Source organism: Bacillus haynesii, assembly GCF_001969855.1.
Lineage (GTDB): Bacteria > Bacillota > Bacilli > Bacillales > Bacillaceae > Bacillus > Bacillus haynesii.
The window spans coordinates 114379-172049 of sequence record NZ_MRBL01000017.1 but is presented as its reverse complement, the minus strand read 5'-3'; the positions used below and the strand labels follow the sequence as shown (position 1 = coordinate 172049).

Genomic DNA, 57671 nt, shown 5'->3' with positions numbered 1-57671 from the left:
AAAACTGCCCGATGCCATCAGCGGGCCGATCATCCTGATGAAAAAATTTGAACAATTAGTGATTGAAGCTGCAGTCACCGGCGATTACAATACGGCATACTCAGCGATGATCACCAATCCATTGGTATCTTCTGATCACAAAGCTCAAAAGGTACTGGACGAAATGCTCGAGGCTCATAAACGTTATCTCCCGCAATTTTTTGAGGAGGTCCGTGCACATGAAACAAAATAAAATGATGGCATTCATCGAATCAAACATCATGCCGATCGCCGGAAGGATCGGTTCCCAAAGGCACCTGATTGCAATACGCGACGGATTCATCGCCATTATGCCTCTTATCATCATCGGTTCCCTCGCCATCCTGGTCAATAATTTTCCAATACCGGCGTTTCAACATTTTATGACCGGTCTTTTCGGCGAGGGATGGACGGCTGTCGGCGGAGCGATATGGAATGGCTCTTTTGCTCTGTTGAGCCTTTTAGCCGTTGCGGCAGTCAGCTTCAAGCTGGCCGAGTCATATCACACAGATGGTCTGTCTGCCGCATTAATCGGGATTGGCGCATTTGCTGTGCTTACGCCGACCACTGAAGACTTTGGCTTCTCAATGACTTGGCTGGGAGCCCAAGGCCTGTTCGTCGGCTTAATCGTGGCTTTGCTGTCAACAGAAGTCTTCCGGCTGTTTTCCCAAAATGAGAAATTGAAAATCAAAATGCCTGAAGGAGTGCCTGACGGCGTCACAAAATCCTTGAATGCTCTATTGCCGGCTGCCGTCATCTTATCCTCTGCCGGGCTATGTAATGCTCTGATCGTTCACTTTTCGGGGCAAAGCATCCATGAGCTTGTTTTCAGCACGATTCAAGAGCCGCTTCAAGGCCTTTCCAACACGGTTGGGTCAGCCTTAATTTTTACTTTCTTGAATCATTTACTCTGGTTCTTTGGATTGCATGGAACAAACATCCTGGGGCCGATCATGGAATCCGTCTACCTCCCGCTCATTCAGGAAAATCAACACTTATTCTCGCAAGGAATGAGCGCTTTTGAAGTGCCGTATATTGTGACAAAGCCTTTCTTTGATTCTTACGTATTTATGGGGGGATCTGGAACAACATTGGCCCTGCTTGCCGGCATTTTAATTGCCGTGAAATCGAAGCACTACAAAACGATAGGAAAGGTGTCTCTCGCACCCGGCCTTTTTAACATCAATGAACCCGTTCTGTTCGGCCTTCCTATTGTATTAAATCCGATCATGTTCATTCCGTTTATCTTAATTCCATTAATTTTGACGATTACGTCATATATCGCTTTGGCTTCCGGTCTCGTCCCAAAAACTGTGGCGATCCTTCCGTGGACGACGCCGCCGATTGTCAGCGGATATCTCGTCACCGGGGGATCAGTCCGGGGGGTCTTTCTGCAAATCTTCAACCTGGTGTTGGCCACCCTTCTCTACCTCCCGTTTATAAAAGCGGCAGAACGTTCCGCCTTGCACCAGACAGAAAACGAATAAATAAGGAGTGAATGTTATGGCAGATACACTTCAATTGGAACAGGTCTCATTTGAAATCATCCTTCACGCCGGAAATGCGCGTTCTTCTGCAATGGAAGCGTTACAGCTTGTGAAACATCACGAATGCGAAAAAGGGTATCAAAAGATACAAGAAGCAGAATCGGAGCTGAGCCAAGCGCATCAGGCACAAACCCGCCTCCTGCAAAAAGAAGCACAAGGCGAAGGCCTTTCACCCAATCTATTATTAATCCATGCGCAGGACCATTTAATGACAGCCATGACAGTAAAAGATTTGGCGAAAGAAATGATTCATTTATATCAAGAGCTTGGGAAAGGAAGAGGAGAATGAAGATCGCACTTGTATGTTCAGCCGGAATGTCTACGAGTATATTGGTGAAAAAAATAAGGGAAGAAGCGAAAAGCCGTTCATTGAAGGCCGAAATTAATGCGTATGCGGAGGCAGATTTACCAAGCCATCTGGATGAAATTGATGTGATACTGATTGGTCCGCAGGTCAGGTATTTAAAAGGGCAAATGACAGAGCGTGCCGAGCCGTATCATACGCCCGTGGCCGTCATTGACCAAATGGCCTATGGAATGATGGATGGAGCAAAAGTGCTGAATCAAGCAATCAGCCTTGCAACCTGATCCTCTTGCAAAGAACCGCGTTTTCTTTGAAAACGGGTTCTTTTTTATTTTGGAAGTTTAAAAGAATGATTTTTTGAAAGCGTTTGTTTTTGTATAATAATTGGTAAAGGATGTGATCATACATGATTTCCTCACAAGTGAGATCCCAGCTGATTGAGATTGTCGGCTCTGCCAATTATGACGATTCGAACGCCGGACGGCTCGTTTATTCCTATGATGCGACACCCCAGTTTCAATCAATGCCTGACGCGGTCATTGCCCCGCGCAGCAAAGAAGAAGTATCGCAAATCGTGAAAATCTGCAACACGCACCGCATTCCGATTGTGCCGAGAGGTTCAGGTACTAACCTTTGTGCCGGCACATGCCCGACTGAAGGGGGAATTGTCCTCCTGTTTAAGCATATGAATCAAATTTTAGAAATCGATGAAGAAAATTTAACGATAACCGTTCAGCCTGGCGTGATCACGCTTGATTTAATTCACGCCGCTGAAGAAAAGGGATTATTTTATCCGCCCGATCCGAGCTCAATGAAGATCTCGACAATTGGCGGAAATATCAACGAAAACTCAGGCGGCCTCCGCGGTTTGAAATACGGAGTGACCCGCGATTATGTCATGGCGCTGGAAATCGTTCTAGCAAACGGGGACATCATCCGCACCGGCGGCAAGCTCGCCAAAGACGTTGCCGGCTATGATTTGACGCGTCTGTTCGTCGGTTCTGAAGGAACGCTCGGCATCATCACTGAAGCAACATTAAAACTCATCCCGGCACCCGAAACAAAAAAAACCGTCCTCGCTCTCTTTCAAGATATCGACTCTGCAGCCCAAACTGTTTCAAATATCATCGCACACAAAATCATTCCGGCGACGCTCGAATTTCTCGATCAACCCACAATTCAGGTGATCGAGGACTTTGCGAAAATCGGCCTTCCCGTCCATGCCAAAGCGGTTCTCCTGATCGAACAGGACGGCACCGAAGAAGCAGTCCGCCGTGACATTGCCGTGATTGAAGAAATATGCAAAAAAGGAAATGCTGTGTCCGTTCAAACTGCACAAACAGAATCTGAAGCAGAAAACCTTCGGGAAGCCCGCCGCACCGCACTTTCAGCTTTAGCCCGTTTAAAGCCGACGACCATTCTGGAGGATGCCACGGTACCGCGCTCAGAAATTGCCGAAATGGTAAAAGCGATTAATACGATCGCCGAAAAGCACCAAATATCGATTTGTACATTCGGGCACGCAGGCGACGGCAACCTTCATCCGACATGTACGACAGATGTCAGAAACAGTGAAGAAATGAAACGGGTCGAACAGGCTTTTGAAGACATCTTTAAAAAAGCGGTTGAACTGGGAGGAACAATCACCGGAGAACATGGGGTCGGCGAAATGAAAGCCCCCTATTTGGAACTGAAGCTGGGCAAAGCGGGAATCGCCGCCATGAAGGCGGTAAAACAGGCGCTGGATCCAAACAGCATCATGAATCCCGGGAAGATATTTGCGAAGGACTCCCGCAAGCGGGTGGTGGTGACAAAATGACGACAGCTAACGAAAGAAAGGTCATTGAACAGCAGTTTAAACAACGAATGAATGAGGAAGAGCTGCTGAATTGCATGCGCTGCGGCTTTTGTCTGCCGTCATGCCCCACCTACATCGAATCCGGTTTTCAAGAAAGCCATTCACCGCGCGGACGCATCGCGCTCATGAAAGCGGTCGTCGACGGGACGATCGAGCCTGATGAGGATGTCGAACGGTCACTGGAGCTTTGCCTCGGCTGCCGCGCGTGTGAACCTGTATGTCCGTCAGGCGTAAACTACGGACGTTTGCTTGAAGAAGCGAGGGATATTATTCAGCAGAACAAAAAGCACGCCTTTCCGGTTAAAGTGCTTCGCCGCGCAGTATTCAAAGGGCTTTTCCCCCACCAAAACAGAATCAGGGCGCTGACCGGAATGCTCGGCGTTTATCAGCGTTCCGGCATGCAAAACGTGATTCGCAAATCGGGCTTGCTTCGGCTTTTGCCGGACCATCTCGCGAAAATGGAGGCGGTTTTGCCGAAAGTTCCCGATATGAAGCAGCTGAAAAAACGGCCGCACCTGCTCCCTGCGATCGGGGAGAGAAAAAAACGGGCCGCCTTTTTCTCAGGCTGCCTCATGGATACGTTGTTTTTAGATACGAATACGGCAACCATCGAGCTGTTGCGGCTGGCCGGCTGCGAGATCATCATTCCCGAACAGCAGACCTGCTGCGGCGCCCTCCACGGACACAGCGGCGAAAAGTCTGAGGCCATCCTGCTCGCAAAGCGAAATATTCAGGCATTCGAGGATTCAAACGCGGACTTTATTGTGACAAATGCAGGCGGATGCGGAGCATTTTTAAAGGAATATGATCATCTCCTGAAAGATGACTCTGAATGGCGGGAACGGGCAGCATCTTTCACACGGAAACTAAAAGACTTTTCTTCCGTCCTGTTGGAACTGAACTTTGATCAGCAATCCCTTGAATTGCCGCAGCAAATCGTCACCTACCAAGATTCGTGCCATTTGCGAAATGTCATGAAAACGTCTGCTGAGCCGAGACGCCTTATTCGCAGCATCAAGGGCATTGAATTCAAGGAAATGAAAAATGCCGAAAGCTGCTGTGGATCAGCTGGCATTTATAACATTGTCGAATCCGAAATGTCGATGAAAATTCTCGATACTAAAATGGAAGCAGCAGCAGCGACCCGGGCCGCTACGATCGTTACGGCTAATCCCGGATGTCTGCTGCAAATGAAGCTCGGCATTGAACGAGCAGGGCTTACAGACCGAGTGAGAGCCGTTCATCTGGCGGATTTATTGCTGGAAGCCATCCAGGAGTGACTAGGCTGGCTCACACCTGTATATTTCTCGGGAAATAAATCGAAATATGTCTTCTGCTGCTATTTCCGGACAGCAGGAAATTCTCCATTCGGCTGGATGAAGCGCAAACCTGTTACCTGTCCGGAATCGCCAGCTTCAAATCGGACGCTGAAACCCGGCAGATTTTTGATTTGAAATGTCAACTCAAGGTAAGGTTCAAGTTCGTAATCAGGCTGACCGGGCAATGAAACCCAGAGCGTCCGGTTGTTTCTGAGAGACACAACGACATCTGTTCCATCTTCCAATGCATATTCCCCTGTTAAAGAAGCAAGAAATTCAGGGTCGTACAATTGCTGATCCGGCTTCCTGACAAATTCGATTTTTCCAGCGCCTTCCGCCATTTCAAACGGTACGGAAAGGCGGCTGATATGTCCGTGTATATCAGTGTCGAAGGATGCGAGCATCGCCATCTCCGTGAGCGGCATTTTCATCTCGAATATATTGTAATGATAATGCTTCAAAGGCATCACAAACGAATTGAAGAGCGCCTGTAACACGCCGTCTTTCAGCTCTATTTTGATTTCGCCGTAGCCGGGATGCTCGTATACACCTGTGTAGTCCTTCAGGGCATGAGAAGGAGTCGTTCCTTCAATTTTGGTAAGATCCGCGGTTCGATCCACTCCTAAAGCGGCTTTCATTATTTTTTCCGCTTCGCCTTTCAGCCGACCGCTCCAATCGATCTCTTCCAATCCAAGCAAGCGGTCAAAAATATTAAACGCCAGAACATTTGGGAGAAAGCTGCCGTTCATATTTGTTAAAATGACAATCCCGATTTTTTCATAAGGCATGAAAGCGACAAGCGATGAAAAACCGTCAATATTTCCCCCATGATGAATCATATGGCTGCCCCGGTACGGTTCAACAAACCAGCCGAGCCCATAGCTGCAGACCGGAAGTTCCTTCGCTTTAATAATAGAGTCGCAGGAAATGCAAGGCGTATGCAGTTCATGAAGGCTTCCCTCTGATAAAATCCCGCTGAATTTGCCGCTGCCAAGCTGAAGCAGCACCCAATTTGCCATATCCACAGCATTGGAATTGATCGATCCAGCCGGCCCGATCACATCGATATTGCGAAAAGAAATTTTTTCAATCGTTCCGTTTTTCTCTTGATATGGAAAGGCAAAATCGGAAAGCTTTTGCATATCTTCGACCGAAAAGCTGCTGGATGTCATATGCAAAGGTTTGAAAAGCCGCTCATAAACAAGATCCTCCCATGTCGTCCCCGCTATTCTTCCCGCAAGATAACCGGCCGTCATATACATCAGATTCTGATACTGCCATTTTGATCGAAAATCCAAATTCGGCTCAAGGTAGCGGACCCGTCTGAAAAGCTCTTCCCTTGAAAAAGAGGAATTGTACCACATCATTTCGTGTCTTGGAAGGCCCGAACGATGGCACGCCAGATCACGGGGAGTCATCCGTTCAGTTGCCACCGGATCATGCATCTTAAACTCAGGAAGATACTCTCTTACCGGCTTGTCCCATTCCATTTTCCCTTCATCAGCCAAAACTGCCATCGCCGCCGTTGTAAATGACTTGGAGGCGGAACCGATCGCAAATACCGTTTCCGGGTTTACCTTTAATTTCCGCTCTTTATCCCTGAATCCAAACCCTTCCGCCATGATGATCTCGTCTTCCTTAATGACTGCAACAGCGGCTCCGGGAACGTTCCACTCCTTCATTTTTTCCAGGGCAAATGCCCGAAAGCCTTTTAATTCCTTTATAGGCTGTCTCATTTTACTCTCCTCTCTTGATTTAAGCGTCTTATGCCTGTTCTAGGTGTCCGTATTCCATACGTTTGTTCGCCCGAATGGTTTCATTTAGAGAAAATTTGTATATTTATTCACGAATTCCAAAAGATAGGTATAAGGCTGAAAATGTCTAAAAAACAAGGAGGTTTTGTTCAATGTTTGGATTTATTTGGTCATTGATCATCGGCGGAATTTTAGGCTGGCTGGCCGGCCTCATTATCAGGCGTGATGTACCCGGAGGAATCATTGGAAATATTATTGCGGGATTTATCGGTTCATGGCTCGGCTCCATGATTTTGGGACGCTGGGGTCCGACGATCGGCGGGTTTAATATCATACCGGCCCTGATCGGGGCGATCATTTTGATCTTCATCGTCAGCCTCGTCATGAGAAGCATGGGCGGACGAAACCGCAATGCTTAATAAGCGGACGATTTGCGACGGTTTCTTCAGAAGCCGTCGTTTTTTATTTCATTCTGCTGCCGTCTTTTATATAATTAATTAGAAACACGAAATACTTTCAAGGGGAGGCTGTACATTGGAAAAAGTGGCAGAAAAAAGACCGAAGCGCTCTGAGGTGCCGCAGGAACTGACTTGGAATCTTACTGATTTATTTTCTTCTTATGAAGCTTGGGAAGACGCACTTGTAAAAATTGAGGAAGATCTCGTATTGATCGGCTCTTTTAAAGGAAGGCTTCACGAAGGAGCTGACGTGTTGCTCGATTGTTTAATGCTCCAGGAAAAACTGCTAGAGCGTCTAATCCGGACCGTCGCCTATACTCACCTCAGAAAGTCCGAAGATTTGACAAACCCCGTCAACCAAGCCGATGCTTCAAGGATGGCCGCACTGCAAGCTAAACTAAACGCCGGGCTTTCATTTATCCAATCGGAAATTCTCGAATTCCCCGAACATCAAGTGGAGACGTACATAAAAAGCGAGAAAGGACTGGAGCCTTTCAGCAAAATGCTGATGGAGATAATGGAGCGCAAGCCGTATAAACTTGCTCCCGAAACAGAGGAAGCGTTAGCCATATTAGGTGAAGTACATGATGCACCGTACAAAATTTTCGGGATGGCGAAGCTTGCGGATATGCAATTTTCCCCGATTCAGGACCGGAACGGCAATGAGCTGGCTAATTCGTTCGCGTTATATGAAGGAAAATACATGTTCTCTCCTGATACGCATATTCGCAGAACCGCATTTGACTCCTTTACAAATACCCTGCAAACATACAAAAACACCATCGCCGCCATCTATGAAACAGAAGTCAAAAAACAGGTCGGCATGTCAAGGCTGCGCGGATATGAATCCGTCACCCATATGCTTCTTCAGCCGCAAAGCGTCACGCTCGAAATGTACCACAACCAGCTTGATGTGATTAAAAACGAACTTGCACCTCATATGCGCAAGTATGCCGCCTTGAAAAAACGCGTATTAGACCTTGACGAGATGCGCTTCTGCGATTTGCAGGCTCCGCTCGATCACGACTTCAGTCCAAAGACGACTTACGAACAGGCCGGCCGCATGATCCTGGACGCTTTACAAGTGATGGGACCGGAGTACGCGGAAGTCATGGAAACCGCCTTGACTGAGCGGTGGGTTGATCTCGCTGACAACATCGGCAAATCTACGGGCGCGTTTTGTTCAAGCCCGTACGGGGTGCATCCTTTCATTTTGATGACATGGACGGATACGATGCGGGATGCCTTTACACTTGCCCATGAACTCGGTCATGCCGGCCATTTCTACTTCGCAAACCGCAAGCAGCGCATCATGAACGTCAGACCGTCTCTATATTTTATTGAAGCGCCTTCTACAATGAACGAAATGCTTCTCGCCCAGCATTTGTTTTCCAAAACAAATGACCCGAAAATGAAGCGCTGGGTCATCAACCAGCTGATGGGCACGTATTACCATAATTTCGTCACCCATCTGCTTGAAGGGGAATATCAGCGGAGAGTCTACGAACTCGCCGAACAGGGGTGCGCACTTACAGCCTCCGTACTGTCTGAACAAACCAACGCCGTGCTGTCCGAATTCTGGGGCAGCGGAGTAAAGCTTGATGAAGGAGCAGGCTTAACGTGGATGCGTCAGCCACACTATTACATGGGGTTATATCCTTACACCTATTCAGCCGGGCTGACAGCATCGACGATCGTCTCTCAGCAAATCAAAGAAGAAGGCCGCCCTGCCGTCGACAGATGGCTGAACGTTTTAAAAGCAGGCGGTACAATGAAGCCGCTGGACTTGTTGAAACACACCGGTGTTGACATGTCGACGGATCAACCGGTCCGCCGGGCTGTGGCGTATGTCGGAACATTGGTTGACGAGCTTGAAAAACTGTACGATACAAAAGAAGACCGGCCTGATTAACGGCCGGTCTTCTTTTATGCGGTTATAGACTGCCGAACATTGGATTGCCTTTCATTCCGATCCATAAGTCTGATTGCTCTAATAAATGGGCGGTGCGAAGCAGCCAGTGTTCCTTTCCTTTCGGAGCCGTCACTTGAACGCCGAGCGGCAAACCTTCATTTGTCAGGTGGACCGGGACGCTCATTGCAGGCTGTCCGGTTAAGTTGGCAAGCTGTGTGAATGGTGTATATGTTAAGCTTTTCAAAAACATTTGATAAATCAGCGACTGCTGCTCGCTTTTTTCCAGCTCACTCACTTTCAGGAGCGCTTCGGCTTCTTTTTCGGTATGGGTAAGCTCGCCGACCTTTGGAGCGGGGTAAGCCGTTGCCGGGGTCACATACAGATCATAGGTCTCATGAAACGCCGCCATTTGTGCAGCTGCTTGATCCCAGGAAGCAAGGCTTGCCGTAAATTCGGCTGCCGACACTTTTTTGCCCGCTTCATTCAACACCCATGTGACAATTTCAACGTCCTGAACAGTGATCGCTCTTCCAAGCGTTTTTTCCATTCCCAGGATCATCGCGGAAATTTCGCCGCTGTTCATTAAGTAGTAGTTCTCCATTAACCGGAGTCCGTCAACCCCGTTTGTCTGCTCTTCGACATGGTGTCCCTGCGCTTCCAGCCATCGAACGGTACGGCGGACTGCTTGTTTGGCTTCATCACTGACAGGCGTTCCGACGGGTGATTCTACAGAAAATGCGATTTTCAAAGGGCGCTCCAGCCCTTTGTTCATATCCTCTTCATAATGGCCTGGAAATAAAGGCGTTTGAAAAGCAGCTTCAGGCTGAACGGTTTGCAAAATATCTAGGAGCGCAGCGCTGTCTCTGACCGTACGTGACAGCACAAAATCAATCGATGCCCCCTGCCACTGCCGCCCGGCGCCCGGCCCTACAGGCGTTCTGCCCCGGGTCGGCTTCAGACCGAATAGCCCGGTAAAGGAAGCGGGGATCCGGATGGAGCCTCCCCCGTCGCTAGCCCCTGCAAGGGGAACGATTCCGGCCGCCACCGCAGCAGCAGAACCGCCGCTTGAACCACCTGGTGAATAATCGGTGTTCCAGGGATTTCGCGACGGCCCATATAATTCAGGCTCAGAAATATTTTTCAATCCGTATTCGGGCGTATTCGTTTGACCGAGAAATAAAAAACCGGCGCCGCGCAATTTAGCGACGAAATTCGAATCGCGCTTTGGTTGATAAGCTGAAAGCAGCTTGGCTCCGGCTGTAAGAGGCTCCCCTTTCAACGCTTGGGAGATATCCTTTAAAAGGATCGGCACCCCGGCAAACGGCTGCTGTCTGATATCAAGCTGTTTGCATTCATGTTTGACTTGCTCTTTTCTCGTCCGAATGACCGCATTCAGTTCTGGATTAACTTCTTCAAGACGGGAAAAAGCAGCGTCAATTAATTCATTCACCGTTACTTCCCCATGTTTGATAAGCTTAGATAAAGCAACTGCGTCATGCTTCATATAGTCAGATCTATTCATATCAGTACCTCACTTTACTGTTCGCTTGTGTTTACTATTGTGCATGAGCCTTTTGGGGATTTCAATGTTTTCAGTTTAGATCAAAAGGAGATGAGTGAAATGAATATTCAGAGGTTATATCCGGAACATGAGCCACCGCTTGATTTACTGTTGACGGCAGACCCTTCCGAAAAACTGGTTAACGATTATCTCAAACGGGGACAGTGCTTTACAGCCGAAATCGACCGCCGGATTGCTGGTGTCTATGTACTGCTGCCGACGAGACCTGAAACGGCAGAGCTCGTCAATATCGCCGTCAAAGAGGAGCTGCAGGGAAAAGGAATCGGCAGACAATTGGTTATGCATGCGATTGAAACGGCAAAATCTCAAGGATTTAAGACAATTGAAATCGGAACCGGGAATTCAAGCATCGGCCAGCTGGCGCTCTATCAAAAATGCGGATTTAGAATCACCGGCATCGACCGCGACTTTTTCCTGAGACATTACGAGAATCCGATATACGAAAACGGCATGCGCTGCATCGATATGGTCCGCTTAGCGCTCGACCTGTAAAAATCCCAAAACGACTTTTAGTTTTGGGATTTTGTCATCTTTTCAGCGTGACCCGCAACCCTTGCAGTCTAGGAAGGCCGAGCATCGGAGCAGACTATCACAGGATGTGATGATGGCGGCGTTCAGGCAGGACGTCTGGTTGGTTAGCCGCCGGTCCTTCTCCTATTCGTAGGCACTGACTCACCAGGCCTGACAACGAATGCGAGGGTTTGGACACGCTGAAACCGCCGGGCTCCCGGCGGCTTCCCGTCAATATTCATCAAAATAGGACTGGATCTTTTTCGGATCATCTGTTTTGGTCAGCGCCAGCAGCAGCAAAATCCGGGCTTTTTGCGGGTTCAAAGAGTTGGAAGCCAATATGTTTCCTTTTCAAGATCAGGGTTGGGCGTGACGATCCCCTCTTCTGACCTTCTATTGTTTTAAAAGGTTGAATTCTTCCTTTATTTTTTTCAGCAGCTCTTCATTGGTGAGTACATCATATGCGGTGAATGCCATAGATTTTGCGCCGAGCATCAACCCTTCGAACCCTTGGCTGCTCATGGCCGCCTCCCGAAACTCGGGTGTGTGGCACGCGTACGGCTCATCGCAAATTTGTACATAAGGATGAATGGAAGGTGCGATCTGGCTGACATTCCCCATATCAACCGAACCCCCTCCGTCCGCTTTTTCATGAATCGATTCGGGGTCGACGCCCAACTCGATCATGTTTTGTGTAAAAGCGTCTGACAGCGTTTCATTTGTCTTCAAATCATCGTAAGACAGCTCATAAAAAGAGCTCTCAAGCCGGGCTCCAGTCGCAAGCGCGGCTGCTTTTGCACAATTTTTCACTTTATCGAGCAGTTCATTGACATAAGCACGTTCCGTTCCTCTGACATAAAACTGGGCAACCGCATAATCCGGCACAACGTTTGCCGCTTTCCCTCCCTCCGGAATAATCCCGTGAATCCGGGCATCCGGGAGAATGTGCTGTCTGAGCGCATTAATGCCGTTGAATGTCTGAATGACGGCATCTAGCGCATTGATTCCTTCGTGAGGTGCTCCCGCTGCATGCGAGGCCTTGCCAAAGAATTCGAATTGGATCGCATCCATCGCCAGCGATGTCCCGCTTTTTTCGTGCCTGCAATATGGATGAACCATCATAGCGGCGTCCAAGTGATCAAAAACCCCTTGTTCGGCCATGGTTACTTTTCCGCCTTTCGTCTCTTCCGCAGGCGTTCCGTAAACGTACACTTTCCCTCCGCACGATGCAATGACTTTGCTGATGCCGATTGCGGCGCCGACCGCCATCGTGCCGATCAAATTGTGCCCGCAGGCATGGCCGAGGTCAGGTAATGCATCGTATTCAGCCATAAACCCTATGGAAGGGCCGGGACGGCCGCTGTCAAACTCGGCCGTAAACGCCGTCGCAAGGCTGCATGTTCCTAATTCCACCTGAAAATCGTGTTTTTTCAGCTCCTCGGACAGAATCTTTGAAGCTTTGAATTCTTCGTGCCCCAGTTCAGGATGATTGCCTATATACTGGCTGATATGCAGCAGCTCTTCACGGATATTTTCAATCTCCTTCTCAATTTGTTTTTTCATAACGGTTCTCCCTTCTCCATTACCGAAAGTTCTTTTCCAGGGTTGACAAAGTAAAGCTCATATCCTCAAAATGTTTAAATATATAATTCTATGAATATTAATACATTATAAAGGAAACGAACGGAATGAGCAATGGCACCCCCCAGAAAACAAAACTGCATTTCCCTCATACTTATGCTTTGATTTTTTTCATTATCATTTTAGCTGCACTGGCTTCATACTTCATTCCATCAGGGGAATTTGAGCGGGTTGAAGAAGACGGCCGAACGGTTATCGTACAAGGGAGCTACAAGCAGACTGACGCCGGTCCGGTCGGTTTTTTCGAAATATTTAAAGCCATACCGGAAGGCATGATTCAATCGGCGGATATTATTTTTTACATCTTTTTAATAGGCGGAGCTTTCGGCATCATCCATCAGACCGGCATGATTCGCGCCGGTGTCCATGTGCTCGTGCAGCGTTTGAAGAAACGCGGCTTCCTTCTGATTCCCGTCACCATGTTCGTCTTTTCCATCGGAGGCGCAACAATCGGTTTGTCTGAAGAGACGATTATTTTTATTCCGATCGGAATCGCTGTTGCAAGAGCGCTTGGCTATGATTCTATGACCGGGCTGGCGATGATTTCCCTAGGCGCGGCTGCAGGATTCACCGGCGGCATGTTGAACCCGTTCACAGTCGGAATCGCACAGACAATTGCGGAAGTCCCTGTGTTTAGCGCCTTCGGTTATAGACTGGCCGTTTATGTTGCCATGCTCGGTTTCTCCATTTTTTATGTGATGCGGTACGCCCAAAAAGTCAAAGCGCACCCAAATACCGGTTTGATGTATGGAAGCGAAACAGAGATGAATAAAGAGACTGCCGCAGGACATGCTGATCTTTCCTTTACCGGAAGACACGGTCTCGTCCTGTTGATCACAGCATTGGGCTTCGGCATCAATATGTTCGGTGTATTTCAATGGGGGTGGTTTTTAAGTGAGCTGTCGGCCGGGTTTCTCATCATCGGCTTTGCCGCCGGCCTTGCGGGAGGACTCGGCATCAACAACACCTTCCATTCATTTGTCGAAGGTATGAAACAGGTTGTATACGGAGCGCTGATCGTCGGCTTCGCCCGTGCCATCGTCATCGTATTGGAAAACGGACATATTATTGATACGATCATCAACAGCCTTGCTTCAGCCATCAGCTCGCTTCCGAACGAAATCAGCGCCATCGGCATGTTTGCCGTGCAAATCGTGATTAACACATTTATTCCATCCGGAAGCGGACAGGCAGCCACAACGATGCCGCTTATGGCTCCGCTGGCCGATTTATTGGGATTCGAACGCCAGATTGCCGTATTCGCGTATCAGTACGGAGACGGAATCACCAACTCAATCATCCCGACCTCCGGTGTATTGATGGCTTCGCTGTCAATCGCAGGCGTCTCTTATGAACGCTGGGTCAAGTTTGTCTGGAAGCTTGTCGCAGGCTGGATCATTATCGGTGCCGCCGCGATTGTGATCGCCATGATAATCGGTATTAAGTAAAAATCCGGAGCTCCAATATGCAGCCGGAGCCCCGGCTGTATTCCCCATATATGCCTCCATCTCCCTGACCATAGAAAAGCCTTAAACCATCAAAACCGGCGTTTCTGCGACGATTGATCTACTAAATTTTAAGCTTAGGTTAAGGAAACCCGAAAACGGGACTTTTTATCTACTGTGGTCCAATTTCAAAATTCACCAACAAAAGAGCGGCTTCTAAACAAAATACTTATATTTTTAACCTGATCCGACTTGTCTTGACCAAAGTAAAAAATGGATAAACCTCAATTAAATGCACCGAAGTGTATGTCATTAGTTTTAGTCTCTTCATACTATCCAAAGTTTGAAAACATGCCTAATCTTGCAAATCATTGCCCAAAATTAGTATTTAACACCTATTTATTAATGATTCTTCAAACCTTAAAATGAGTGATGTTGTTTCTGTTTTTTTAAAGAAACTAAGGAAAAAGGAAGAATTATAATCAAATTTTCACTGTTAGATAAATGAAATGACCGGGACTTGAGTAAGGTTTGTCCCGATGAAGGGCCTTTATACCCTGACCATCTCATTCTTTTCATTTACATAACATTGAAAAAAACAATAAAAAAGGAGACAGACCATGCGAAGTAAAAAGTTTTTTCTAATGATGCTTTTGATGATTGTAGCAGTCGTGTCAACAGCCTGCGGGGGCAGCAAAAGTGCGAGTGAAGAGAAAGAAGATACGAAAAAAGCAGATAATGCAGAAGTTAAAATCCTAAGCTCCGAATATACGCTTCCGGATGATTCATCAACAAACCTGCACGAAAATGAACTTATACTAAAGATCAATGTTTCCGTGAAAAATACAGGAAAAGAACCATTGATGGTTGATAAAAGCCAATTCAGCCTTTACGAAGGCGACTCAAAAATGTCGGACGTCAGCGTCTATGATGAAAGAAACAAGAGGCTTCGCTCTTCTACGCTGAATTCTGACAAAGAAGTCGACGGAAATATCTATTACATCGTTGAAAAGGGCAAAAAGTTTCAGCTTGAATACACACCTGACATGTATGGTGAAAATAAAGCCGATCCTGTCAAATTCGAGATCGACGGCGGCAGCGACGATTTGCTGAAAACAGCCAAAAAACTTGAAGATCCGGCAAAAGCTTTGCTGGCTTACACAGATGTAACGATTTTCGGCAAAGATAATGATAACTTTGATAAACTGGTCGACGAAAACAAGCGTGAAGTCGTTACCGATTACCTTGAAGGCGCTCAAAAATCAATCGTTCGCTCTTTAGGATATTATGATGAAGAAGATGTCGATAAAAAGAAATTGAATAAACTAATCAGCGCCATCCAAAACGCTTATCAAGAAAAATCACAAGTCAAAGCAGTTACAAAATCAATTTCAGGCGATGAAGCAACTGTTGAGGCAACCGTTACGCCAATCGATAATACAGATGTCCAAAAGAAAGTGAAGAAAAGACTTGAAGACTATGTGAAAGACAGCGGCAAAAACTTCATGTCCAGAGATGAATTGATCAATCCTGCGATTGACATCATGAGTGAAGAAATCAAAAAAGCAGAGGCGACTTCAAGTGAGAAAACCGTTGAAGTCAAACTTGAAAAATCAAAAAATGACAAATGGAAAATGGATGCTGATAATTACAAGACCGAACAATACTTCTCAAGCTTCCTTAAAAGCAACAACTAAAAAAAAGCACCCTAGAGGTGCTTTTTTTCAATTACAATAAAACAAGTGCTGTCCGGCAGCGGCACACGGCGGCCGAGCCGGTCTGTCAGCTCGATTTTAGGGTAAAGGTGTTCTTCATACCCTTCCTGCACATAGTGTTCAAACACAAGAATGTTCGCACGTTCCCCTAATTCTTTCTCGATACAGCGGCGGAATTCAGACGGCGTAAAATAGCCGAATTGCTCCTGCACTTCGTGCGGATAGGCTTCTTCTCCCCAAGTATATGTATAGAGGAATTCCATCGCATCATTCACAAACAGTACGGCCGTATCCTTTTCATCCTCAAGAATTTGCACCTTTCTCCCTTTAAAATCATGGACATACCGTTTCAAGAAATCCATTCCATCCGGGTCTTTAAAACGAATCCGCCGCGTTTCCTCTTTGTTTTCGGTCATGATTCCGTCCCTGATGATGATTCTGCCTCCCGGCTTCAGAATATCAAAGGAGCTTTTTAACGCTTGGGCAATAACGAGATGATTAAATTGTTTTCCTTCATACGGAATGTATGAAAACAATTCGTGCAATATCGATGAAAAAACGATGGTGTCGACGCTTTCCTGTTCGAAGTACTCAGGCAGATCCAATGCATCAGCCTGTTTCACATGCCACGGCTTATGTTCGCGCACTTTTCTTTTTTGGAGCTCATCAATGACATTGACGGAAAGGTCGATTCCGATGACCTCTGCTTCAGGATGCTGGTCTGTCAGCAAATCAAGCATGACGCCGCCTCCGGCTCCGATGTCGAGCATTCTTTCTCCAACAGCATAATCGGCAATCTTCTTTTTATAATCTTCGGCACCGTTCATGTCAGACAGATAAGCCGCTTCATTTTGCAGCCGGTCAAACGAATCCTTGCGAAACTCAAAAAAATCATAAAGCAGCACGATCGCCCGTTCATATAAAGGCGATTTCTCCGCTTCCTGGCAAAATTCAATCAGCTTCAGTCCGGCCTGCGAAAATGAAAACGTGACGCCGACAATCTCGGACGCTTGATCAAACGGCTGAACAGCAAGCGAAACGTGTTCATTTACAGGCACCTCGCCGTAAAGCAAATCGCTGATCGACATCTCTTTTAAGCACGCTTCGATAATCCGTTTTTTATAAACATTGATATGCCGCACACCCTGGTAATCACGGTACATGTCCTTCATCAGCGGCTCAAAGCTGATGTGCCTGACTGATAAAGGGTTGACAGAACGAAGCACGAGCAGAAAGATTTTGACAAACTCTTCAAAACTGAACGAAGACAAGGCGGATTCCACATACCATAAATCAATCCGCTGAAAGAAGCGTCTCAACGTATCTTCCGCCGAATGTTCCCTCAAAAACCGCTCGTACCGGCTGCTGTCTTCTCCGGAATCAAGCGCCTGTCCGCGCAGTTTTCTGATCCTTTCCGCAAACGGCCAGTCTTTGTTTCTTTCTCCTGTGCAGATTTGGCCGATTACCCGGTTTACGTCTCGTTCAATTGATTCCCAAAGCGCCGGCGAAACCCCTTCAATGATGCATTTGTTCAGAACGTACAGAACCCGCCTGATGTCGATGTGCTGAAGTTCGGATGCTTCAATCCAATCGATAAGAGGAGTGAATTGGCGATACCTTGTTTCCCCGCGGATATACTGTCCGACGAGTCCATGCGTCAAAATCAAAATATAAATGAGTTCCTCAATAGCCTGCCGTTCCGGCATGTACGCCTGTCTTCGATCAGCATAAATCTGTGCTGACCCAATATTATGGATCGCAAGCTGAAAGCCGCTCTCACGCCATTCCTTTCTTTTATGAGGCAGGCCGCATTTAGCCGCTTCACTCCATATGAGAACCTCTTCAATGATTTCTTTTTCCAGCTCAGGAATGTCAGCTTTCTCCAAGATGGAGAGCGTCTGTTCAACATAAAGAAAAACGGGATTCTGAGGCATGTTCTCCAGCGAAGATATCCGCTCCAGATTGACATTTTGTTCTTCAGTTAAAACGAGATACTTGAGCCATTCGGCATCCCGCAAAACGTGATAGTCCCCGCTTTTTACTTTTTCAATGGCTTCTAACGATTGTAAACGCCTCATACGTTCTTCCCTCTTTTTTCTATTTCGATATGATTTATCATAAGGTAAATGGTTTCATATAGAAATAGGATAATAGGCTTATAATCGCTATAATGTTTGACCACAGTCCGCCGTTAAGATTTGGCCTGTAACTGTTTCTTGTTCGAGCAGCGCACAAATGAGCAAGGCGATATCTTCCGGTTCTGCTATCCGCTCAAGCGGGAGCTTTTGGCTGAGCCGTTTCATTTTCTCTTCGTTCCCCTCCCACCATCTTGTCGATACCGCGCCCGGTGCCACACAGCTTACCCTAATATCAGGAGCAAGCGCATGCGCCAATGATTTCGTCAGACCGTGGACTGCCGCTTTTGATACGGCATAGGGTAACGAAGAACCTGAACCGGTAAGCCCGGCGATACTGCCGACATTTACGATGGCGCCTTGTTTATTTTGCTTCATAAAAGGTGCCGCCGCTCTCGCACAATAAAACATTCCTTTGACATTTACCGCATACAGTTCATCCCAGACTTCTTCAGAAGCCCCCTCCAAGTCATCAAGCTCGATATGCCTGGTGATGCTTGCATTGTTGACGAGCAAATCGACGGTACCGAATTCGCGCACCGCCCGATCAAACATGTCTTGAACTTCACTGATCTTAGAAACATCGGCTTTAACCGCGAGCGCGCGGCCGCCTTGACTTTCAATCATCCCAACCGTCTCTTCAGCCTCCGCTTTGGAACGCGAATAGTTGACAACAACCGCTGCGCCCCGGTTTGCCAAAGCGAGCGATACCGCTCTGCCGACCCCTGTGCCGCCTCCTGTGACAAGGGCTGTTTTATCTTTTATTTCCATTTCCCAACGCTCCTTTTTCAACTGATGCAAGCTGTGCTGTACCATTCCCAAACGACCAATTCTCTTTTACGTTTTCAGCTGCAATGATCATGACGTCCTCTTGGCGGATGCCGGCGTTTTTTTGTAAACACTCTGCAACTCGTTGATACAAAGCCTGCTTTTTTTCGATCGGTCTCTCTTTCATTGTGATGTGAATATAGATTAAATCCTTCGTCCGTTTGATGTTCATATAGCCGGGATCGAAAAAGAACTCTTCCTCATCGTGCTGGGTGATGACCTGAAAATAATCGTCTTCCGGAACATCGATCGTCTCCGTCATCGCTTGGTGAACCGATCTGCTGATCCGGCGAAGCTCTTCTTTGGATCTTCCTTTTAAAAGATCCATCCTGACAAATGGCATATATTCATTCCTCCTTTGTATTGTTTAATAGTGTATAACGGTTATATCATTTTGTATAATTGAATCATTTGAAGGATTCATTCAATTTTATTGAACTTGAGGTGATAGGATGGATTTCAAAACGTTAAAGACGTTTCATAAAATCGTGGCTTGCGGGAGCTTTAACCGTGCGGCTGAAGAACTGAATTATGCGCAGTCCACGGTCACAATGCAAATCAAAAAGCTCGAAGAAGACCTCGGCATTCGTTTGCTTGAGCGGGGGAAAACATTCCGTCTGACTGAAGCCGGCAGGCTCTTTTTTGAAGAAAGCAGACATATTGTTAAGGACATGGATCACCTTCAACATCATATGGCCGACTTATTGCTTGGCGAAGCGGGAAATATCCGTCTGGGAGCGGTCGAACCGATCGCGAGCTGTGAATTACCGCGGATTTTGGGGAGATTTTTAGCGGATTATCCAAAGATCCGGGTTTCCGTAGATATCGCCAACTCGTCGGCATTGGGAGAACGGCTGGTTCAAGGCACCCTGGATCTTGCCGTCTGTTCGACTCCGGCTATGGGAACTGATCTTTATTTTGAACCGCTTTATGCTGAAGAGCTTGTAGTGCTGCTCCCTGAAGGACACCCCGCCGGAAACAATGAACGCATCCATCTGAAGGATATCAGGGAACACCGCCTGCTGATCACGGCCAACAATTGCACCTACCGGAAGAAAGTCGAAATCGCGTTTCAGGAACTACCGGGGAGCCAAATGAACACGATGGAGATCGGAAGCATGACCGCCTTGAAAAACTATGTTGCCGCAGGACTCGGCGTGGCCCTGATTCCGAAAAGCATCGTTTCCCCTCCTCCTCCGGGAACGATTGTCCGGTTCATCGGCGATGACCCGATCAGCGTAACCTTCGGCATCCTTTGCAAAACCGCGGCGTTCCCGCTGAAACAGGCGGGTGCAAAGCTGTATCAATATTTGAAACAGGAACTGGGAGAACCGTAAAAAACCTTCCGGCTGATGTCGGAAGGTTTGGGATGATGACATGATGGGATATGGAATGATGATGATCTGGCCTCAGAGCGGGATGGTCACTTGCACCTGTCCGCCTCCTGATTCACCGTTTTTAATCGCTAAATCACCTTGATGAAGCTTGACAACACGAAGCGCAAAGGTAAGTCCCATACCGTAATGTCCATTCGATGTCCGGCTTTTATCTTCCATATAGAAAAGCTCGGCAGCTTTCTGCAGGCCTTCTTGAGAAAACCCTTTTCCGCTGTCAGTGATTGTGAAAATCAATTGATCCGCCGTACACACAGCTTCAAAATCGATTCTCCCGCCTTCTGGTGTATGATCTGCGGCGTTCGTCATGATGTTCATCAACGCTCGATGAAGCAGCTGTTTGTCAAACATTGCTTTTTTCCCTTCAAGGTTTTGTTCTTTCAACACAATGTCAATCGATTTGTTCCCTATGTAAGCTTCAGTGTCATTAAGAACACTTTCGACTAACGGTTTCACAGCACCTTCTCTGTATTCGGTATGTAATGCTTCCTCCGTTTTTGACAAATGGATTAATTGGTCAATGTACTGATCGATTTTTTGCCCCGCATCAAGGATGTATCTGATATATTCCGACTGCTCTTGATTTTGCGGTGATAAGCTCAGCAACTCCGCATTACCTTTAATAATGGTCATTGGAATTTTAATGTCATGAGCCAATGCGCCGATCTGTTCTTTTTTCGTTTTCTCTAAATGCCACTGCGCCCGGAGGGAGGCTTGGAGGGCATTTCTCATGTCCATCAGGGAACTGATCACATGATCAAATTCCTTAATATTCGAGAACTCCGGAGTGAAATTTAAATTCTGTTTTTTTATTTGCTCAGCGATGGTGTTTAATGTTTGAAAATGATCTTTTAACCTGTTTGCAAATCGGGTTGTCACCGTAAAAACGACCGTAATTAAAAGAAGAATGATGATGCAAATGCTTGTCAGCTCATAGTTCGGGAGAAGCCGTCTCAGCAGGGGAGACCGAAACTCAGCGCGCAAAGGATACTCCAATACACAATACTCGTCTTTGCGTTCGATGATCATATAGCCTTTTTGACTCAAAGTGACATATGGCCTGCTTTCTATTTTTTTCCGTACAATCGAAAGATTCGTTTCTTCCATGTTTCCCGCTGTCTTTTGTTTCGATTTTTTATCCAGTATGGCGTACAGCATCGTATCGGGTATCATGTCTTCCGTTATCCGTTCAGCCGATTGAAGCCCGGGCTTAAGCTTTTCAGCTTCGATTTCATTGTAGTTGGCAGGATAAAACAGCCCTGCATTCATTCCTATCATATTGATCAAAACATATAAACCTGTGATCGCGATCAGGCAGAGACTCAAAGTAAGCATATATTTGATCAGTTCTCTGCGCAGCGTCTTTTTTTTACGGATTATTCCCATCTGTATCCTACGCCCCATACCGTTTTGATCGGATCTCTATTGTGTTCTTTGCATTTTTTTCGAATCGTGCGGATAAATTCGGTTATCGTTGAGTATAAAGCATTGCCTTCCAGCCCGTATACATGATCATAAATTTCTTCTCTTGTAAAGGTTCGTCCTTTATGCTGAGCCAAGAGCTCACATATTTTAAATTCATTTTTTGTTAAATTCAGCTTTTGATCATGAATAAATACTTCTTTGCTGTCAAAGTGAAATAAAAAACCGGAAATCACCCGTTTAGTCTCGTGTTTCTCTCTTCTTTCCCTTCTCAAGTGTGCATTTACTCTTGCACTGAGCTCAAGAACGCCGAAGGGTTTTGAAATATAGTCGTCTCCTCCAGTCAAGAGGCCTTTAACGATGGCCTCTTCCTCCGTCTTAGCGGTGAGAAACAGAATCGGACAATCTACCAGCGGCCGGATTTTCTCGCATAATTCAAACCCGTCCACCCCCGGCATCATCACATCAAGCAAAATTAAATCATACCCTGAAAACACGTCGAGAGATTCGGTGTTAACTTGACTTAGCGTATGAACTTGATGCTGATCGCGGCGCAAAATATTTTGTATGAGTACAAGAATATCTTTCTCATCATCTACTGCCAAAATTTTCGCCACTTGCTGACCACCCTTTTTTCATTATTCATAAGCTTTTCTTCCTTCCCAGCGGGTAAACCAAATGATGCTTAGAGCGAATACAGCTATTATAGCAAATACCAAGATGAAAGCCCCCTGCTTGATTTCCCCGTATAGAACAGAACGCAGGGACGGATCAATTTGGACAAATCGGTCAATTCCCTTATACCCTGCCAGCCTGATTCCCCATGCCCAAGGATTATATTTCCAAATAACATCGCCCAATCCGGTATTCATCAGGGCTGTCATCAAAAGGCCTGCCCCGCCTATTAAAACCGAAGCCCCCATTCCGAATATACAGCTGATCAAAAAATAAATGAAATAAAGTGTGACACTTCCAGCTGCCAGCCATGCCCCAGCCTCTAAAAAAAGGGCGCTTGGCAGGTTCGGTACATGAAAAAGAACTTTGAGCCCCAATAAGTAGAGTCCAATAGCCAAGAATAACGCACAAATGTTCATGATCAGAAGCAGCGTGACTTTGCTTAAATAAGCCGTTAATTTAGGCGCCGTACTGCCCAACAGCACTTGAAAATGACCTGCCCGCTCCTCTAATGAAGCCGTCATTCCGCACACAATTCCAATCAGAAGCGGCAGCGCAATCGCAATTGCTTCAATATACGTGCGATATAATTGATACGGATCCTGTTCTCTGTTATAGAAATAAAGCAGAAAGACACCCGCACAGATAACCGGAACGGTCAAGTGAAGCCAAATAAAAGATGTACGCTTTGTTTTTTGAAAATCAGTCGCCAGGCATCTGAAAAATAACAACAAATCAAACCGCCTCCCGTTTTATCGATTTGCGATCAACGGCAGGGGAAAAAGACCGCCTGGTGAGACGAGCCAAAATAGCAAATAAAACAACAGATAGAACCGCAGCCGGAGGAACGACTGCCCAGCTCGTTAAAGGATCACCGTTTTCAAGAGGCACACCGTTTGGATGGATACCAATGGTCGGGCACATGACCCTGATCGGCCAGCTCCAAGGATTCAGCCACCAGAAAGGGCTTGATGCCGACATGATGCCCAACACGATACTGCCCAGCATATTGAACAAAACGGCAGATATAAACCCGAACTTTCGCGCTATCCATAAACAGATGGGGATCTCCCATAGTGTCGTGAGCCAAAGCAGCAGATTCGCGGCAATGACTGTCAAATGAATACTCGAAAATTGAGGAATGACAAACTGCATCACAACCATGAATCCTAAAAAAACAGCTTGAGATGCTAAAGAATAGAGCGCAATGACGCTTATTTTTGCATACCAGACCATATGTAACTGTACAGGAGAAGAAAAAATGCCGTTATAATTCGACGCTTTCTTTTCTTTCTGGTGTGATAGTGCACAAAGCAATGCGATCATAACCGGCATGAAGATGATAGACCACCAATTATATGTACCTGCTACAAAAAATCCCGGATTCATTAAAAAGGCGAAGCAAATATTAATCAAAGGCACAATGAAGATCATTTTTCTCGAAAATGTTCTTTTAAACTTCAAGTTTTCCGCTTTTACATAATATCCGATCATTGTTCTCCGCCTTCTTTCTCCCGCGTTGATTTGACAACATCCATAAAAAGCCGCTCAAGATCGTCTCCCTTATTGATTCTCCCCTGATATCCGAGGTACCCTCCGCTGATAATCCCGATATGGTCTGCGATCTGCTCGACTTCCGACAAAATGTGGCTTGATAATATGACCGTCATCCCTTGCTTGGGAAATGACCTGATCAGTTCCCTCAACTCTTGTATACCGATCGGGTCAAGACCGTTAGTGGGCTCATCAAGTATGAGTAGTTTAGGGCGATTTAAAAGGGCGATGGCGATCCCCAGCCTCTGCCTCATCCCCATAGAGAACTGCCCCGCCTTTTTCTTTCCGGCATGATGCATATCAACAGTTTTAAGCACCTCTGTAATTCTCGCATCCGGAAGACCCAATAATGTGGCATGCACTTTGGCATTCTCGTAGGCTGTTAAATTATCATACAGAGGCGGGGATTCTATTAAAGAACCGATGTCTTTTAATACGGACCTTTTCCATTTCCGTCCCTCAAACAAAATGTCCCCGGCAGTCGGATTTAAGATTCCGGTTAAAAGTTTTAAAGTCGTTGATTTTCCAGCTCCATTCGGTCCAAGCAATCCGTAAATACTGTTCTTTTTAACTGACAATGAGACGTCTGAGACCGCTGGCGACCTTCCAAACTTTTTTTGAAGATGCCTTGTTTCCAGTAGAATTGTACTCATCATAATCTCTCCTTGTTTGATCTGATCGGTACCGATATCTTAAAATATCTTTCTCAAGATTTAATCAGAATCAAACGCAAAAAACCCTCCGGTTCCCCGGAAGGTTTAGCAGTTGTGTGAGCTTTTTAAGAAGGCATAAGCTCAAGATGATGGTCAAGTTCATCCTGCAGAACGGCTTCAATATCTTTAAAACGATTCGATACGGTCGAAGCACTGACGCCGTATTTTTTTGCAAGCTTTGCCTGGGATATCGATTTTTCCGATTTGGAGATCGAATTGATAAAATACTCCAAAGCAGCTGCAAAGGCTTCTGTTTTTTTAATGACCGGTGCTTTTTTGGCACAATACGATTTCCAAAGGCCGACCGCCCAGGACACAAATGATTCAGAATGTCCTTCGTCAAGCATACCTTTCTCAAAAACGAGCGCTGTTTCTTTTTCCATCTCATTGGCCCATTCGATGTCTTCCGACCCTTGTTCAGACGGTGCATTCTCTTCCTGCCGGCAAAGATGCATTAACACATGATGAAAATCCTCTCTCATCAGCTGTTCTTTCGTCCCGCCTTTTTCTGTAAAACGTTTTAAAGCCTCGCTTAGCCTGTTTTTGAGAACATCCGCCATTTTTGCAGGATAGATGGTGAATTGTAAGAAGAACTCGGTATGGCTTCCGATCTTGATCGGAAAGCCGAGCACGTACTCGCCTACAAAAGGCCCTTCCCGTTTCACATTCATCCTCACGGTTAGCTCTTCATTTGTTACAGCATCCTCAAAGCGAATGCCGCCATCTGTTATATGTTTCACACGCAGCAATGCGGGTGAGAGGTCTTTCCACGATTGAACGGCTTCCTTTGTCTGCGATCTGAGAATCGAAGATCCTTTTTTCTGCAAAAAGTCTTCAAAAATCGTCAATCCTCCATCTGCCAGCGGACGGGCAAATACTCCCCACACGCCCAGGTTAAAAACACATATCTTTTGTGCAGACTGATCCAAGTCTGACAGAAAAGAATACTGATTGAGAAATTGATCGATTGTATCTTTATGTTCTGTAAAGGCGAATTCCATGACGTCTTTCTGGATTTGTTTCAATTCCTGCACCGCGACAGCCGGAAACGCTCCCTCTGCTTTGCCGCAGCATTTTTTATATTTCAGCCCGCTGCCGCAGGGGCAAGGCATATTTCTCTTTACTTTTCCCACGTTTAAACCTCCGTATCTTATACTACAACTTATTTATTTTATCAAAACTTTCAGGAGGGGGAAATCCGATAATGAAAATCAGTATGATTTAGCTGAAAAGTAAAATTTTATAAAAGAGGTCAAAAGGTTTATTTAAAAATAGAAAAAAAGACTATAAAATGGTTAATGTTGTGTTTTTATCATTCATTTATAATAGAGAGGAAGTTATACATATTGCAATACGCTGGTTTTTGGGTTAGAGCGGGGGCATGGTTGATCGATTGCGTATTGGCGGTCGGATTACACTTTTCATCCGCACTGATATTCGGAGACGGATCTCCTGAGGTTGCTGCAGCAGCCCTGCTGGTATACGTTTTGTATCCGCTTTTGATGCCGCTGACAAAGCTCCAGGGCACGATTGGAAAAGCAATTTTTAAAATTTGCATCGTTTCTGATGATACGGGCCAGCGGATTAAGCTTTGGCAGGCTTTCGTGCGCTACATCGTCTCATGGGTGCATATCGTCTTCAGTCTGCTCTATTTAACCGTCGTTTTTTCAGGAACGAAACAAGCTGTCCACGATTTCGCGGCTAGAACATATGTCATGAAAACGGCCGACACGGAGTGAACGACTTTTATGCATTTAAAATGCATAAAGGCAGTGAAAAAGGGATATGAATCCCTTTTTCTATTTCCGGTATTCCAGCAGACTGATGGTCAGAAGCACCAAGAAGCATCCCAGCCACTGAACGGGAGTTAAACGTTCGTTTAAAAACAAAACACCTCCGAAGATCGTGAGGACGGGGCCGATCATGGAAATGACGGCCCCTCGCTCCGCTCCTATCCGCTTCATGCCTTCCAGCATAAATAAAAAAGGAATGACCGTCGTCACCGCCGCAATGATCATAAAAAAACCATACATTGCAGGAGGATAAGAAAGCAGGATTCCCGGTTGTTCTCCCGTCGCGCGAAGCAGCGCATAACCGGCCATCGCAAGACTTGCCGCCGACATTCCATAGGCATTCATCCGAATCCCGCCGATTTGACGGACAAGTCCTCCCGCCACAACAAGATAGACCGCATAGGCAACAGCGGACAATAAGATCAAAAAAGCCCCTGACAGGTTCGCTTCAAATGCTTGCACATCCCATCCGCCGACAGCCAAGAACAGCCCGGCATTCACAAGCATGATGGCGGCAAACGTTTGACCCGAGATCATTTTTTTATTTACAAAAGCCGTTATCATCAATACGAATATGGGATAGCTCATCACAATCATCCGTTCAACGATGGCCGAAACATCATGAAGGCCGATAAAATCAAGCAATGGCGACAGAAAAAAACAAAGCAATCCGGCCGCATAAGCTTTAAAAATCTCCGTTTTTTCTGGTTTAGCCGGAAGCTTTGAACGATACACTATAAAAATCAGCCAAAACAGCGGCGCCGCAAATAATTGCCGGTACAACAGCACCGCTTCCGGCTGTGCACCTTGTTCATAAGCCCATTTGACAAAAATGGATTTTGAAGCAAAACACATCGTCCCAAATACCATAAAAACAACCCCGGCCGCTTTTCGAACGCCGCCTTGAATATGGCCGCTCTGCTCAGTTGTACTCTTCTCTGCTCGACTCAACTCTCAACACCTGTCCTTTTTATTCGTTGATATGTTTTTTTATAAAATGGAGCAATGTGCTTCCCTGCGCCGTCAAAATCACACCTTTTCCCGAACATTTTGGACAAGGCTCCGGCTCTTCTCTTCCGCTTCCATTGCAATTTGGACATGTCGTTTCCAAATCGTCCGTTGCAATCACCATTTACCATCACACCTCCGTTTCCGTTTAACATGATGCGGCCACTCCGGCCAGCCTTCCTCCATGGCCACCACCTCCTTAAAAATACAAAAAACCCCCGTCACAAAAGGACGAGGGTCTCGCGGTACCACCTTTATTAATCGCATAAACGATTCGCTCGGAACATACGGAAAGGGAACAGTCAGCCCTTTCGATACGCTTCTCTTGATAACGGAGAGAACATCCCGGCCCCGCCTACTGTCTTTCAGCGAAGCGATTCAGAAGCCCATTCGGCATCAGAAGGGCATCGGTTCACACCAGCCACCGACTCTCTTAAACCCATGCTCTGACACGTACTTGCTCTTCCTCAATATCGTTTAACCGTACATGATTTGTAAAAAATATATTACTCTGAAAATTAGCAGGTGTCAAACAGCGGCTTGTTTTTTTAATGGCATTATGAATTGTTTTTGCAGACTCAAGCGCAACTTCAAAAAAACCGCCTAAAAGGTCATTTCACAACCTTATCAGGCGGTTTCCAGCGATTATTCCTTATTCCTGTCAGCAAACACCGTCATGGCGTCGCACATGAACTTTGCCAAGCCGGCGCCGTATTGATCGATGTTTTTCGTAAAGCGCTCGTCAGCCACATACATTTGTCCTAGACCTTTGAAAGCTTCAAGCGAATAGCTGTGGCCGGTGTTATTGTTTAGAAAGTCGTACCATTCCTTTATAGCTGCCTGTGCTTCCTCTGAGTCTGGGGCGCCTTCTCTAAGAGCGGCAATTTTTCTGTAAATGGCATCATATTGCTGTTCCATCTTTTTTCGTTCACCTTCGGACATCGATTCGATATAGGCCTTCGATCTGTCGACGGCTTCATCGCCCCAGCGTTCCCGCGCTTCTTCCTCATACGGGTTTTGACTGAAATCAAATCCCGCGAATTTTTCCTCGTTTGTCATGTTGATTTCTCCTTTCGCAAATTGAATCGTTTTATCGATTGTCGCAATCATTTGATCAAGCCGGCTTCTCTTCTCCAGCAACGCCTTCCGATGGAGCTGAAGCGCCTCATTCTTGTCAAATGAAGGGTTCTCAAGAATGCTTTTAATCTTTTTTAAAGGGAAGTCAAGCTCTCTAAAAAACAGGATTTGCTGCAGCGTTTCCAGATCGTCATCTGAATACAGCCGATATCCGGCTTCGGTTGTCTCCGACGGAGCTAATAATCCGATTTCATCATAATGATGCAGTGTGCGCACACTGATGCCGACTAAATCGGCTACTTCCTTTACTTTCATTTTCATCCATCTGACCTCCCTTCGATATCGACTATAAAGTATCCCGCAACGTGAGGGTCAATGCGAAATTTGAAATTTTTTTCACGAATTTTTTTATACAAACAAAAAACCCGGCAAAATCGCTTTGCCAGGTCTTTTAAAAATTGTTCAGCAAGACTTCTTTAAGAAATGGATCATCCAGCCACTCGTTCAGCTGCCCCGCGGAGAATCCTTTTGATACATTGAGATCGATGAGCGTTCCGCCGGAATAGCCGAAAGAAGCCGATCTGTCCGCAATGGTGTCAGGCCCTTTTGCCAGGACATTCTTCAACTTCTTCAGCATGTTTTGAAAGCTCTTCTCCATGTCACTTTTCGGGTCTTTAGCTGCTTCAATCACTTGGATGAGCTTCTCATTTCCGCCTTCAAGCTCTCCTTTTTCATCCAAACTGACATCAGCCAAAGACAGCCCGGTGATCGTTTTCAAAAACTCATTCACATGCCATTTTTCATAAGCTTCTTTATCCAACGGCGTTCCATTTTGTTCACCGATCAGTTCCGCATGGCTCAACAGACGCGCACCGAACCGTTTATCGCTGTCGTTTAAAACAGCTTCGATCCGGGTTCTTTTTTGTTCGTCTTCCATGCCTTCAACTGTAATCCGGTTATGTCCGTCAACATGCAATGTCAGATGTTCGCTTTCGGAAAGGGAAATTCCGTTCTCCCGCAGCGCCCCTTCGATCTGGCTGTTCAAACGCTGCCTGTCTACATAAAGATTATAGATCTCAAATTGAACGCCGTTCATTTGTGATCGTAATGACGGTGCATTTTTTTGAGCCGCTTCAGCCTGTTTGCTGATGGAAAGGGTGTCTGTTTGGCTGACGGCCATTCTCTTGGAACCTCTAGTCTTGGCCGGCATCTCCGCGGCGGCAGGCTTCATCAGCTGCTCGGAATAAAGCGAAAGTTTTACCCTGTCTCTAATATTCATGGGAGCTCCTTTCATGCCAATTACATTCGATTACTTTTTATATCGGCCGTAATATGGATCTGTTTACCAGCCGTATGTTGAATCGTATTGATAATTGATCTTCAGCTGCGGCGATCTCCACGTTGAACTGCTCCAAGCGAGCGAATAGTATCTCACATTCCATGTCGTTTTGACCGGAAGCGCAAGTTCAGGCTTTAGATCCGGAAACAGTGTGCCGCCTGAAACTGATGTGTGCCAAACGCCTTCTTCCTTGTTCAGAACTTCCCTGTAGGTGTGTCCGAGACTCGGAGAGATTGTTCCCTCGGCGGAAACGCTTTTCACAATCGCCCCTTCGGGAATGGCCGAGACATTGGCAAGATTGATTGCGGCAACCGGAGAAAAGACTCCCTGTCCCGGGCTTGAGATGGATGACGGAGACAAATTCGCCGTATAAGCACCGCTCTTCATTCTGTCGATAAACTCAAGTCTGTAAAATCCCCATCCGTCATATGAACCGTCTTTAGACATGACGACCGCAATGTATCGGCCTGTCTCCGGAACATCCAAGCGGATGATTTCATTTTGGTTTCCCGTTCTTTCAGAAGATCCTACTGCGGGATAGCCGTAAGAATCTTTAAATAAGTAAAGGTCATAATCTGTATTTGCCGGGATGTTCTTTAGGTGAATGGCAAGCTGTTCTCCCTTTGTCGCGTAAAATTTGTAATAATCTTTATCGCTTTCGCTGTGAATCGTCGCCGAAATCGTCTTGTATTTCCACAATCCTAAATCATAAGCCTCAGCGAAAGAATTGTTGGGTTCATACTCATCTTCGTAAACATTTGCCGAAGCCGAAAATGCTGGAATCGCCATCAAAAACAAACTGAACACGAACAGATACAAACTTTTTTTCATTTGTCCTTGCCTCCCGTTTATTCATCACCATAAAGGAACTCCCTTCCTAATATCGGTAATAAAGCTGGAAGTTTAATGAATATTTTATAAAATTATAGAATTTTTAACAGGTTTAATCATCCTCCGGCTCTGCCACGCTGCCTACAAAAAGAATCATTCCGGATGTTTCATCAACAATCGCAAAATAAAACGGGTGGTCTGCAGTCATCGTCACTTCAGGAACGGGAGCTGATTCGACAATCTCAACCGCCGTTGCCGCGGATGCTTCGGTACCCGCTTCATCTACTTTGATAAATGTTTTATGTCTGACTTTATTAATTTGAGCGGCACCCTGTCCAGAAAACATATTTGAAAAATCCGCGCTGCTAAACACGGTTTTCATTCCTAGCCGTTTAAGCGGTTCATTTAACATGTAGTCTGTTTGAAATGAGAAGCGCGGCAGCTTGAGCTCCACCTGTTTCATCGTCCAGTCCTTATGCAAGGCGCGCCACTGATCATACGTCATGCCAGCCAGAAGCTGTTCAAAACTTGCCGCTTTTTTCGGCAGAAAAACAGCCAATGACAGACCTTCGTCTTGAAAAGGAAGCTTGACGGCTTGAAAATGTTCGTTTTCCAGATAAGGAAAGCGGTTTGTCTGCGTCATCATGGGGTGTTTTTTTGCGGAGCCGTCTGCTGAATAAAATGGCTGTTCCGCTGTCATATGAGGATCAAATGGGTGCTTCCAGCTTTCTTTAAAATAGACGGCATTAATGATGTAGGCAATCGTATTCGACGAGACTTTGTCAACGATCTGATCGATGCGGTCTTTCGTTTTCTTTTTGACCCAGCTGTTGATTTCCTCTGTTGCCCGATCTGGATCATTTTGAAGCTGATAGGCGTCACCAAGGCCTTTGATCGCGTCTTTAAAACTTTCTTTCAGCTCCCTTTTGGTCCATATCGAATTGGCCGACGAAAATTCGCCGTGAGGGAGCGTTTCAAGTGAGCGATTCACAGATTGTGACGCCCTGTTGATCGATGCCATATCCGCCTGGCTGAGATTTAAAGTGCTGAGCAGTTCCTTTCTGCTGTCTCCCGCGGCACCGTTTGCCGTCATCACAAGTGCCTGCTGAATACTGTAAGGCGAGAGGAAGATGTTTTTCCGGCTCCCTTCCTCTTTTATCATGTCTTGAAACAAGGCGAGCGCAAACCGCTGTTCAGCTTCAGAAAACGAGGCTTCCGTTTTTTGCGCTGATCTGCCGCGCGGGGGATCAGCCTCCTTCTGTGCCCCGCATCCGGCCAGCAATAAAAGACCGGCCCATACCACTATCGCACTCCATTTCGATTTCAATTGTCAACACCTCCTAATGTTGTAGTGGGTTTAGCACTGGAAAACGTTACAAAAAACGGCAGCTGATGCAAGGAATCCGCAAAAAAAGCTTATCCAATGCTGGATAAGCTTTCGGTCAATGCGCTCACTGTCCTTTGACAGCCAGTTCACGCAGATCTTTTTTGACGATTTTGCCGAGCCTGTTTTTCGGAAGACTGTCGGTAAAGACAATCTCAGGAATTTTATAGTCGGACAGGCGCTCTTTGCAATACGCGATAATGTCCTCCTTCTTGAGGCCGGAGCTTTCGTTTTTCACCACATACGCCCTCGGAACCTCGCCGTACATTTCATCGGGGACGCCGATGACGGCCGATTCAACTACTCCGGGCACTTGATCGATGATTTCCTCCACTTGGTCCGGATAAATGTTGTCGCCTCCGTAGACAATGACATCTTTATACCGGCCGGTAATATATAAAAATCCGTCTTCATCGAGTTTGCCGGAGTCCCCCATATAAAACCAGCCGTCTTTCAGCACCTTTTGCGTGGCGGAAGGATTTTGGTAATACCCTTCAAAAACATACGGGCTTTTAACGACGACTTCTCCAACTTCACCCCTCGGCAGCTCTTCATGTGTATCAGGATCTTCGATTTTTATCCGGACTTGCGGAATCGGCTTGCCGGCTGAATTGACTTTATCCCAGCCCATATCAGGCCGCCATACGCTGACCGTCCATGCTTCTGTGCTGCCATACCCCTGCACCATCAGGATTCCAAGATCATTGTACTCCTTAATCAGCCGCGCCGGCACCTTGGTTCCGCCGGAAACAAGCATTTTCACAGATGACAGGTCGAATGGATGTCTTTTCATTTCCTCCAGCATGTAGGTGTAGACGGAAGGAAACGCCATCATCATATGAATGCGTTTCTTCTCGATCTCCTGCAGGATTTCAAACGGTTCGGGGTCCCATAAGAAATAAAGGGCAATTCCTTCAAAAGCCGCCTGAAAAACATGGTTGAGCGAGCTCATATGATAGAGCGGATGGCTCGCCAAAAAGCGCGTGCCTTTCAGCTGCTTCGATTTCACGTTCACCTCTGTCAAGTATGCGGCCAGACTACCGTGGTTGACCATGCAGCCTTTCGGGTTTCCGGTCGTGCCAGAAGTGAACAGCATTAAAGCCAGATCATGCTCTGTCACCTGCTCAGCTTCCACCTGCAGCGGCCTGTTTTTAAATAAGCTCTCAAACTGTTCAGTCGTGTTCATTCCCGCACCCGCTTCAATCATCAGGCAGAACTGAAGCTGTTCGCGGAGCGGCGATAGTATATCGGCAAATTCCAAGTCATAAAACATCACCTTCGGCCGGCAGTTGTTCAAGATTCCTTTTAATTCATATGATGTCAGCTGCCAGCTTAACGGCACGACTGTCGCTCCGATTTTAAGAGACGCCAGCAAAATGACGGGAAAATGATGATTATTTTTACATAAAACCGCGATGTGGTCTCCTTTTTGAACACCCTCCTCCAGCAGATAATGAGCCAGCTGGTTCACCCGTTGATGATACACTTTGAACGTAAACGTTCGATCTCCTCCGGACAATGCTTCTAACCCATCTGACGTTTCCATATGATGATTGATTAATTGCTGAAGTGTACTCAAAATTTTCATCTCCAAATTTTCATTGTTTCTCACAAAACCTGGTGAGATTATGTGACGCACAAATTCATTCTAAAACAAAATATATCCATTGTAAAACTATTTCATAATAGAATTATTATCTTTATGAATTGATAACAAAAGAAATTAAATGGCTCATTTTAAAATTCATAAAATCGTTTTTTGCGGGGCGTTCGCTTATGATAAAATAGACCTATGTTTGTTTGGTCAGCATGAAATTGCTGATCTACTACACGATGTCGGAAATGAGGAAACCTTCATGAATCACCATCGGATTGAAGCGAATCTATTGGACCATGCTTTCACGAAATATTTGCGGTCTTCAAAGAAATTAGACGAAGAAACGATTCCGAAAAGTATCACGAGCGGCAAAGGGTTTATTTTGCGAATCATTTACAGACACGGAACATGTACGATAAAGGAGATTTTACAGGAGGTCGCCCTGTCTCCATCAGCAACGACAACAGCTCTGAACCATTTGGAGAAAGAGGGTCTTGTGATCCGATCGAGAAATAACGATGACCGGCGCACCGTCTGGATCGAACTGTCACAAGAAGGAACGAGGATCGCCGCACAAATGGTGGAGAACCGACAGGCCTTGATCGACAAGCTCTTCGGTAAATTGTCGGAAGAAGAAAAAAAAGCTTTTTTTTCTGTGATTGAAAAAATTATGATGTAAAACGGGCCGTCGATTGATATCGACAGCCCTTTTTTTAATGTCTGACGCCAAGCGCGTCCAGCGCCATCTTCAAGTGATCTTCTTGTTTTGTCTGAAGGGCGAACATGCCGATTTCGATGCCGTAGGCGGACTGCAATTCTGTAATATGCTCTTTCATCCGCGGCCAGACGCGTCCTCCTTCTTCTACGTAATAAGCAATGAGCCGGGCGGTTTCAGCTTCTCCTAAAATCGTCTGGTATAACAGAAAGTCTTTTGCCGGGTCGGCGATTTTTGCTTCCGTCCAATCCAACAGCCCAGTTATGCTCTGATGCTGGTCAATCAAAATGTGCGGCGGGTGCAAGTCGCCATGGATAAACACCGTATGTTCAGGCCAATACGAGTCGTCGGTGAGCCACTTTTGCCACCTTTCCCAGAGCTCGCCGCTGACCCCGAGCTCTCTTTTGATCCGCTCCATCTGTTCTGCTTTTGACTGCCTGACACCATCCGGATTCATCACATGCATGCCCGCATCTTCTGCAGCCTTATGATCGATGCCGTGCAATAGCGCGAGCGTTTTTGCCAATGACCGGGTAAACGCTTCAGCCGGTGGCTCATGATCCATGTTCCATACGTAATTCTTCATCTCCATGTCAATGACTGCGGCAGGAACACCCGGAAGCTCCGGATATGCAATCAGTTCGGGGGTATGAATGAACCAATCCGGCACAGCGGCGGGAAGACGGTTTTGCAGAAGCTTCAGCACTTTTCCTTCATACACTGCCCTTTCAATCACATCGTCGCGCCGCGGTTTTCTTAAGACCCATCTCTTGCCTGCTTTATCTTCGGCAAAAACGACTTGAAAATCCATGCCGGACTCGTTGATTTCCGCACGCATTCGTTTCAGCCGAAGGCCGTGTTTTTCCGCAAGTTTTAATATATGTTCAATTTGCTCATTTACAGTTGTCATATACGATTTTCCCCTTTACTAAAGGTTTTTAATAAAAAAGTACAGGTCGTCTGCCTGTGCTGGAAAGTAAACGGAAAAAAGATATGACTAATAAACTAAAGGCAAGCTTCAGATAAGCTATTCTTAAAGGCAAAAAGAGACGCTGGAATCCGCGCCTCTCCCTCTATTATTGCATAAGGGTCCCCTAAAAACAGGCAGACTAATCCCGATTACTCTGCACACAGGCAGAGACTTTGTTCACGATTTAGTTAGCGAGGACAAAGTTCAATCGGAATCTGATGTATGCCATTTGGGAAATCCCTCCGTTCTTTAAAGTTATCCTTATTTTAACAGGTGGTGGGATGACCCGCAACGCAAAATTCAATTATTAAGAAAATCAACCTGATAGAGGAAATTCGCTTATCGAATACGTTCCTGCCTAACTAATCATTCACACCCGTTCGGCGCTTTAGTTCTCTTAGCCAAGCCGTATCCCCGGTTCCATAGCTCTTCTTTTGCCCTGTATCCCGCAAAGACCCGTTGCTGTAGTCAATCGATAAGATAAAATCCGGAACAGAATCATATCCGGCTTCCGCAAGCCTGTTCAGCTCTGCTCCATAATGAGCGATTGCGAAATGAGCCGTTTTCTTTTGGACGGGATCCTTCTCCAGCTCTTCTTTATACACATCTAACAAATCACGACCGTCAGGTGTTACATATCGGCCATCAACCACTTTCAAGTCCTTCAGGTGATACCCTGTCACCTCATATATCTCGCGAACCGTCTGATATTTTTGCTGCGCTTCTTTCGAATATTGCGCTGAATCGCTGCTTAAGCTTTTCATGATGTGCAGAAATAACTGTTTGCTGTTTTCTCCTGATTGCAATATATGTTCAATTTGATGGATGAGTTGCTCATCATCTGTTCCGCTCACCTTTACTTGATAATCAATCGGTGAAATCGTAAAGGTGAGCACCGTATCCGCTGGAATGGCAATATGATATTGATCCAGCAACGCTTGAAGCTGTTTATTGACTTGGCTGCGCTGATATATTTTCTCATTCTCTGTCTCTACTTCCCCATGAAAAGTCTCATTTCGAAATGCGGCATCCTGCATATTATAGTTTTGCGCCTTTCCTTTGAACAGCCACTCAGTTTCATTGTCATATGCGGCTTGTCTTTCTGCTGCCGACAAGTCATTTCTGAAATAAGGGGAATTGGAATTTTTGTATTTATCCTTAATATAGCCTAAAGGATCAGGTTTCGTTTTGTTCATTGCATTGATTTTGCTGTATTTTTCATCTAAGATTTTTTTCCTGATATCACTTTCTGACACATAGGGGTTTTGGGCATTAATTTTCGTTTCTTTCCCTGTATCTGCTACAGTTTGATCATTCGCTGCTTCGTATGCCCTTCTGAAAGCTCCAGCATGATTGACAATACTGTCCTTTGAGTAGTTCAGCTTGCTCAAACTTTCCTTCGATGGTCTTCCCGCTTGGCTGCTGGCCTTCTTCGCAAGGGCAGTTATATCAGAAGAGACATTTTTTAAAGTTGTATTAGCCGCATTCCTTTTCAACATATTCTGGACCATCAGCTGTGTACGGATGTATTGACTATTGAGACGCATTGGGTACCTCCCCTCAAATTCTTTCTATCATTATATATCGGCATTATTATGTTTATATTCACCTTATTAAACAGTAATTTACATGAAAATATATTTAGCAGTCTCATCTATCTGGATGAAAAATCAAAAGGCATCCAAAAAACGGATGCCTTTTCTTATTTCTCATCTTCCCTGTCACTTTTATTCCGTATCCGCTCAATCACCTCATGCAGCCCCTCAGGTTTATAAAACTCGACCGGAGAACTGCCCTTTTCAAACGAAATCGTCTCGGCTTCTATCAGCGCGACATAGCGGCCGTTTACCTTGGCAAGGTGGATCGAATCTCCGAATTCAGCCAGCAGTCCTTTAATCTCGGTTTCTCCCAATTTCATTTTCAGCTCTGCCTCAGGCATGTGCTCAACGATCTGGGCGGAGGCTTCGATAACCTGATGGGTGTCGAGACGTTCCTGAATCTCCCGCTTTTCGCTCGCTTCCCAGATTTCGAGGTCGTGTTCAAATTGCTGGAGTTCTTCGCTTTTGTCTTCAAATGCTTCGTACACGTGCTCCTGCACCATGTTCATCACTTGTGACTTCATGATTTCCGGCATCGACTCGCCGTACTCGACGAATTTTAAGAAGTCTTCAAAGTAGCGGGCGTGCGAGGCCTGGTGGATTTTCACTTCGCTTTCCTCTGTCATGCCTTCTTCAGGCATGTACGGATACTGAATCGATTTCATGTTTTTCGTCGTGATCGCCATTTCGACCTTGCGGATCAGCGATGATTCATCGGCAATCGAAGCGACCTTCGGTTCAAAATCGCACTTCATGACAAAGACAAATGTATCATCGAAGTATTTGCGCGGAACGGCTGTCGCCACTAAAAAAACGCCTCCCCTGACGGCGCTCGTGTCGAGGTATGTGCGGACGAACTGTTCGCTCAGTTCATTGAATTCTTCCTTTGTCTCTGCCAGTTTTGTTTTGTGAAACAGATTGTAGTTCGGATTAGAATCAAGCTCATGCCCCGGCTCTGTGATGAAGCGGCCGATTTTCGTCGGCACCTGCTCTGACTTCGGATGGCGTTCGGCTTTCCGCTTGACGATTTTTTTCAATTCCCCGTCTAAGAAATCCTTCAGCTCGCTGTTTTCAAATTCCTCTGTATCCAGCGTCTGAAAATGTTTATATTGCTTGTTGGCCTGCTCATCCTTGCCGTCGACCTGGATGACGTAAAAAGAAATATAGCGAATTTCAAATTCCATGACATGTTCACCCGTTTTCCTTGTTGTTTCAGTTCTTCAAGTATAGGTAAAGGCCTGGAATCCGTCAATTTTCCCTTCACTATATACGGAGATCTTATAACACATCTTCCCGGTCAATTTTTCGAATCGACCAAAACGCGATGACAATCCCTACTACAGCCAATGAAATCGGAATATAAATAATAGAAGCAAGCGAAAATCCAGGACTTTGCTGACTGATCAGCGTAATCAAAATGCAGGATGACACAATGGTGGCAGGAACTGATTGTTTGCGCATTCCAAAGTATAATGGAATAAAACTCAATCCTGTGGAGGAAGCAGCATAAATGAGCATACTGCCAATCTCATTTCCTATGGCTTGCATCGTCAGCTTTTCCGGGCTGAATTGATAGACATTATTGAGCTGCGAGAAAATAAATGCAACAATCAGTTCGGACACGATCATTGTCAAAAAGGTCAATCCGCCGATGAGTAAAAGTTTTGCGGCGATCAGTTTTTTGCGGCTGACCGGATATGTGAACATAACCGTGATGGTTCTATTTTTATACTCTCCGATGACCAGTTTGGCAATCAACACGCCTGCAAAAACAATAAACACAGATCTTACAAAAATCCCGATAAGCTGCAGCATGGATGCCGCGTCAGCCATCGACATTTGGCCTTGAGTAAGGTTTTTTTCCTCTGATCCGATCAGGCACAATAAACCGAGAATACATAGATTTGCAATTACTGCACCTTTGTAATACCACCCTAATTTTGTTTTTTTTAACTCCAATTTAATTAAATTCAGCATTGAACTTCAACTCCGTTAGAATACATCTATTTTTTCGATACGCCTTACAGCCAAAAAGGAAAAAAACAGACCGACTGCGGCAAGAGATAAGGGTATATACACAATTGAAGAAATAGAAAAGCCAGGGCCTGTGGAACTGATCGGCATGATGATGACAACAGAGGAGATGATCGTTGCCGCAGTAGAGTACTTTCTCATTCCGAAAAAGATGGGCACTAAACTTGTTCCGGCGGCTCCAAAAGCAAAAACGATTATTTTCAGAGTCTGCTGAGACACGATAGAAGCTGTTAATACGCCGGGGATGACTCCATAAATTGCGTTCAGCAGAAAAAAACCAGCTGCAACGCATGCATTTGATATTAATATGGTGATGAAGGTCAGCCCGGCCGCGATCAGCAGTTTAGCAGCCAGCAGTTTTTTTCGGTTGATCGGGTACGTAAACATCACAAGTATTGTCTTGTTTTTAAACTCTGAAATCACTAATTTTGAGATCAGCACAGCGCCGAACACGATAAAAACGGCTCTGACGAAAGTGCCGATCACAAGAAATGTGTCATCAATCGTTTGGAACGTTTCCTTGCCTTCTGTAAAGGTCACCATCCACAGAAAACCGAGAATGATGAAATTGGCAAATACGGCTCCGCGTACATACCAGCCCAGCTTCAGTTTTTTCATTTCGATTCTCATCAAATTCAGCAAATTTCTCCGCCTCCTTATGCGTTGACCGCGTTGCCGTTGATTAAGCTGAGGAAGTAGTCCTCAAGCGAAGTATGCTTTTTATTCATGGATTCAATTTCTACATCATTCAAAATCAGAGCTTTAGAGATGGCTGTTTGAGAAGCTTCGGCATCATAAATTCGGATCGTTTTATCATTTAGTATTTTAAAATTAGTAATCTGAAGCTCATGTTCAAGCACAAAGCAAGCACGCAATTGATTCGGCGTCACGAGTTCAATGTACTCTGTGTTCCGGCCCCTTACGCTTTCCATCGATACTTCTTCAACAAGCCTGCCGTCCCGAATCACTCCGATTGTATCTGCAATTTGCTCTACTTCGTTCAGGATGTGGCTTGAGATGAGCAATGTCATTCCATACTCTTTGCTCAATACTTGAAATAAGTTTCTGATTTCTTTAATTCCGATAGGATCAAGGCCATTAATCGGCTCATCCAAGATGAGCAAGTCGGGTTTGGTGAGAATGGCCCGCGCGATTCCAAGACGCTGCTTCATACCAAGCGAAAATGTTTTGACAGGTTTGCTGTCGATATTTTTTAAATTCACCATGTCCAGCACTTCCTGAATCTTGGCTTTATTGTGGTATCCCATATACTCACAATGCAGATTTAAATTTTCTTTAGCTGTCAGGTTTTCATAAAAAATCGGGTATTCGATCATGCTGCCTATTTTGCCGAGAATCTCGTAAGATCGATTTGTCAGCTTATGTCCAAGAATATTGATTTCGCCGCTTGTCGGTTTTACGAGGCTCGTCAGCATCTTCATGATGGTCGTTTTCCCTGCTCCGTTCGGGCCGAGAAAACCGTATATTTCTCCCTTTCGTATATGCATGCTTACATTTGACACAACCTCTTGACCTTTGAATGTCTTGGTAAGCCCGCTTGTTTGTACGATGTATGTCAACTCTGTTTCTCCTTTCCTGTCTCTGCTATGTGTCTATTGTAGCGATGGACGCTGTCTTTTTTATTTCTTGTTTCTTAAGAAATTCTTACGATTGCTAATAGGTCATTCGTTTTAACGTGACGGAAAACGCTGTCCGTTCATACGGCTTGCTTTGGAGAGAGATGTCCCCTCCCATTTTCTCAATGAGCCTTTTTGTAATTGTTAAACCGAGCCCGCTTCCCTGGAATGCTTTATTTCTCGATTCCTCAAGGGTATACAGTCTTTCAAACACCCGTTGCTGATCATGCTCACTAATCCCTTTCCCACGGTCCCATACCGTAATGACAATCCGCGTCTCATCATATGTAAGGGACAATCCGATCAGCTTTCCGTCCGCACCATATTGAATCGCATTTGATAAAAGGTTTTGCAGGATCCGGTCAAGCGCTTCTTCATTTCCATGTGCATAAACCGGGGTATCCGGGATGTCGATGACTGCTTTAAAACCTTTTGCCTGAACAGCATCATAGTGTTGGAGAATGTTTCTTCTGCATATTTCGTTGATATGTATTTTTGTGAGCAGTATTTGCTTATCTTCCGATTCCAGCTTGGCCAAGTCAAAAAAAGAATTCATCAGCTGAATGATTTCACCTGTTTTTTGATATAGCTTTTCCAGCAGCCTCTCACGCTCCTCTTCCGCCATGTCTGAATCATTTTGGATCGCTTCGATATATCCGAGCACGACGGTCAGCGGAGTTTTCAGATCATGGGACATATTGGTCAGCATTCGTTTCATTGACTGCTCCGTTTTTGCAAAACGGGCTGTTATGTGCTGGTGCTCCTCAACAAACAGGTTCATTTGCACGAGCAGGGCCCGCAGTACTTTATCATCCGTTCCTAATAAAATTTGATCAGCCGCATGCTCATTCAGCATCATACTGAGCTTTTCCGTGATGTACTTCAAGTTTTGGTCCCGCCGTTTTTTCATTTTATATTGAACGATATTAAGAGACGCCAAAATCATCAGAATGCCAATCCATAACATTGTCATCCTAAAACTCTCCTAATTTATAGCCGATGCCCCAAAGCGTTTTAATATATTGCGGGGAAGAAGGATCATCCTCTATCTTTTCTCTCAGGCGCCTCATATGGACGTTAATAATATTTTGATCGCCAAAATAATCCTCATTCCAAACCGAACGATAGATTTGTTCTTTTGTAAACACTTTTTTAGGGTTTGTCACAAACAAAGTCAGCATTTTCCATTCCGTCGATGTCAGCTGAAGCGGTTCACCATTTTTTTGTACGGATACATTTTCGATATCAACCGTAAGCTCGTGAACACGTAATATTTTTTCATTTGCCGGCTCACTGGCAGAATATTGCGTTGCCCGCCGAATGGCGGCTTTTATTCTTGCAGTCAGTTCGATCATCGAAAACGGCTTGGCAATATAATCATCCGCACCAAAGCCCAGCCCCAGCGCTTTGTCCACATCCCCGTCTTTTGCAGAAATCATTAAAACCGGAACTTTGCTCTGTTCACGGATCATTTTCAGAAAATCCATTCCGTTCAGCTTAGGCAGCATGATGTCGAGCAGAATCACATCATAATTGCCCTGCTGAAACAATCGAACGCCCTCTTCTCCGTCAAAAGCAAGCACGACCTCAAATCCTTCTTTTGTTAAATAATGATCGACCATTTCACTGATCGAATGATCATCTTCAATAAGCAATATGCGCTGCATCTTGTTCACCCATCCTTTTCAACATAAAAACACACGTACAATTACACTCATTGTAATTGAAAAACGTGTGTTTTTTACAAAAATTATTTATATTTCTAGTTGAATCCTCTTGTATCTTCGGATCTATTGACCGATATCAATCTACTTTCCCACTAACTCGGATCAAGTCACAGGCGCCGGGTTGAATAAACACAAGTCATTGGAGAGTCCCCAATGTTCCGCCCATGTTTTCCTTCCGCTCGCGACGTCAAGTATCGTCCGAAAGATTTCCCAGCCGACTTCCTCTATTGAAGCTTCGCCTGTTGCGATCCGTCCGGCATTGATGTCGATCAAATCGCGCCAATCTTCTGATAACGATTGCCGGGTCGCCACTTTCAAAACCGGAGCCATCTCAAGGCCATACGGTGTTCCCCTTCCGGTTGTAAATACTTGCAAATGCATGCCCGAGGCCAATTGCAGGGTGCCGCATACGAAATCGCTTGCAGGAGTCGCCGCAAAAATGAGGCCCTTCTGTACAGCCCTCTCACCAGGCGCAAGTACGGCACTGATCGGGCTGCTTCCCGATTTTGCGATCGATCCGAGCGATTTCTCGACCACGTTTGCCAGTCCGCCCTTTTTGTTTCCCGGCGACGGATTGGCGCTTCGGTCTGATTCGCCTCTTTCCAGATAGCGATCATACCAAGCCATTTCCCGAATCAAGGCGCGGCCGACTTCTTCATTGACAGCGCGCGGTGTTAGGAGATGAACGGCATCGCGGACCTCGGTGACTTCCGAAAATAAAACCGTGGCCCCTGACCGAACGAGTAAGTCAGCCGCATATCCTGCCGCGGGGTTTGCGGTCACCCCTGAGAAAGCGTCGCTGCCGCCGCACTGAAGGCCGATTACCAGGTCTGAAACGGGACATGTCGTCCGCTTCCGTTCATTCAGCCTTTTTAAGCGCTCTTCGGCCATTTCCATAATCGATTGAATCATGTGCTGAAACCCTTGCCGTTCCTGTAATGAAAGAATGTTTTCAGCGTCTCCTTCCGGCTCTATCCTCGTCGGAAGGAGCTTCTCGCAGCCGAGTCCGATCACCATCGCTTCGCCGCCGAAATTAGGATGCCTGGCGATATTTTGAATCGTTCGGATCGGGATCCTGGCTTCCGGCGCATTAATCGCCACACCGCAGCCGTATTGATGATTTAATGCAGCGACACCATCAACATTCGTATATTTTGGGAGCAGTTCCTCTTTAATTCGTTTCACTGCGTAATCGAGAACGCCTGCGACGCATTGCACGCTTGTCATGATGCCCAGCACGTTTCTCGTGCCGACGCTCCCGTCTTCATTCCGGTATCCTTCAAATGTGTACCCTTCAAGAGGGGGAGCGGGTTTTGGAACTTTGTTGGCGATGGGCAGTTCATCGAGCGGCGGAGCTTCCGGAAGCATGATATGCGACTCGGAAATCCACCCGCCTTTTTCGATTGGTTTGACGGCATAGCCGATGATTTCACCGTAGCGAATAACGGCTCCGCCCTGTGTAATGTTCGTTAAAGCCACTTTATGACCTTGGGGAATGCGCTCTTGCAGTTTAAGCCCGCAAGGAAACACCGTCCCTTTCGGCAGTCCGCCGGCATTGGCGATGATTGCGGCATTGTCTTTTTCGTTCACCTTAATGTACAACGGGGTTTCAGTTTGATTGACAAGCATAAGGATTGATCAACTCCCCTTTTCGATCAGCGCTTTTCCGCGGCACATGCACATGTTAGAAAGCGCTGTCAAACAACTTAATGAGTGTTTTTTTCATCACGAAGACCATTCAGTATTTTGTCACGTACAAATTTTAAATGCTCATACATATGGTGATAGGCTTGATATGGGTCCCTTTGTTGAAGGGCTTTCAAAATATTCGTATGATATTCGACAGTCCGGTCCCTTTCCCTGTATGGAATCTGGCTGTCGATTTTGGCGTGTGTGATCAAGAGTGATTGAATCATGCCTTCCAGCACCGGGTTGTTCGCGCTCAAAGCGATAATCCGGTGAAATTCCTTATCCGCTTCTCCATAATGATTATCCGTGCTGTTTGCAATGATATCGATCGTTTCCTGCAGCCTTTCGAGCTGACTGTCATTGATCTTTTCTGCAGCGATCGTGACAAGCCCGAGTTCAAGTGCCATCCTCGCTTCAATAATGGCCGGCAAATTATCGACCGCCAAAGCCAGCATGACAGAAAACGGCTGGATGCCGATTTTATCATTAAAATACGTGCCGTCTCGGGTTTTTCTTTTGATAATTCCGAGCGTTTCGAGTGATATTAAAGCTTCGCGGAGAACGGGTCTGCTGACATTCAGCTTTTCCATGAGCTCGATCTCCGTCGGCAGTTTGTCCCCCGGTTTCAACTGGCCGCTTGATAATAAATGGACGATTCGTTCAACAACCTGTTTTGCCAATGTCTTGCGATTGACTGATTCGACCTGCAATGTTTCCATATCTTCTTCCACGACTGTGGGCCCCCTTTCAGTTGTTCATATTGTAAGACAAAATATCGCGTATGACAATGTCGGCTAGGGGCCTCTCAAACCGCTGTTTCCGCAATTATCGAACAAGACAAGGACGTTTAGGGTCGAAACGCCAATTTTCAATCAAAAACTGCATGGCAACAGCATCATTCCGCTCGCCTGCTGTCATTTTCTCATACAGTTCATTTGCTTTTTCCACCTGTTCCATATCGATTTCAATGCCGAGCCCCGGCTCATCAGGAACTTGGATATATCCGTCAGCGATTGAAAAAGGCTGTTTTGTCAGACGCTGTCCATCCTGCCAAATCCAATGCGTATCAATCGCCGTGATGGCACCCGGAGCTGCTGCGGCAACGTGGGTGAACATAGCCAGGGAGACGTCAAAATGGTTATTGGAGTGAGAGCCCCACGTCAGCCCCCATTCATGGCACATTTGAGCAACGCGGACAGATCCCTGCATCGTCCAGAAATGCGGATCTGCCAGCGGTATATCAACGGCGTGCAGTTGTATCGCATGCCCCATTTGCCGCCAGTCTGTCGCAATCATATTCGTCGCTGTCGGAATGCCTGTCGCACGGCGGAATTCGGCCATGATTTCCCGCCCCGAGTATCCGGCTTCCGCTCCGCAAGGGTCTTCCGCGTAGGCGAGCACATCGCGCTTTCCCTTACAAAGCGCAATCGCTTCTTCCAATGACCACGCGCCATTCGGATCAAGGGTGATTCTCGCCTCAGGAAACCGCTTCGCTAAAGCGGATGCCGCCTCGATTTCTTCTTCTCCCGAAAGGACACCGCCTTTTAATTTAAAATCGTGAAAACCGTATCGTTCTTGAGCTGCTTCAGCAAGACGGACGATCGCCCCGGGTGTCAAGGCTTCTTCACGGCGGAGGCGGAACCAGTCGTCACTTGCCTCTTGTTCACTAATATAGGGCAGCGTCGTGCGCTTTCGGTCACCGATGTAAAACAAATAGCCGAGCATCTTCACTTTTTCCCGCTGCTGGCCTTCCCCCAACAGCGCCGCCACAGGGACGCCGAGAAATTTCCCGAGCAAATCGAGCAAAGCCGCTTCCAATGCGGTCACTGCGTGTATCGTCGTCCGCTGGTCAAAGGTCTGCACCCCGCGTCCTCCGGCATCCCGGTCTTTAAACCGGCGCCTGACAGACTGCAAAATCGATTGAACAGCGCCGAGCGGCTGATCGATAACGAGCGGTTTCGCCTGCTCAAGCGTCTGGCGGATCGGCTCGCCGCCCGGCACCTCTCCGACGCCGAGAGCGCCTGATGAATCTTTTAAAATCACGATATTCCGTGTAAAAAAGGGGCCGTGAGCTCCGCTCAAATTCAAAAGCATGCTGTCGCGCCCTGCCACGGGTATGACCCGCATGTCTGCAATAGACGGTGTTTGCGATGATTTCTCCTCTTTTACCTGCTGATGGATGTTTGGATTCATATCGATTTAGCCTCCCTCTCGTTAAAGCGCTTACATTTCACATGGATAAAGTGGTGTCTGCAGGGTCTTCCTCTTTCTGCAGTTCGATGCGCTTGATCGGCCCGACCAGAAACAGATAGCTTAATACCGCGGCAATCGCGTTGGCCCCGACAAACACAAGCGCTCCGTTAAATGAGCCTGTCGCATTCACAATATATCCGATGATAATGGGCGTCGTGATAGACGCAATATTTCCAAAAGTGTTGAAGATGCCGCCGCTCAAGCCGGCACACTCCTTTGGCGAGGTATCTGATACAACCGCCCAGCCCAGCGCGCCGAATCCTTTTCCGAAAAAGGCAAGCGACATGATGGAGACGACCAGCCAAGACGAATCTGCATAATTGCATACAATCATCGAGCAGGACATCAGCATGCCGAGGATGATCGGTGTTTTTCTGGCGACCGTTATCGAGCAGCCCTTTTTCAAAAGGTAGTCAGACACGAATCCGCCCAGCAGCCCTCCTAAAAATCCGCAGATTGCAGGGAGTGATGCGACAAAACCCGCTTCAAGGATCGACATGCCGCGCGCCTGAACGAGATAGACCGGAAACCATGTCAGAAAGAAATAGGTCAACGTTGTGATGCAGTATTGGGCGATATACACCCCGAGCAGCATCCGGCTTCTTAAAAGCTGCTTAATGTAAGGCCATTGCGACTCCTTTTCTTTCTTTTCCGCGTTCTTTCCCTCATCCATCGAGACAAGCGCGCCGCCTTCTTCGATGTACGCCAGTTCGGCGGCATTCATTCTCGGATGTTTTTTTGGTTCGTACATCGTTTTCAGCCAAATAAACGACATCGCAATCCCTAGAGCACCCATGATCACAAAAACCGTATGCCAGTTGAAAGAGTGGGCGAGCCACCCCATCAGCGGTGAAAAAATGACGAGTGCAAAGTACTGCGCCGAGTTAAAGATCGCCGACGCTGTTCCGCGTTCAGAACTTGGAAACCAGGAAGCCACCACCCGGCCGTTGCCCGGAAAGGACGGCGCTTCTGACAGACCGACGAGAAACCGGAGCGCAAATAAAAGGATAACGGCCGTTCCCGCGGCGAAAAAACCAAGCGTCCCCTGCAAAAGGGTAAACAATGACCAAAAGAAGATGCTGGCGGCGATGACGATTTTCGACCCAAAGCGGTCGAGCAGCCAGCCTCCGGGGATTTGGCCGACAACATACGCCCAGCCAAATGCGGAAAAGACATACCCCATCGCCACCGAACTCAGCCCAAGCTCATGCTGCACAGAATCGCCAACGATCGAGAGTGTCGCACGGTCGGCATAATTAATGGATGTGACGAGAAACAGCATAGACACGACAAACCAGCGGACAGAACTTCTTTTCCCCGCGGTATGGGGGGAGGCTGCACGATTTTTTTTCATAGCATCTTCTCCTTTATTCATTTGTACCGACACGATTGATTTACGGTTTAACAAATACCGTTTTCACGGCTGTGAAAAATTCTTTTGCTGCCTCCCCCTGTTCCCGTGAATGCGAGCTCGATTGTTTAACGCCTCCGAATGGCGCCTGCAGTTCAACACCGGCGCTTTCGGCGTTGACACGAATGAGCCCCGCTTCGATTTCATCTATGAATGACAGCATCCGGCCGATATTTTGCGTAAAAATGGAGGCACTCAGGCCAAATTTGACGTCATTTGCCGTCTCCAACGCTTCCTCAAGTGTATCCGCCTTGATTAAAGCAATGACCGGGCCGAAGATTTCTTCTTGGGCAATCGCCATGCCGGAAGTGACGTTGTCAAAAATGGCCGGCCTGATAAAATAGCCGTTTTCGTATTTCCCATCTGCCAGCCTCTCACCGCCGAAAATGAGGTCCGCGCCTTCTTGCTTTCCTTTTTCAATATAGGACAGACAGTTATCAAGCTGCTGTTTGTTCGCAATCGGTCCCATCCAGACATCTTCTTTTAAGCTGTCTCCGATTGTAATCTCTTTTGTCTGTTGAAGCAGCTTTTCTTTAAACCGGTCATAAACACCGTTTAAGACGATGACGCGGCTTGTCGCCGTACACTTTTGGCCTGTCGACCGGAACGCTCCGCTGATGACCGCTTCAACCGCAATATCAAGGTCGGCGTCATCTGCGACGATCACCGGGTTTTTGCCGCCCATCTCAAGCTGGTACTTCGCCCCTCTTTCAAATGCCGTCCGGCCGATGATTTTTCCTGTTTGATTCGACCCTGTGAACGTAATTCCGTTCACATCCGGGTGCTCGGCAAGCCTTTGGCCGACCGATGATCCCGGTCCTGTCACCGCATTGACCACGCCTGACGGAATCCCTGCTTCTTCAAAGCACGAGATAACCTTAAGGCAGGTGACTGCAGTTTCCGTAGCCGGCTTGATGACGACCGTGTTTCCATAGATGAGGGCAGGCGCCATTTTCCAAATCGGGATGGCAACGGGAAAATTCCACGGCGAGATGACGCCGACAACGCCGAGCGGCACCCTGTCGGTGTACATGAAGGCGGATGGATCGGTCGACGGAATCACATCACCCGTTTTCCGCATCCCCTCTCCGGCATAGTATCTGAGAATCGCGATTCCCCGTGCTGTTTCTCCTTTCGCTTCAGGCAGTGTTTTGCCCATTTCACGCGTTGCACACTCGGCAATTTCGTCGAGGCGCTGTTCCATGATGTCAGCGGCCTTGTATAGAAATTGACCGCGCTCCGCTCCCGACAGAATTCTCCACGCCTTTTTGGCCTGCTTGGCCGCTTCAACCGCCAGGTCTACATCCTCAATCGAAGATTTTTGCACAAGCCCGACGATATCCCGTGTATCTGCCGGGTTCAAGCTCTGTTCCATCCCGCCCGATTCGGCCTTCACCCAGCGGCCGTTGATAAAGTTAAAATACGTTTTATTTTCAGCTGCAACAGACATCTTCAAATTCCTCCTTTTGTTTATAGGGCAGCGGTCGTTTTTGGATAACGCGCCATCGCGTTTTTCAGAATGTTTTCGAGCTGCCGGCAATGGTCTTTTTCCACCGGAACAATTGGCGGTCTCGCAGTGTTTTTCACATGAAGGCCCATGATTTCCATGCCGGCTTTGATCAACGACACAGCATAACCTTTCCGAAGTTTGCGGATCTCGTTAATCGGCATGATGACATGCTCATAAATCTCTTTGACAAGCCGGTCGTTACCGTTTAATAATGCCTCATAAAACATTCTGGAAATATGGGGAATATAATTGGATATCGCCGAAGAATACGACGTAAAGCCAATCGGAGCATAGGCCGGCATCGTGACTTCAGCCATCGGCATTCCGTTGAGCCAGCCCAGCCTGTCTCCTATCGTATATGACAAACTGATATTCAATGCCATATCCCCTATGCCGTCTTTGAGTCCGACAAGCTGCTCGAGATCGGTCAGCCGCTGAATCTGTTCAAGCGTCAAAACCGCATTGTCTCGCTGATAAATGATGGCATTTAAATCCGTGCTTTCAATGATTGTTTTCGTGTACTGATAAAGGCCTTCCTGCTCTCCGTGTATCAAGTACGGCGGGAGAATCAGATAGCCGTCGGCCCCTTTTTCCTCGGATATCCGCGCCCATTCCAAAGCGGTGCTTAAGTTGCCGCCCACTCCTGTGTAAACAGGCACCTTCCCGCCCGCGGCCGAGACGGCAATTTCGACCATTTGCTCGTATTCCTTTGTGCTGAGAGACTGAAATTCTCCTGAGCCGCAAGCGATAAAAACTGCCTCAAGCCCTTCATCCAATAAAAAGCGGATGTTTTCGTAAAGTGCTTCTTCCTCCAGTTTTCCTTCCCTGTTGAAGGGTGCCACCGGGAAACCCAATATGCCTTCCGGCGCCTTCCGTAATTGACTCATCTCCGTCATCCCCTTGTCGTTCATTTCCTGAGAAAGCGTTGTCATTCGGCTGAAATGCGATGTCTCTGTTTTAGAAAATCCCTCCATTCATCTTTTTGTTTAATTGTAAGACAAATAAACAAATTGTCAATATCATTATTTTCTGATTTTTTCATTTCAAGCAAAAAAAGAGACTGAAGACACAGTCCGTCTTCAGCCTTGGGCCTCAGCCCCTTGTTGTGCAGCCGTTTTTTTTCGGTAGATAAACGCCGATAAAGAGATGCTTAATTCGTATAATACAAGCAGCGGGACGATCACCAACACATCCGAGATAAAATCGGGCGGCGTGATCACAACTGATACGACGATCAGCGCAAAATAAGAAATTTTTCTCATTTTACTGAGCTTGGCCGGATTTAAAATTCCGAGGCTCGTTAAAAACATTACGATGAGGGGCATTTCGAACAAAAACCCGAATGGCAGTGTGAGGTTCATCATAAAGCGAAAATAATGCTCCGCCGTAAACATCGTTTGAAAATGGCCGGCAGATAAGCCGATCAAAAACTGAAGAACGAGCGGAAAGAGCACAAAATAACCGAATACAATCCCCAAAATAAAAAAAATGAACAGTCCCGGTATATAAAATAATGCCGTCCTCCGTTCGTGGTCGGTCAGCGCAGGCGCCACAAACCGCCATGTCTGAAAAGCAGCCACCGGTATGGTGGCAGCGATCGCCAGCACCCCCGCAATCATCATATAAACCCAGAGAATATCTCCCGGCCCCAGTACAGCAAGCTTTTCATCAAGGTCTCTGATCAGCCAGTCATAGATGTCCTGAACAAACAAAAAGCCGGTGATGAGAAACAGAATAAACGTAAGAAGCGTTTTAATGATTCGCTGGCGCAGCTCTTCAAGATGGGCAATCAAATGTGCTTCCCTTTTTTTCACCTTCGCCTTCCTCCCCTTCGCATGTTAAACAGAAAAAAGAACAGACGGGTTTACCCGCCCGCTCTATTGATCATCTTGCCGATGGATCGCTTTGCTTTTTCGCATCAGGCTCCTGTCCGATCTCATTGTCATCGGCAGATACTAAAGACTTTGTCGCACTTTTGAATTCGGTCAGTGTTTTTCCAAAAGCCCGGCCGATTTCCGGAAGCTTTGAAGGCCCGAAAATGATCAGCGCAATCACCAGAACCAGGATGAGACCCGGAATACCGATATTTGAAAGCATTTGCTGTCATCCTTTCGTTGATTACTGGGTTACTTTTTTCTCCTTTTGCTTCACTTGCTTCTGATGGGCTCTTGTATGTGCGAGGAAACGGTCTTCTTCGACTTCGTTTGACTTCTTCACGCCTCCAGGCACAATGTTGGAAGCGGTCCGTTTCAGCCCTGTGTAGTCTTTATGATAAACATAGGAAGCTCTTGTCGAAATCGCTGCACCCGGCTCTGTCACATATGGGACAACGCGGTAATCTGTCCGCCATTCTTCCGGTGTGACCGTACAGCGCACATAGCCGCGGTAATCATTGAAAAACTTTATATGAGGATTGTTCGATAAAATCTTATCCGTATCCGCTCTTTTATCAGCGCCGTTTCCTCCCGATGTAATCGACGTCCCGACGAATTCCACGCCGAAGATGTCGGATTTCGGATTGTCAAAATCAACGAGCAGATTATTTGCCCAGCTGGCATGCACATCACCGGTGAGGACGACGATGTTGTTCAGTTTTTGAGATTTGATGAAGTCGATCACCCGCTTGCGCTGAGCGGGATATCCGTCCCACGAATCCATGCTGTAAATCGGCGCGGCACTTGTCCCAAAGTTCCATTGCGCAAAGAAAATCTGCTGTGCGATGATGTTCCAATGCGCTTCTGAACGACTCAGATTGTCAAACAGCCAAGCCTCCTGTTCCGCTCCAAGCAGCGTCCGCTTCGGATCATTCGATTCATCAGAAGGAGGCTTATTGCCATCTCCATTGGCTTGGTCATCGCGATACTGACGGGTATCCAGCACGCTAATGTCAGCCAAATTGCCGTAGGAAAAATTCCGGTACAATTGCATATCAGGACCGTTCGGCAGGGATTTGCGGCGGAGCGGCATATGCTCGTAATAAGCTTGGTATGCGGCGGCGCGCCGTTTAATAAACGCTTCAACTGACTGGCCTTTTTCAGGGATAACATTCGCATAGTTGTTCTCCACTTCATGATCGTCCCATGTAACAACCCACGGGAAGGCGGCATGCGCGGCTTTCAAGTTTGCATCTGAACGGTATTGGGCATGGCGATTTCGGTAATCAAGCAGCGACATGATTTCAGGACCGCTGTGTGTTCTGACATTGCCTGTTTTCGAAACGTATTCATTCGGACCGTACTCATAAATATAGTCGCCGAGATGAAAAACAAGATCGAGCTTTTCCTTTGCCATATGCTGATAGGCGGTATAATAGCCGTGTTCGTACTGCTGGCATGAAGCAAAAGCGAATGTGAATGTAGCAACATCTGCCCCAGGCGCCGGAAGTGTCTTTGTCTTGCCGACAGGGCTCAGCTGGTTGCCACATTTAAAGCGGTAATAATACACATGATTCGGTTTCAGTCCGGATACCTCGGCATGTACTGAATGTGCAAGGTGCGGTGTCGCTTTTTCGGTCCCCCGTTTGACGATACGGCGGAAACGTTCGTCTTCTGCGAGCTCCCATTTCACAGATACAGCTTCATTCGGCATCCCGCCCCCGTTTAGCGGATCGGGTGCCAGCCTTGTCCACAATACGACGCTGTCAGAAAGCGGATCTCCCGATGCAACGCCAAGTGTAAACGGATATTCCGAGAATGTCGGCGCTGCATTGACTTCCATTGCCCCCATCGATTGCGCGATCGCAAGGCCGAGCGAAAGCCCGGCTATTTTGCCGGCCCCTTGAATAAAGCGGCGGCGGTCAAACGTATTGTCCTTGAGGCTTTCCTCACTCAGCTTTTTCATCCATTCCTCCAGCGGTCCTTCATGTGTCATTCGTATTACCCCTCTCTATACAAATGATTGATCGGGTTCTATTATAGGCTGAGTTTATTAACGATCTGTAAAGTATTGTAAACAGGGGAAGAAACGCGATACATGGTCCATCAAGTCACACCGCCGATATATGTGTCGAATTTTGTCTCAAATCAACCTATTCGCCTATGATTTCGACAAAACCCCGGTCGTTTCCCGCAGACCGATTCTCCCGTTTTTCTTCACATGATCTTTAAAGAGAGAAAACAAAAAAAGCCCACACCATTGCCAGACAATGATATGAGCTTGATCAGCAAGTGACTTTATGTAAGATGATGTTTTAACACAATTTATTGCAATGTTTTATTTGCCGTTCTTGTTTAAGGCTTTGATTACCACCTTTGTTGCTTCTGCAATAAGCTTATCATCATACTTGGCATCCTTTTTATCCCGGCTGGATAATACTGCGAGAACTACAGGATCTCCTTTTGGCGGCCAAATGATGGCAATGTCATTCCGGGTTCCATATGATCCCGCTCCAGTTTTATCAGCCACGTCCCAACCTTCCGGCACACCGGCGCGGATTAAGGCATCCCCAGTGGTATTTCGTTTCATCCAATCGATTAAAAGCTCGCGTTTTTCACTTGGAAGTTTATCTTCAAGAGCAAAAGCTTGAAGGCTTGTCGCAAGTGCTCTTGCTGTACTGGTATCTTGAGTTTCTCCCGGATTTACTTCATTTAACTCTGGTTCGTATCGTTCGGGATTTGTAACTTCATCACCAAGCTTCCTCAGTTCCTTTTTCAAACTTTCAGGTCCGCCAATTTGTTTAAGAATAAGATTCTGTGCCGCATTGTCACTATATCGAAGCGAAGCATCCGCAAGCTCTTTAAGCGTCATTCCCGTATCAACATGCTTTTCCGTAATCGGGTTGTAGTTTACAAGATCATCACGTGTATATGTTATTCTCTGGTTCAGATCTTCTATTGATTTCTGTTGTAAAAGCACGCCTACGGTTAAAACCTTAATTGTCGATGCAAAAGCAAAACGCTCATCCGGCCGATACGTTACCGTTTGGTTTGTACCTGTATCTAATGCAAAGATTCCGAGTTTTGCATCAAATTGTTCCTCAAGTTTTGCAAAATCATCTTTCATCTCCGTCTTTTCATTCTTCTCGGCAGGTTGCGAGGCATTCGATTGATTGTTAGCGCATCCTGCAAGCGCGACGCATGAGAAAAGCAACACAGCTGCAACTTTTTTCAGTTTTAAAGTACTGAACCATAATTTCATCAAAATCGTCTCCCTCCGTATGAATATTTGATTGATCGTAACCAGCGGTGCTAATCAAGAGGCATTTTAATTAAGGCGTTAAAACCCCATTACACCTGGAACATAGACAGATGAAGCAGTCACCGTATTTCCCCTTCGGCCAACTCAAACATCAAATCTTACAAATGTAGTCTTTGAAAGTATTACACATGTAAGATTTAAATGCAACCGTTTTTTTTGGAAGGAATAAAAATCGAAAAGGCCATAAGTGGGATGGTCATAAATACCGACAAAATGATGAACTTGTTTGAACCGAGGACAAATGAATGACTGGGCGAGTAATTGAATAAAAAATGCAGAAAAAACATTTTATGTCACTCAAGTTAAATTGACTTCTTAAAATGGCAAACCTATAATGAGAGTATTACATTTGTAAGTATAGGATGATGGAAATGAAAAAAGTACCTCAAATCTCTGATGCAGAATTAGAAGTGATGAAAGTCATTTGGAAACATTCTTCGATCAATACCAATGAGGTGATTAAAGAGTTATCCAAAACCAGTGAATGGAGCCCTAAAACCATTCAAACCATGCTGCTGCGCCTCATTAAAAAAGGAGCATTAAACCACCATAAAGAAGGACGGGTTTTCGTTTACACGCCAAATATAGACGAAAGTGATTATATAGAGGTTAAGAGTCACAGTTTTTTAAACCGGTTTTATAATGGCACTCTTAATTCGATGGTATTAAACTTTTTGGAGAATGATCAGCTGTCAGGTGAAGAAATTAATGAGTTGTATCAAATATTAGAAGAACATAAGAACAGAAAGAAGGAATGAAATGAGCAGTTCTTTCTTTATTCCCTTTTTGGTTAGTCAAATTCTATTGTCTTTGTTTTTTTCTATCATTATACTCATTAAAAAACTGCTGAAGGCTCACATCACTGTACGCACCCACTATCATCTTAGCGTGATTTCTCTTTTGGCACTGATCGCTCCTTTTATCCCCTTTCATTTTCTAAAAAGCCATCCTTTTGACTGGATTCTGAACTTAGGAGGAGCTCAATCAGCAATTTCTCAAACCCATTCCACAGATCATGCGCCAGAAGCAATTGGCCAACATGCAAACTGGGTGCAGGACTTTTCGATATCGATTGAACAATCGCCTTTCAAAATGATAGATTCAGCCTTTTTCGCAGTTTGGATATTGGGTATTGCTGTTATGCTTATCGCTACTCTTTATAGCAATCTAAAAATCGGCAAAATAAAAAAGAGCCTGCAAATTGTTAACAGCAAAGAGTTATTAACTCTTTTTCGTACATGTAAAGAGGACATACGCTTTCATCAAAAAGTGATTTTAGGGTGTTCCCCATTGATAAAATCCCCCATTACATTTGGGGTCATCCGTCCGTATATTATCTTGCCAAAAGATACTTCAATGTTTTCTGCCGACGAGATGAAATGTGTTTTGCTTCATGAACTGTACCATTGTAAACGAAAGGATATGTTCATCAACTATTTTCTTTGCCTGTCCAGAATCGTCTATTGGTTTAATCCTCTCGTCTGGCATTTATCAAAGGAAGCAAAAACGGAAATGGAGATTTCTTGCGACTTTGCCGTATTAAAAACGCTTGATAAAAAATTACACCTCAAATATGGCGAGGTGATTTTAAAATTCACTTCACTTAAGCAAAGAACGTCATCTTTGTTAGCCGCTTCTGAATTCAGCAGCTCATACAAACATATCAAAAGACGGATTGTCACAGTTGTCAACTTTCAGGCGGCATCGCCTTTGCTAAAGGTGAAAAGTGCCGTAGTGTTCGCCCTTGTTCTTGGAATCATGTTAGCCGGTACTCCTTCTGTATCTATCTTGGCCATGCAAAAAGAAACACGCTTTTTACCTGACACCAATGTAGAATACGAAGATTACAGCACCTTTTTTGATAGATTCTCAGTCTCAGGGGGATTTGTCCTGTTTGATTCTAATAGGAAAAAGTATACAATATACAATAGGAAAGAAAGCACCGCCAGATTCGCACCTGCTTCCACATACAAGGTGTTTAGCGCATTGCTCGCACTGGAATCCGGGATCATCACGAAGAAACATTCTCAAATGACTTGGGACGGGACTCAATATCCATATAAAGAATGGAATCAAGACCATGATTTATTCTCTGCGATGAGCAGCTCCGCAACATGGTATTTTCAAAAACTGGACCGGCAAATTGGGGAGGATCATTTACGTCATTATCTCAAATCTATACATTATGGAAATGAGGATTTTTCAGACCCGGCTCATTATTGGCTGGATGGCTCTCTTCAAATTTCCCCTCTTGAACAGGTCAATATATTAAAAAAGTTTTATGATAACGAATTTGATTTTAAACAGTCTAATATTCAAACTGTGAAAGATTCGATACGTTTAGAAGAATCAAATGGCAGGGTTTTATCCGGTAAAACCGGCACCTCGGTTAGCAACGGGGAACTCCATGCCGGCTGGTTTATCGGGTATGTAGAAACTGCCGATAATACTTTTTTCTTTGCTGTTCATATTCAAGGTGAAAAACAGGCTGCCGGAAGCTCTGCTGCCGAGATTGCACTTTCCATTTTAGATAAAAAAGGGATTTATCCATCCGCTTCCCGATAACAGTTTACATTTTATTCTATGAACATGAATGATGCGCAGATCGATGAATGGTCCTTTCACCTTCCTAAATAAAACGAAACTTGGAGGCAAGATCATGGAAACCCTTTATACAGAAAGATTGACTTTGAGAAAGATGGAATTGGAGGATGCAGATGTCCTCTGTCAATTCTGGTCAGATCCGGAAGTCACAAAGCATATGAATATCACGCCTTTTACAGACGTCTCACAAGCGCGGGACATGATCCAAATGATCAATGATTTAAGCCTTGAAGGGCAGGCAAACCGCTTTTCGATCATTGTAAAAGAAACGGATGAAGTCATCGGGACGTGCGGCTTTAATATGATCGACCAGGAAAACGGCAGAGCTGAAATCGGCTATGACTTAGGGAGAAATCATTGGGGAAAAGGCTTTGCTTCCGAAGCTGTTAAAAAGCTGATCGACTACGGCTTTACAAGCTTGAACCTCAACCGAATCGAAGCGAAGGTAGAGCCCGAAAACACGCCTTCCATCAAACTTCTCCACTCGTTATCCTTTCAAAAGGAAGGACTGTTA

The 57671-nt window shown here is 46.1% G+C and carries 54 protein-coding genes, 1 pseudogene and 1 other annotated feature (2 of these 56 only partly in view); of the genes and pseudogenes, 17 read left to right on the top strand and 38 right to left on the bottom strand.

From position 1 onward, the window contains the following. From BTA31_RS15880 to BTA31_RS15855, 6 genes are all read left to right on the top strand, one after another. Window positions 1-232, top strand: the 3' portion of a protein-coding gene (locus tag BTA31_RS15880; RefSeq protein WP_076793130.1) for a 6-phospho-beta-glucosidase. 1103 nt of this gene lie to the left of the window's left edge; the window shows 232 of its 1335 coding nt (coding positions 1104-1335); its start codon lies off the left edge, out of view; its stop codon occupies window positions 230-232. Further along, window positions 219-1505, top strand: a complete 1287-nt coding sequence (gene celB, locus BTA31_RS15875) for a PTS cellobiose transporter subunit IIC (protein ID WP_043926137.1) — start codon at window positions 219-221, stop codon at window positions 1503-1505. The genes BTA31_RS15880 and celB overlap by 14 nt, the downstream gene beginning before the upstream one ends. A 16-nt stretch (window positions 1506-1521) precedes the next feature. Further along, on the top strand, window positions 1522-1854 hold the full coding sequence (locus tag BTA31_RS15870) for a PTS sugar transporter subunit IIA (protein WP_043926136.1): 333 nt from the start codon (window positions 1522-1524) through the stop codon (window positions 1852-1854). Then, on the top strand, window positions 1851-2153 hold the full coding sequence (locus BTA31_RS15865) for a PTS sugar transporter subunit IIB (protein ID WP_076793129.1): 303 nt from the start codon (window positions 1851-1853) through the stop codon (window positions 2151-2153). Before BTA31_RS15870 ends, BTA31_RS15865 begins: the two co-directional genes overlap by 4 nt. A gap of 122 nt (window positions 2154-2275) precedes the next feature. Continuing rightward, the gene (gene glcD / locus BTA31_RS15860) at window positions 2276-3688 is read left to right on the top strand and encodes a glycolate oxidase subunit GlcD (protein WP_043926134.1); all 1413 of its coding nucleotides are present in this window, start codon (window positions 2276-2278) and stop codon (window positions 3686-3688) included. Then, on the top strand, window positions 3685-5007 hold the full coding sequence (locus tag BTA31_RS15855) for a (Fe-S)-binding protein (RefSeq protein WP_076793128.1): 1323 nt from the start codon (window positions 3685-3687) through the stop codon (window positions 5005-5007). The genes glcD and BTA31_RS15855 overlap by 4 nt, the downstream gene beginning before the upstream one ends. Window positions 5008-5066: 59 nt before the next feature. Here BTA31_RS15855 and BTA31_RS15850 read toward each other — a convergent pair whose 3' ends face one another. Then, window positions 5067-6782: a serine hydrolase gene (locus BTA31_RS15850; RefSeq protein WP_076793127.1), complete on the bottom strand. Its 1716-nt coding sequence runs from the start codon at window positions 6780-6782 to the stop codon at window positions 5067-5069. 170 nt (window positions 6783-6952) lie between these two features. Here BTA31_RS15850 and BTA31_RS15845 point away from each other — a divergent pair, with 170 nt between their 5' ends. After that, complete coding sequence (locus BTA31_RS15845) at window positions 6953-7219, top strand: GlsB/YeaQ/YmgE family stress response membrane protein (protein ID WP_043926131.1); 267 nt, start codon at window positions 6953-6955, stop codon at window positions 7217-7219. A gap of 115 nt (window positions 7220-7334) precedes the next feature. Beyond that, a complete protein-coding gene (gene pepF / locus BTA31_RS15840) occupies window positions 7335-9170 on the top strand; it encodes an oligoendopeptidase F (protein WP_076793126.1) in 1836 nt (611 codons plus the stop codon). A gap of 22 nt (window positions 9171-9192) precedes the next feature. Here the strand turns inward: pepF and BTA31_RS15835 are convergent, their stop codons facing one another. After that, window positions 9193-10692: an amidase gene (locus BTA31_RS15835; RefSeq protein WP_076793125.1), complete on the bottom strand. Its 1500-nt coding sequence runs from the start codon at window positions 10690-10692 to the stop codon at window positions 9193-9195. Window positions 10693-10791: 99 nt separating this feature from the next. On the opposite strand from BTA31_RS15835, the gene BTA31_RS15830 reads away from it, so the two are divergent. Then, entirely contained in the window at window positions 10792-11244 is a 453-nt protein-coding gene (locus BTA31_RS15830) for a GNAT family N-acetyltransferase (protein WP_043926128.1), read from the top strand. A 249-nt stretch (window positions 11245-11493) separates the two neighbouring features. Here BTA31_RS15830 and BTA31_RS23385 read toward each other — a convergent pair. Both BTA31_RS23385 and BTA31_RS15825 read right to left on the bottom strand, forming a co-directional pair. Continuing rightward, window positions 11494-11654, bottom strand: a pseudogene (locus BTA31_RS23385) (L-asparaginase); the annotation flags it as partial. Between the two features lies 1 nt (window position 11655). Further along, window positions 11656-12825 (bottom strand): M20 family metallopeptidase, encoded by a 1170-nt coding sequence (locus BTA31_RS15825; protein WP_043926127.1) that lies wholly within the window; start codon window positions 12823-12825, stop codon window positions 11656-11658. Between the two features lie 125 nt (window positions 12826-12950). Between BTA31_RS15825 and BTA31_RS15820 the strand changes: the two genes are divergently transcribed. Continuing rightward, entirely contained in the window at window positions 12951-14351 is a 1401-nt protein-coding gene (locus tag BTA31_RS15820; RefSeq protein ID WP_076793124.1) for a YfcC family protein, read from the top strand. A gap of 617 nt (window positions 14352-14968) precedes the next feature. Continuing rightward, window positions 14969-16045 carry a DUF4352 domain-containing protein gene (locus BTA31_RS15815; protein ID WP_076793123.1) on the top strand — a complete coding sequence of 359 codons (1077 nt, stop codon included), beginning with the start codon at window positions 14969-14971 and terminating at the stop codon, window positions 16043-16045. 11 nt (window positions 16046-16056) lie between these two features. Here BTA31_RS15815 and BTA31_RS15810 read toward each other — a convergent pair whose 3' ends face one another. From BTA31_RS15810 to BTA31_RS15800, 3 genes are all read right to left on the bottom strand, one after another. After that, window positions 16057-18141: a class I SAM-dependent methyltransferase gene (locus BTA31_RS15810; protein ID WP_076793122.1), complete on the bottom strand. Its 2085-nt coding sequence runs from the start codon at window positions 18139-18141 to the stop codon at window positions 16057-16059. A gap of 87 nt (window positions 18142-18228) precedes the next feature. Beyond that, a complete protein-coding gene (locus BTA31_RS15805) occupies window positions 18229-18969 on the bottom strand; it encodes an SDR family NAD(P)-dependent oxidoreductase (RefSeq protein WP_043926124.1) in 741 nt (246 codons plus the stop codon). Further along, on the bottom strand, window positions 18953-19369 hold the full coding sequence (locus BTA31_RS15800) for a tautomerase family protein (protein WP_076793121.1): 417 nt from the start codon (window positions 19367-19369) through the stop codon (window positions 18953-18955). The genes BTA31_RS15805 and BTA31_RS15800 overlap by 17 nt, the downstream gene beginning before the upstream one ends. 109 nt (window positions 19370-19478) lie before the next feature. Between BTA31_RS15800 and BTA31_RS15795 the strand changes: the two genes are divergently transcribed. Then, the gene (locus BTA31_RS15795) at window positions 19479-20363 is read left to right on the top strand and encodes a LysR family transcriptional regulator (RefSeq protein WP_076793120.1); all 885 of its coding nucleotides are present in this window, start codon (window positions 19479-19481) and stop codon (window positions 20361-20363) included. Between the two features lie 72 nt (window positions 20364-20435). Here the strand turns inward: BTA31_RS15795 and BTA31_RS15790 are convergent, their stop codons facing one another. The 6 genes from BTA31_RS15790 to BTA31_RS15765 all read right to left on the bottom strand — a co-directional run bounded on the left by BTA31_RS15790 (window position 20436) and on the right by BTA31_RS15765 (window position 25917). Continuing rightward, complete coding sequence (locus tag BTA31_RS15790; RefSeq protein ID WP_076793119.1) at window positions 20436-21806, bottom strand: sensor histidine kinase; 1371 nt, start codon at window positions 21804-21806, stop codon at window positions 20436-20438. Then, the gene (locus tag BTA31_RS15785; protein WP_076793118.1) at window positions 21797-22459 is read right to left on the bottom strand and encodes a response regulator transcription factor; all 663 of its coding nucleotides are present in this window, start codon (window positions 22457-22459) and stop codon (window positions 21797-21799) included. The genes BTA31_RS15790 and BTA31_RS15785 overlap by 10 nt, the downstream gene beginning before the upstream one ends. A 21-nt stretch (window positions 22460-22480) precedes the next feature. After that, window positions 22481-23251, bottom strand: coding sequence for a lantibiotic immunity ABC transporter MutG family permease subunit (locus BTA31_RS15780; protein ID WP_076793117.1), 771 nt, complete (start codon window positions 23249-23251; stop codon window positions 22481-22483). A 1-nt stretch (window position 23252) separates the two neighbouring features. Further along, window positions 23253-24011 carry a lantibiotic immunity ABC transporter MutE/EpiE family permease subunit gene (locus BTA31_RS15775; RefSeq protein ID WP_076793116.1) on the bottom strand — a complete coding sequence of 253 codons (759 nt, stop codon included), beginning with the start codon at window positions 24009-24011 and terminating at the stop codon, window positions 23253-23255. Continuing rightward, complete coding sequence (locus BTA31_RS15770) at window positions 24008-24724, bottom strand: lantibiotic protection ABC transporter ATP-binding protein (protein WP_076793115.1); 717 nt, start codon at window positions 24722-24724, stop codon at window positions 24008-24010. Before BTA31_RS15770 ends, BTA31_RS15775 begins: the two co-directional genes overlap by 4 nt. Before the next feature lie 125 nt (window positions 24725-24849). Next, window positions 24850-25917 (bottom strand): YecA family protein, encoded by a 1068-nt coding sequence (locus tag BTA31_RS15765; RefSeq protein WP_076793114.1) that lies wholly within the window; start codon window positions 25915-25917, stop codon window positions 24850-24852. Window positions 25918-26130: 213 nt separating this feature from the next. Here BTA31_RS15765 and BTA31_RS15760 point away from each other — a divergent pair, with 213 nt between their 5' ends. After that, window positions 26131-26523: an RDD family protein gene (locus BTA31_RS15760; RefSeq protein WP_076793113.1), complete on the top strand. Its 393-nt coding sequence runs from the start codon at window positions 26131-26133 to the stop codon at window positions 26521-26523. Window positions 26524-26583: 60 nt separating this feature from the next. On the opposite strand, the gene BTA31_RS15755 is transcribed toward BTA31_RS15760, so the two are convergent. The 7 genes from BTA31_RS15755 to BTA31_RS15725 all read right to left on the bottom strand — a co-directional run bounded on the left by BTA31_RS15755 (window position 26584) and on the right by BTA31_RS15725 (window position 33795). Further along, a complete protein-coding gene (locus BTA31_RS15755) occupies window positions 26584-27528 on the bottom strand; it encodes a DMT family transporter (RefSeq protein WP_076793112.1) in 945 nt (314 codons plus the stop codon). A gap of 19 nt (window positions 27529-27547) precedes the next feature. Beyond that, the gene (locus BTA31_RS15750; RefSeq protein ID WP_043926115.1) at window positions 27548-27709 is read right to left on the bottom strand and encodes a tryptophan RNA-binding attenuator protein inhibitory protein; all 162 of its coding nucleotides are present in this window, start codon (window positions 27707-27709) and stop codon (window positions 27548-27550) included. Between the two features lie 100 nt (window positions 27710-27809). Further along, window positions 27810-28065, bottom strand: a binding site (T-box leader). 165 nt (window positions 28066-28230) lie between these two features. Beyond that, window positions 28231-28983, bottom strand: coding sequence for a MerR family transcriptional regulator (locus BTA31_RS15745; RefSeq protein WP_076793111.1), 753 nt, complete (start codon window positions 28981-28983; stop codon window positions 28231-28233). Window positions 28984-29113: 130 nt separating this feature from the next. Further along, the gene (locus BTA31_RS15740; protein ID WP_076793110.1) at window positions 29114-29941 is read right to left on the bottom strand and encodes a DUF4885 family protein; all 828 of its coding nucleotides are present in this window, start codon (window positions 29939-29941) and stop codon (window positions 29114-29116) included. Between the two features lie 63 nt (window positions 29942-30004). Continuing rightward, entirely contained in the window at window positions 30005-30832 is an 828-nt protein-coding gene (locus BTA31_RS15735) for a PPC domain-containing protein (RefSeq protein ID WP_076793109.1), read from the bottom strand. A gap of 112 nt (window positions 30833-30944) precedes the next feature. Then, the gene (locus tag BTA31_RS15730; RefSeq protein ID WP_076793108.1) at window positions 30945-32159 is read right to left on the bottom strand and encodes a serpin family protein; all 1215 of its coding nucleotides are present in this window, start codon (window positions 32157-32159) and stop codon (window positions 30945-30947) included. Between the two features lie 124 nt (window positions 32160-32283). Further along, a complete protein-coding gene (locus tag BTA31_RS15725) occupies window positions 32284-33795 on the bottom strand; it encodes a class I adenylate-forming enzyme family protein (protein ID WP_076793107.1) in 1512 nt (503 codons plus the stop codon). A 277-nt stretch (window positions 33796-34072) separates the two neighbouring features. Between BTA31_RS15725 and BTA31_RS15720 the strand changes: the two genes are divergently transcribed. Then, window positions 34073-34492 (top strand): MarR family winged helix-turn-helix transcriptional regulator, encoded by a 420-nt coding sequence (locus BTA31_RS15720; protein ID WP_076793162.1) that lies wholly within the window; start codon window positions 34073-34075, stop codon window positions 34490-34492. A gap of 34 nt (window positions 34493-34526) precedes the next feature. Here the strand turns inward: BTA31_RS15720 and BTA31_RS15715 are convergent, their stop codons facing one another. From BTA31_RS15715 to blaP, 18 genes are all read right to left on the bottom strand, one after another. Then, complete coding sequence (locus tag BTA31_RS15715) at window positions 34527-35438, bottom strand: macrolide 2'-phosphotransferase (protein ID WP_076793106.1); 912 nt, start codon at window positions 35436-35438, stop codon at window positions 34527-34529. A 422-nt stretch (window positions 35439-35860) separates the two neighbouring features. After that, window positions 35861-37045: a DUF4885 domain-containing protein gene (locus tag BTA31_RS15710; RefSeq protein ID WP_076793105.1), complete on the bottom strand. Its 1185-nt coding sequence runs from the start codon at window positions 37043-37045 to the stop codon at window positions 35861-35863. 155 nt (window positions 37046-37200) lie between these two features. Continuing rightward, window positions 37201-38280, bottom strand: coding sequence for a DUF3900 domain-containing protein (locus BTA31_RS15705; RefSeq protein ID WP_076793104.1), 1080 nt, complete (start codon window positions 38278-38280; stop codon window positions 37201-37203). Window positions 38281-38374: 94 nt separating this feature from the next. Then, window positions 38375-39073 carry an ABC transporter permease gene (locus BTA31_RS15700; RefSeq protein WP_076793103.1) on the bottom strand — a complete coding sequence of 233 codons (699 nt, stop codon included), beginning with the start codon at window positions 39071-39073 and terminating at the stop codon, window positions 38375-38377. Window positions 39074-39088: 15 nt separating this feature from the next. Further along, window positions 39089-39772 carry an ABC transporter permease gene (locus tag BTA31_RS15695; protein WP_076793102.1) on the bottom strand — a complete coding sequence of 228 codons (684 nt, stop codon included), beginning with the start codon at window positions 39770-39772 and terminating at the stop codon, window positions 39089-39091. Between the two features lie 14 nt (window positions 39773-39786). Then, on the bottom strand, window positions 39787-40710 hold the full coding sequence (locus BTA31_RS15690) for an ABC transporter ATP-binding protein (protein ID WP_076793101.1): 924 nt from the start codon (window positions 40708-40710) through the stop codon (window positions 39787-39789). A 94-nt stretch (window positions 40711-40804) separates the two neighbouring features. Beyond that, window positions 40805-41740, bottom strand: coding sequence for a HAMP domain-containing histidine kinase (locus BTA31_RS15685; protein ID WP_076793100.1), 936 nt, complete (start codon window positions 41738-41740; stop codon window positions 40805-40807). Window position 41741: 1 nt separating this feature from the next. Beyond that, window positions 41742-42422 (bottom strand): response regulator transcription factor, encoded by a 681-nt coding sequence (locus BTA31_RS15680; protein ID WP_094777443.1) that lies wholly within the window; start codon window positions 42420-42422, stop codon window positions 41742-41744. Between the two features lie 174 nt (window positions 42423-42596). Then, window positions 42597-44123: a galactarate dehydratase gene (garD, locus tag BTA31_RS15675; protein ID WP_076793098.1), complete on the bottom strand. Its 1527-nt coding sequence runs from the start codon at window positions 44121-44123 to the stop codon at window positions 42597-42599. Between the two features lie 77 nt (window positions 44124-44200). Next, the gene (locus tag BTA31_RS15670) at window positions 44201-44902 is read right to left on the bottom strand and encodes a FadR/GntR family transcriptional regulator (protein ID WP_278192946.1); all 702 of its coding nucleotides are present in this window, start codon (window positions 44900-44902) and stop codon (window positions 44201-44203) included. Between the two features lie 106 nt (window positions 44903-45008). After that, window positions 45009-46376 (bottom strand): glucarate dehydratase, encoded by a 1368-nt coding sequence (gene gudD, locus BTA31_RS15665; RefSeq protein WP_076793097.1) that lies wholly within the window; start codon window positions 46374-46376, stop codon window positions 45009-45011. Between the two features lie 37 nt (window positions 46377-46413). Beyond that, the gene (locus tag BTA31_RS15660) at window positions 46414-47790 is read right to left on the bottom strand and encodes an MFS transporter (RefSeq protein WP_076793096.1); all 1377 of its coding nucleotides are present in this window, start codon (window positions 47788-47790) and stop codon (window positions 46414-46416) included. A gap of 40 nt (window positions 47791-47830) precedes the next feature. Next, complete coding sequence (gene gucD / locus BTA31_RS15655) at window positions 47831-49297, bottom strand: alpha-ketoglutaric semialdehyde dehydrogenase GucD (protein ID WP_076793095.1); 1467 nt, start codon at window positions 49295-49297, stop codon at window positions 47831-47833. A gap of 20 nt (window positions 49298-49317) precedes the next feature. After that, complete coding sequence (gene kdgD / locus BTA31_RS15650) at window positions 49318-50244, bottom strand: 5-dehydro-4-deoxyglucarate dehydratase (protein ID WP_076793094.1); 927 nt, start codon at window positions 50242-50244, stop codon at window positions 49318-49320. 192 nt (window positions 50245-50436) lie between these two features. Then, window positions 50437-51171, bottom strand: a complete 735-nt coding sequence (tatC, locus tag BTA31_RS15645) for a twin-arginine translocase subunit TatC (protein WP_076793093.1) — start codon at window positions 51169-51171, stop codon at window positions 50437-50439. A 70-nt stretch (window positions 51172-51241) separates the two neighbouring features. Continuing rightward, complete coding sequence (locus BTA31_RS15640; protein WP_043926097.1) at window positions 51242-51454, bottom strand: twin-arginine translocase TatA/TatE family subunit; 213 nt, start codon at window positions 51452-51454, stop codon at window positions 51242-51244. A gap of 21 nt (window positions 51455-51475) precedes the next feature. After that, the gene (locus BTA31_RS15635; protein WP_043926096.1) at window positions 51476-53227 is read right to left on the bottom strand and encodes an alkaline phosphatase D family protein; all 1752 of its coding nucleotides are present in this window, start codon (window positions 53225-53227) and stop codon (window positions 51476-51478) included. Between the two features lie 342 nt (window positions 53228-53569). Beyond that, complete coding sequence (gene blaP / locus BTA31_RS15630; RefSeq protein WP_076793092.1) at window positions 53570-54493, bottom strand: class A beta-lactamase BlaP; 924 nt, start codon at window positions 54491-54493, stop codon at window positions 53570-53572. A 431-nt stretch (window positions 54494-54924) separates the two neighbouring features. Here blaP and BTA31_RS15625 point away from each other — a divergent pair, with 431 nt between their 5' ends. The 3 genes from BTA31_RS15625 to BTA31_RS15615 form a co-directional block, all read left to right on the top strand. Next, window positions 54925-55311: a BlaI/MecI/CopY family transcriptional regulator gene (locus BTA31_RS15625; RefSeq protein WP_043926095.1), complete on the top strand. Its 387-nt coding sequence runs from the start codon at window positions 54925-54927 to the stop codon at window positions 55309-55311. A 1-nt stretch (window position 55312) separates the two neighbouring features. Beyond that, complete coding sequence (locus tag BTA31_RS15620; protein ID WP_076793091.1) at window positions 55313-57118, top strand: BlaR1 family beta-lactam sensor/signal transducer; 1806 nt, start codon at window positions 55313-55315, stop codon at window positions 57116-57118. 94 nt (window positions 57119-57212) lie between these two features. After that, on the top strand, window positions 57213-57671 hold the 5' portion of the coding sequence (locus tag BTA31_RS15615; protein ID WP_076793090.1) for a GNAT family N-acetyltransferase. Its footprint extends 78 nt past the window's final position; 459 of the gene's 537 nt are visible here — the first part of the coding sequence; it begins with the start codon at window positions 57213-57215; the stop codon falls past the right edge of the window.

What these genes read in the sequence shown, in the direction of transcription:
- celB (WP_043926137.1), top strand. Translation starts at nt 219, where the DNA reads ATGAAACAAAATAAAATGATGGCATTCATCGAATCAAACATCATGCCG.
- BTA31_RS15870 (WP_043926136.1), top strand. Translation starts at nt 1,522, where the DNA reads ATGGCAGATACACTTCAATTGGAACAGGTCTCATTTGAAATCATCCTT.
- BTA31_RS15865 (WP_076793129.1), top strand. Translation starts at nt 1,851, where the DNA reads ATGAAGATCGCACTTGTATGTTCAGCCGGAATGTCTACGAGTATATTG.
- glcD (WP_043926134.1), top strand. Translation starts at nt 2,276, where the DNA reads ATGATTTCCTCACAAGTGAGATCCCAGCTGATTGAGATTGTCGGCTCT.
- BTA31_RS15855 (WP_076793128.1), top strand. Translation starts at nt 3,685, where the DNA reads ATGACGACAGCTAACGAAAGAAAGGTCATTGAACAGCAGTTTAAACAA.
- BTA31_RS15850 (WP_076793127.1), bottom strand. Translation starts at nt 6,782, where the DNA reads ATGAGACAGCCTATAAAGGAATTAAAAGGCTTTCGGGCATTTGCCCTG.
- BTA31_RS15845 (WP_043926131.1), top strand. Translation starts at nt 6,953, where the DNA reads ATGTTTGGATTTATTTGGTCATTGATCATCGGCGGAATTTTAGGCTGG.
- BTA31_RS15835 (WP_076793125.1), bottom strand. Translation starts at nt 10,692, where the DNA reads ATGAATAGATCTGACTATATGAAGCATGACGCAGTTGCTTTATCTAAG.
- BTA31_RS15830 (WP_043926128.1), top strand. Translation starts at nt 10,792, where the DNA reads ATGAATATTCAGAGGTTATATCCGGAACATGAGCCACCGCTTGATTTA.
- BTA31_RS15825 (WP_043926127.1), bottom strand. Translation starts at nt 12,825, where the DNA reads ATGAAAAAACAAATTGAGAAGGAGATTGAAAATATCCGTGAAGAGCTG.
- BTA31_RS15820 (WP_076793124.1), top strand. Translation starts at nt 12,951, where the DNA reads ATGAGCAATGGCACCCCCCAGAAAACAAAACTGCATTTCCCTCATACT.
- BTA31_RS15815 (WP_076793123.1), top strand. Translation starts at nt 14,969, where the DNA reads ATGCGAAGTAAAAAGTTTTTTCTAATGATGCTTTTGATGATTGTAGCA.
- BTA31_RS15810 (WP_076793122.1), bottom strand. Translation starts at nt 18,141, where the DNA reads ATGAGGCGTTTACAATCGTTAGAAGCCATTGAAAAAGTAAAAAGCGGG.
- BTA31_RS15805 (WP_043926124.1), bottom strand. Translation starts at nt 18,969, where the DNA reads ATGGAAATAAAAGATAAAACAGCCCTTGTCACAGGAGGCGGCACAGGG.
- BTA31_RS15800 (WP_076793121.1), bottom strand. Translation starts at nt 19,369, where the DNA reads ATGCCATTTGTCAGGATGGATCTTTTAAAAGGAAGATCCAAAGAAGAG.
- BTA31_RS15795 (WP_076793120.1), top strand. Translation starts at nt 19,479, where the DNA reads ATGGATTTCAAAACGTTAAAGACGTTTCATAAAATCGTGGCTTGCGGG.
- BTA31_RS15790 (WP_076793119.1), bottom strand. Translation starts at nt 21,806, where the DNA reads ATGGGAATAATCCGTAAAAAAAAGACGCTGCGCAGAGAACTGATCAAA.
- BTA31_RS15775 (WP_076793116.1), bottom strand. Translation starts at nt 24,011, where the DNA reads ATGATCGGATATTATGTAAAAGCGGAAAACTTGAAGTTTAAAAGAACA.
- BTA31_RS15770 (WP_076793115.1), bottom strand. Translation starts at nt 24,724, where the DNA reads ATGAGTACAATTCTACTGGAAACAAGGCATCTTCAAAAAAAGTTTGGA.
- BTA31_RS15750 (WP_043926115.1), bottom strand. Translation starts at nt 27,709, where the DNA reads ATGGTGATTGCAACGGACGATTTGGAAACGACATGTCCAAATTGCAAT.
- BTA31_RS15745 (WP_076793111.1), bottom strand. Translation starts at nt 28,983, where the DNA reads ATGAAAATGAAAGTAAAGGAAGTAGCCGATTTAGTCGGCATCAGTGTG.
- BTA31_RS15740 (WP_076793110.1), bottom strand. Translation starts at nt 29,941, where the DNA reads ATGAATATTAGAGACAGGGTAAAACTTTCGCTTTATTCCGAGCAGCTG.
- BTA31_RS15735 (WP_076793109.1), bottom strand. Translation starts at nt 30,832, where the DNA reads ATGAAAAAAAGTTTGTATCTGTTCGTGTTCAGTTTGTTTTTGATGGCG.
- BTA31_RS15720 (WP_076793162.1), top strand. Translation starts at nt 34,073, where the DNA reads ATGAATCACCATCGGATTGAAGCGAATCTATTGGACCATGCTTTCACG.
- BTA31_RS15715 (WP_076793106.1), bottom strand. Translation starts at nt 35,438, where the DNA reads ATGACAACTGTAAATGAGCAAATTGAACATATATTAAAACTTGCGGAA.
- BTA31_RS15710 (WP_076793105.1), bottom strand. Translation starts at nt 37,045, where the DNA reads ATGCGTCTCAATAGTCAATACATCCGTACACAGCTGATGGTCCAGAAT.
- BTA31_RS15705 (WP_076793104.1), bottom strand. Translation starts at nt 38,280, where the DNA reads ATGGAATTTGAAATTCGCTATATTTCTTTTTACGTCATCCAGGTCGAC.
- BTA31_RS15700 (WP_076793103.1), bottom strand. Translation starts at nt 39,073, where the DNA reads ATGCTGAATTTAATTAAATTGGAGTTAAAAAAAACAAAATTAGGGTGG.
- BTA31_RS15685 (WP_076793100.1), bottom strand. Translation starts at nt 41,740, where the DNA reads ATGACAATGTTATGGATTGGCATTCTGATGATTTTGGCGTCTCTTAAT.
- garD (WP_076793098.1), bottom strand. Translation starts at nt 44,123, where the DNA reads ATGCTTGTCAATCAAACTGAAACCCCGTTGTACATTAAGGTGAACGAA.
- BTA31_RS15670 (WP_278192946.1), bottom strand. Translation starts at nt 44,902, where the DNA reads ATGGAAACATTGCAGGTCGAATCAGTCAATCGCAAGACATTGGCAAAA.
- gudD (WP_076793097.1), bottom strand. Translation starts at nt 46,376, where the DNA reads ATGAATCCAAACATCCATCAGCAGGTAAAAGAGGAGAAATCATCGCAA.
- BTA31_RS15660 (WP_076793096.1), bottom strand. Translation starts at nt 47,790, where the DNA reads ATGAAAAAAAATCGTGCAGCCTCCCCCCATACCGCGGGGAAAAGAAGT.
- gucD (WP_076793095.1), bottom strand. Translation starts at nt 49,297, where the DNA reads ATGTCTGTTGCAGCTGAAAATAAAACGTATTTTAACTTTATCAACGGC.
- kdgD (WP_076793094.1), bottom strand. Translation starts at nt 50,244, where the DNA reads ATGAGTCAATTACGGAAGGCGCCGGAAGGCATATTGGGTTTCCCGGTG.
- BTA31_RS15640 (WP_043926097.1), bottom strand. Translation starts at nt 51,454, where the DNA reads ATGCTTTCAAATATCGGTATTCCGGGTCTCATCCTGGTTCTGGTGATT.
- BTA31_RS15635 (WP_043926096.1), bottom strand. Translation starts at nt 53,227, where the DNA reads ATGACACATGAAGGACCGCTGGAGGAATGGATGAAAAAGCTGAGTGAG.
- blaP (WP_076793092.1), bottom strand. Translation starts at nt 54,493, where the DNA reads ATGAAATTATGGTTCAGTACTTTAAAACTGAAAAAAGTTGCAGCTGTG.
- BTA31_RS15625 (WP_043926095.1), top strand. Translation starts at nt 54,925, where the DNA reads ATGAAAAAAGTACCTCAAATCTCTGATGCAGAATTAGAAGTGATGAAA.
- BTA31_RS15620 (WP_076793091.1), top strand. Translation starts at nt 55,313, where the DNA reads ATGAGCAGTTCTTTCTTTATTCCCTTTTTGGTTAGTCAAATTCTATTG.